Below are 55,661 nucleotides of genomic sequence, written 5' to 3'. Positions count from 1 at the left end.
GAGGCCCAAAGCGTGCGGATCGGGCACCTCGTCCGCCGTGGTGATCCAGGGGCCAAAGGGCGCGTGCGTGTCGAAGCCCTTGCCCAAGGTCCACTGCGAAGTGCGCTTCTGCCAGTCACGCACCGACACGTCGTTACCCACGCAGTAGCCGAAGACGAAAGCCGGTGCCTGCTCCGGCGTGACTCGCTTGCAGCGCCGCCCGATGATGACGACCAGCTCGGCCTCGTAATCCGTCATGGTGGACACGGACTCGGGCGGCAGCACGATGGGGTCAAAAGGGCCATTGACCGCCGTGGTCGCCTTGCTGAACCAGACCTGGTGCTCGGGCGCCGTGCGCACCTCACCAATGATCTTCTCGTTGATGTGGTCCAGGTAATTCAAGCCGATGCCCAGCACCTTGCCCGGGCGCGGCACCGGCGCCAGCAGGCGCACGGTTTCGCGGCGCAGCTTCTCGGCGGGGGCCGGGTCGTTCAGCAGTGCTTGCAGGGCTGGCTTGACGCTGTCCCAACGCGTGATCAGGTCCAGCATCGGCTCATGGGGCCGCAGCAGCTCAGGCAGTGCGCGCTGCACGGGCAGGATCCACTCCTCGTGGACCAGACCCACCTCCGGCTCGTCGCCGGTTTGAAACGTACAAACTTGCACAGTGCTTTCCTTGTTGAAGAGAAGCGCGCGGGCCGTCAAGCCTCGCGCAAACAATCCACGATCTTCAGGCGCGCCGCCCGCCAGGCCGGGATGAAACCGCCCAGCAGCCCCATCGCCAGGGCGAACAGCAGGCTTTGCAGGGCAATCATGGGCGTCAGTCTGAACTGAAACGCCAGCTCTGAAAAGGTCTTGAAATTGACGGTGGAAATGTTCACCGCCTGCATCAACGAGGCCGCGCCCAGGCCCATCACGCCGCCCACCAGCGACAACAGCAAAGACTCGGTCAGAAAGCTCATCAGCACCGCGTTGCGCCGAAAGCCCAAAGCCCGCAAGGTGCCGATCTCGCCCACGCGCGCGGCCACCGTGGCGAACATCGTGATCATCGCGCCCACGATGGCCCCGATCGAAAAGATGATGGACAGCGACAAGCCCAGCAGGCGGATGAAGGTGGACAGCAACTCGGACTGCTCGGCGTAGAACTGCACCTCGGGCTTGGCCTCCAGGGTCAGGCGCGGGTCGTCTTCCAGGGCGGCCCGGGTTGGCTCGAAGGTGCCTGGGTCGTTCAACCGGAAGATCACGCTGGAGTAGTTGGACCGGCGAAAGGCCTGCATCATCTGTTCGCTGTCACCCCAGATTTCGGAATCGAAGCCGCTGCGGTTGGCATCGAAAACGCCGACCACCAGCCACTCGCGCCCGGCGAACTTCAAGGTTTCGCCCAGGCCCGCGCCCACAAAACCACGGGCCACTGACTGCCCCGCCACGATCTCACTGGTGCCCGGGCGAAACATGCGGCCTTTGATGAAGCGCACTTGCGGCCGCAAAGCCAGGCCGGTGGCCGAGGTGCCGCGCACCGTGATATTGCTGGGTTTGCCCGAAGCCCGCTTGGGCAAGGTGTTCAGCACCACGGGCTCACGCGAGACCAGCTTGCCGCCCTGCCCATTGTTCGCCAGGCCCGGCAGGGATTCGATGATGGCCGCCTGCCCGCGCGAGATGCTGGAATTGATCTCGGCCCCCGCGCCTTTGCGCAACACCATCACGTTGTCCGGCCGCCCCGTGGCCACCAGCGTGGCCCGGATGCCCTCGCCCATCATCAACACGGTGGCGAACACGTAGACCACCAGGGCCATGCCGCCCGCCGTGAGCATGGTGGTCACCCGCCGCACCCACAGGTTGCGCGCGATGTAGGAAAACGGCAGCAACTCAGGCCACATGGCTCAAGCCCTGCACAATCTCGATGCGGGACATCTTCCAGGCTGGCCAGGCCGCGGCCACGCCGCCCACCACCACACAGGCCAGCACCTGGTACATCACCGTCGTGCCCGACACCTGGAAGACCGGGAACAAGGTTGCCAGATTGCCGCCGAACGCCTTGGCCAGCGGGAAGGTCAAGGCCACCCCGATGCCCCCGCCGATCAAGGCGATCAGCAGGCTTTCGCCCAGCAACAACTTGCTGATGAAGCCAGGCGCGAAGCCCAGCGCCTTCATCGTGGCGTACTCGGCCAGGCGCTCGCGCGCGGTCATGGTCATGGTGTTGGCCATCACCACCATGATGATCACGATGATGATGAAACTGACCGCCTGCACCGCGACCAGGATGGCTTCGCTCATCGACACGAAGCTCAGTTGAAACGCCTTCTCGGTCTCGCTCAAGGTCTCGGCCAGCGAGTTCTTGAACAGCGCATCAATGCGCTGCGCCACCTCGGCCGCCTGGTTCGCATCGCGCAGGCCGACCATGTACACGCCCACGAAATCGGCGTTGCGGCCCGCGCGGGCGCGGATGCTCTCGGCCAGGCGCTTCCAGTGGAACAACATCTGCTGCTCGTCGGTCTTGGCGTCAATGCCTTCGTAGATGCCGCGGATGGTGAAGCGCCAGTTGCCCGGGTAGATGGTGCCGCGCAAAGCAATGGTGTCGCCCAGCTTCCAGCCATACTTTTGCGCCAGCTTGCGGCCCACGATGCAACCCTGGCGATCCCGAAAGAAGGCTTGCTTGTCGTCTTCGTTCAGCACGAACTCGGGGTACAGCGCCAGGTAGCTGGGCGGGTCGACCGCGAACTGCACGAAGAAGTTGCGCTCTCGGATGTAGACACCCCCAAACCAGTTGGCCCACGAGACGCCCTTCACGCCCTCCACCACCCGGATCTGTTCGGCATAGTTCAAAGGCAGGGGGAAGGTCAGCGAGATCGAACTGCGCGTGACCAGGCGTGCGCTGGAAGAGGCATCCACACCCGCGTACCAGGCATCGACGATGGTGCGCAGCAGGCCAAAGGCGCTGATGGCCACCACCAGCCCCACCATCGTCAGCGCTGTGCGCAAGCGATGCCTGAAGGCATTCTTGAGCAACAGCCTGAAGATGAACATCAGCGTGCGGCGTTCAAGGCCTGCCTGGTGTCCAGCGCCACACGCCGCGCTGCACTGGCGAAGTCATCGCCGGCGCTGGCGTACAACACCGCGCGCGAACTGTTGACGATGATCGCGCCCGTCACGCTGCCGTCGGCCGCCACGCGCCGCCCGGCTTTCACCGTGGCCGCCGCATCACCGCCTTGGGCGCCCACACCGGGGATCAGCAAAGGCAAGGTCGGGGCCAGCTCGCGCACCCGGGCAATCTCTTCGGGGAAGGTTGCGCCCACCACCAGCGCAACCTGGCCATTGGTGTTCCACGGGCCTTGCGCCAAGGCGGCAAGGTGTTCATACACGCGAGGCTGACGGGGCACATCGGCCAGGCGCTGGTTCTGCAGATCAGAGCCCCCTGGGTTAGACGTGCGGCACAGCAGGATCACGCCCTTGCCGGGATAACGCAGGTAGGGCTCGACCGAGTCGAAGCCCATGAAGGGCGACAGGGTGACGGCATCGGCCTGGTAGCGCTCGAAAGCTTCGCGGGCGTACTGCTCGGCCGTGCTGCCGATGTCGCCGCGTTTGGCGTCCAGAATGATGGGCACCTGGGGCGCCACGCGCTTGATGTGTGCCATCAGGCGCTCAAGCTGGTCTTCGGCACGGTGCGCGGCAAAGTAGGCGATCTGCGGTTTGAAGGCGCAGACCAGGTCTTTGGTGGCATCAACGATCGCGGCGCAAAAATCGTAGATGCGCGCTGGTTGATCCTTCCAGACGCCCGGGAACCGCGAAGGTTCCGGGTCCAAGCCCACGCAAAGCATGGAGTCGTTTTGGCGTTGGGCGTGCTGGAGTTGGTCGGTGAAGTTCATGAACAAGCCACTCAAACGCGCTTGGCCAATTCAACAGCCTTGCCAATGTAATTGCCCGGCGTCATGTCCAGCAGGCGCTGTTTGTCGGCATCAGGAATCTCCAGCGTTTGCACGAACTGCTGGATGGCTTCGCGCGTGATGGTCTTGCCGCGCGTCAGCTCTTTCAGGCGCTCATAGGGGTTGGGCAAGGCATAGCGGCGCATCACCGTCTGGATGGGCTCGGCCAGCACTTCCCAGGCGCTGTCCAGGTCATCGGCCAAGGCTTGCGGGTTCACTTCCAGCTTGCCGAGGCCGCGTGCCAGGCTGTCATACGCCAGCACGGCATAGCCCAGGGCCACGCCCATGTTGCGCAGCACGGTGCTGTCGGTCAGGTCGCGCTGCCAGCGGCTGATGGGCAGCTTCTGGCTCAGGTGGGTCAGCATGGCATTGGCCAGGCCCAGGTTGCCTTCGGCGTTCTCAAAATCAATCGGGTTGACCTTGTGCGGCATGGTCGACGAGCCAATCTCGCCTTCCTTGGTCCGCTGCTTGAAGTAACCCAGGCTGATGTAGCCCCACACATCGCGTGACCAGTCGATCAGGATCGTGTTGGTGCGCGTGACCGCGTCAAACAGCTCGGCCATGTAGTCGTGCGGCTCGATCTGGATCGTGTAGGGGTTGAAGGTCAAGCCCAAGGGGCCCTCGATCACCTTCTGGCTGAAGCCCTCCCAATCGATCTCGGGGTAGGCCGACAAGTGGGCGTTGTAGTTGCCCACGGCGCCGTTCATCTTGGCCAGCAGCTTGACGCTGGCGATGCGCTCACGGGCATTCACCAAACGGGCCACCACATTGGCCACTTCCTTGCCGACCGTGGTGGGCGAGGCGGTCTGGCCATGGGTGCGGCTCAGCATGGGCGTGCCCGCCAGGCTCACCGACAATTTGCGCAGCGTGTCGATCAGGCCATCGATGGTGGGCAGCAGCACGAGTTCGCGCGCGGACTTCAGCATCAGGCCGTGGCTGGTGTTGTTGATGTCTTCGCTGGTGCAGGCGAAGTGCACGAACTCGCTGGCGCTCTCCAACTCGGGGTGACCGGCAAAGCGCGACTTGATCCAGTACTCCACGGCTTTCACATCGTGGTTGGTGGTTTTTTCAATGTCCTTGATGGCCTGGGCGTCAGACTCCGAAAACCGCACCGCCAGACCGCGCAGGTAGCCACGCGCCGCCTCGGTCATGGGCTTGAGCTCAGGCAGGCCGGCGTCTGACAGGGCGATGAACCATTCAATCTCGACCTGCACGCGGCGGTGCATCAGGCCGAATTCAGACAGCAGGGGGCGCAGGGCGGCCACTTTGGGGGCGTAGCGGCCATCCAGGGGCGACAGGGCTGTGAGGGCAGAAAGGTTCATGGATTTTTTTGCAAGTGGGCACCAGGAGAACCCGTGATTTTAGGCGTTTGCGCGACGTTTGGGCGCCGCCCCAGCCTGGCCCTGCGCAAACGGCGTCCAATGCGCCTTCAGCACCTCGGTGTCCACCCTCGCCCACACCGTCAGGGCCTCGGTGCGCATGCGCCTGGAAGCCACCACCGCCCAGGGCCAATAAAAACCCAAGGTCAGCACCAGCAGCAAGGCATGCCGCAGCTGCAGCAGCACATAGCCCTTCACCGACAAAAGGCTGCGAAACCGCAATGCCCGGTTGCCGGTCTTGTTCCACACCAGGTTCTGCAAGCGGGCTTGCACATAGGGCACCACCGCCGCCAACACCGCGGCCAATGAAAAAGCCCCCGTGCTCAGCAACCACGGGCCATTGGCCGGGCCGCGCCACCACAGCAGCGCGCCCAGGCCAATGGCACCCAAACCCATCACCAAGCTGGACACCAGCACTGACCAGGCCGCCGTGCGGACCCACAGCATGACCATGGCCACAGGCGAAACCTGCCACCACAGACGCAAAGGCCCCAGTTCGAGATTCCCCTGCCGGTAATGGAAGTAAGCCCACCAGAAAAGCGGCACCCCCAATAGCCACAGCGCGATGACAAACCCCAGGGCCACCCACCACAGCGGGTGATGAAAGGTGGCGCCCGCCAGCGTCAACCAAGCTGCGATCAACACGCCCATCAAGGGCATCAGCAAGGCGCCATAGACTGCCGTGAACTGCCCCTTGAAGTTCAAGCGGCGCCCGGCCCAACTGGTGTGGGCCATGCGTTGAGTCAGGCTGGTGTGCACGGCCAAGGGGGTGACCGCCAGGGCCATGGAAAATGCCAGCAAGCCCGCCAACGGCGACCCCATGCAAGCGCCCACCACGCCAGCCACCAAGGCGAGCACCAAACCATAACGAGGCAAATGCCTGGCGGGCGGTGCGTGGTAATCCAGCACATGGCCAGCCACCAGCGTGCGCCTCAGAAAGTACCGTTGCGACCTGACGCGCGCCCAAGGCAGGTACAGGCCCAATGTCAACAAAGTCAAAAGTACGTTGACGATCCAGATGCGGGCATAGTCAGACGCCCTGACGTTCAACACCACCGGCAGCTTGACCACGTTGCCGCGCGGCAAGCGGGGCACCTCAGCGGGCGGCACCGCAGCGGCCCTGGGCGCGGAGGCCATGGCGCCCACATACGCGGCCCGCATCTCGGACATCAGGTCCTCGGCCGCATCAGAGCCGATCGGAGGCGGCCAAGCCACACTGAAAGGTGCACTGCTCGTCAGAGACGGCGCCGCCTGTGATGCAGACGCCACATGAAGGGGCTCAAGGTCGGCCAGGCGGACCATGCGCACAGATGAACGTACAGCGGGGTTGTTCATTTCCGCCGCAAATGTAACAGTCTTATACAAATCCACCCTTGGTGATCTCCCTCTGGTTGGGCGAGTCTCCAGGCTTCGTTAAAATCACCGTCATTCACACATCACGACACAGAATGAAACTGATCGGTTCACTGACTAGCCCGTTTGTCCGCAAGGTGCGCATCGTGCTGGCCGAGAAAAAACTCGACTACAAATTCGACGTGGAGGATGTGTGGGCGGAAGGCACCAGCATTTCCGACTCCAACCCCTTGGGCAAGGTGCCGTGCCTCGTGATGGAAGGCGGCGAAGCGGTGTTCGACTCGCGCGTCATCGTGGAATATGTAGACACCCTGTCACCCGTGGGCAAGCTGATCCCCCTGAGCGGGCGCGAGCGCGTGGAAGTGCGCACCTGGGAAGCCCTGGCCGATGGCCTGATGGATGCCGCCATCCTGGCTCGGCTGGAACAAACCTGGCCCGGCCGCACTGAAGCGCAACGCTCGCAAGCCTGGATCGACCGCCAGATGGCCAAGGTGCACGGCGCCCTCAAGGCCATGAGCCAAGGCCTGGGCGACCGCCCCTGGTGCACTGGCAACCACCACAGCCTGGCCGACATCTCGGCGGGCTGCGCCCTGGGCTATGTGGATTTCCGCTTCCCGCAGATCGACTGGCGCAATGACTACCCCAACCTGGGCAAGCTGTTCGACAAGCTCTCGCAGCGTCCCAGCTTCGTCGACACCGCCCCACCCAAGGCCTGATTCGCGCTCAGGCCACCGACTTGTTGAACGAGTCGGCCCTGGCCTGGCGCCAGTAGTCTTCAAACACCGGCTGAGGCCAGGGCGCTTCGCCGCGCTCGGCGGCCAGCAGTTCGCCCGGCTTGGCAAACGCCAGCAGATTGGCCAGGCGCCTCACCTCCGAGTTCGACACCCGGCGCACGATGTGGTCGGCGGTGATGTCGTTGGGGTGCTGCAAACCAGCAGCCTGCACCAGCTCCTTCAGTGCATACAAAGTGTTCATGTGCAGGTAGTACACCCGCTCGGCCTTGTCAGCCACCACCAGCGCGCGCTGGCGCAAAGGATCTTGCGTGGTCACGCCCGTGGGGCATTCGCCGGTGTGGCAGCTTTGCGCCTGGATGCAGCCCAGCGCGAACATGAAGCCCCGCGCCGAATTGCACCAATCCGCCCCCAGCGCCATCATGCGGGCGATGTCAAAAGCGCTGATGACCTTGCCCGCGCAACCAATCTTGACGCGGTGCCGCTCGCCCATGCCCACCAAGGTGTTGTGAACCAGCAAAAGGCCTTCTTGCAAAGGCGCACCCACGTGGTCGGTGAACTCCAGGGGCGCGGCGCCCGTGCCGCCCTCGGCACCATCCACCACGATGAAATCGGGCCAGATGCCGGTTTCGCGCATGGCCTTGGCCAAGGCAAACCACTCCCAGGGGTGCCCGATGCAGAACTTGAAGCCCACGGGCTTGCCACCTGACAACTGCCTCAAACGCTCGATGAACTGCATCATCTCGATCGGCGTAGAGAACTCGCTGTGGCTGGCCGGCGACACGCAGTCCACGCCGATGGTCACGCCCCGCGCGGCCGCGATCTCAGGCGTCACCTTGGGGCCCGGCAACACGCCACCGTGCCCTGGTTTGGCGCCCTGGCTCAGCTTCAACTCGATCAGCTTGACCTGCGGATCACGCGCGCTGGCGGCGAACTTGTCGGCGTCAAAGTGACCGTCGTCCGTGCGACAGCCAAAGTAGCCGGATCCGATCTCCCAGATCAGGTCGCCGCCCGCCTCGCGGTGGTATTGGCTGATGGAGCCCTCGCCCGTATCGTGCGCGAAATTGCCTTTGCGCGCCCCGGCGTTCAAGGCCAGGATGGCGTTGGCGCTCAAGGCCCCAAAGCTCATCGCCGAGATGTTGAACACGCTGGCCTGGTAAGGCTGTGTGCAGGACGACCCACCCTGCCCAATCGTGATCCGGAAATCCTGTGAAGCAATGTGGCTGGGCGCGAGCGAATGGCTCAACCATTCATAACCGGTGGCCCCCACGTCCTTTTGCGTGCCAAAGGGCCGCTTGTCCTGTTCGCCCTTGGCCCGTTGGTACACCAGTGAACGCTGCTGGCGCGAAAACGGCGCCGCCTCGCTGTCGCTCTCGATGAAGTACTGCCGGATCTCGGGGCGGATGAACTCCAGCAGGTAGCGCATGTGGCCCATGACCGGGTAGTTGCGCAGCACCGAGCGCTTGCTCTGCCGCACATCCTTGAAACCCAGCAGCACCAGCAGCAAACCCAGCACCACCATCCAGGCGCCCTGTCGGCTCTCCAACCACCACAGGCCGCCGGCCAAGGCCAGCAAGGCCGACATCACCCAAACGCCGTAGCGGATGGGCACATGCTTGTTCAAACGGATTAACCACACGGGCATTGCAAGCTCCTCGTCCAGGCGGACTTTTCACCATGGTAAAGAAGGAGTGGGCCGCCAGTTGCATCATCAGCACCACGAACAGCAGCCTGATCACACCATTTGCAGCCCCTGCCACCCTGGCCGTTTGGCGCTACACTGTGCGCCAAAGCGCCGATTTGTCCGGCTTGCGGGCGCTCAAGAAATACCGCTAAAGAGGGCGCTGGAACCCGGCCCCTGCTTCAACGCGCGGCCGGTTTTTTATTGAACGATTCACGTAGCGCCATGTCTTCCCTCGGGGTTGTGACCCCTGTTTCCATGCACTTCGACGCCCCCCTGCCCTTGCGCAGCGGCGCCGTCTTGCGCGACTACACCCTCATGGTCGAGACCTATGGGCAGCTCAACGCCGACCGCAGCAACGCGGTGCTGGTGTGCCACGCCCTCAATGCCTCACACCACGTGGCCGGCTTGCACGCCGACGAGCACGGCAAGCCCATCCCCAAAAGCCAGGGCTGGTGGGACAACCTGATTGGGCCCGGCAAGCCGCTGGACACCCACAAGTTCTTCGTCATCTGCGTCAACAACCCCGGATCGTGCTTTGGCTCGACCGGGCCCACGCACCTCAACCCCGACACGGGCCGCGTCTACGGCGCCGACTTCCCCGTGGTGACGGTGGAAGACTGGGTCGACGCGCAAGCCCGCGTGCTGGACCGCCTGGGCATCACGCAATTGGCTGCCGTGCTGGGCGGCAGCCTGGGCGGCATGCAGGCCATGAGCTGGACGCTGCAATACCCGCAACGCGTGCGCCACTGCATCGCCGTGGCCACCGCGCCCAACCTGTCGGCGCAAAACATCGCCTTCAACGAAGTGGCCCGCCGCGCCATCATCACTGATCCCGATTTCCATGGTGGTCACTTTTACGAGCACGGCGTGGTGCCCCGGCGCGGCCTACGCGTGGCCCGCATGATCGGCCACATCACCTATTTGTCCGACGACGTGATGGACGAGAAGTTTGGCCGCAGCCTGGTGGGCCGAGAGCTTGGCGAAGAGCCCCGCTACAGCACGCAAGAGATCGAGTTCCAGGTTGAAAGCTACCTGCGCTACCAAGGCGACAAGTTCAGCGACTACTTCGACGCCAACACCTACCTGCTGATCACCCGCGCCCTGGATTACTTTGACCCGGCCCGCGCCTTTGGCGGCGACCTGGCCGCCGCCCTGTCCCAGGCCGTGGCCAAATTCCTGGTCATCAGCTTCACCACCGACTGGCGCTTTGCCCCGGCCCGCTCACGCGAGATCGTCAAGGCCCTGGTCGACAACCGCCACGACGTGAGCTACGCCGAGATCGACGCCCCCCACGGCCACGACGCCTTCCTGCTGGACGACGCCCGGTACCACAACGTGCTCTGGGCTTACTTTGACCGCATCCACCGCGAGATCGGCAGCCCCCAATGAGCGATCGAACCATCCACGACGTGATTGCGCAACTGGTGCCCCCTGGCTCGCGCGTGCTCGACCTGGGCTGCGGCAACGGCGCCCTGCTGGCCCACCTGCGTGATAGCCGCCAATGCACCGGCTACGGCATCGAACTGGACGACACCAAGGTGCACGAATGCGTGCAGCGCGGCGTCAACGTCATCCAGCGCAACCTGGAAGAAGGCCTGAGCCTGTTCGACGACAACAGCTTTGACGTGGTGCTGCAACTCGACACGCTGCAAAATCTGCGCAACACCGAAGCCATGCTGAGCGAAACCGCGCGGGTTGGGCGGCAAGGCATCGTCGCCTTCCCCAACTTCGCACACTGGCCGCACCGCCTGAGCGTGCTGCGCGGGCGCATGCCAGTGACCAAGTCACTGCCCTACCAGTGGTACGACACCCCGAACATCCGGGTGGCCACCTTTGCCGACTTCGAGGTGCTGGCCCGCAAGAGTGGCCTGCGCATCATCGAATCCTTCGGCCTGACCGACGGCCGGGTGGTCAAAAGCTGGCCCAACCTGCGGGCCAGCACGGCGGTCTTCAAATTCGACCGCGCTTGAGTTGGAGCTGAAGCTCAGAAGCGGTGGCGGATGCCCACGGCAAAGGTGTTGCCCTTCTTCCAGCCCGCCTGGTCTTCGTCATCCAGCATGTACGCGGCGTAAACGTCAGTGCGCTTGGACAGGAAGTGGTCATACGCCAGCGTGAAGATGGCGTGGTCCACATCGGGCGTGGTGCCACCCTCCACCGCCGACTCCTTGCTTTCGCCATAAGACAACAGCACCTTGCCCGAGGTGGTGACGGGCACCGAAGCGCCCACTTGGTAGAGCTTGGTGTCGATCTTGTCAGCGTTGGCCGAGAAGCCCTTGTTCTTGAACTGGCCGTATTGGCCGAACAACTTCACCACGCCGAAGTCGTAGCTGGCGCCCAGCAAAGCCAAGGTTTGCTTTTGCCCCGAGGCCAGATTGCCTTTGGGCAATTCCGCCGACTTGACCACCTGGTAGCCTGCACCGATCGAGAACGCGCCCAGCACATAGGTGCCGCTCAAACCCGCGCTGTTGCTTTCGCCGGTCGTCGCCGAAGTCTCTCCGGCCTGCCACTGTGCCGCGCCGGTGAAGCCCCCCATGGTCGGGGTGGTGTAAGACACCGCATTGCTCCAACCGGAATCGCCCTTGTCGTTGCCAAACGCACCGTAAGTCAACCGGATCGTCGGCGAGAAGCCGAAGGCACCACCCAGCGGGTTGAACGTCAAAGCCTGGAGGAACAACAAGTTATCCATGCGACCCAAGGCGACCTTGCCGAAGCCCCCCGCCAGGGCCACATTGGCGTTGCGCGCCCAGAACACATCGGAGCCGCTGCGACCCGAGGCCCCAATGTCACCACGGAAAAAACTTTCCAGCGTGAACAACGCCTTCAGGCCGTCGCCCAGGTCTTCCGTGCCTTTGAAGCCAAAGTAGCTGGTCGTCATGGGATTGGACGCCACTTGAGTGGTGCGAGGATTGGCGGTGCTGCCGCTGTACGAGTTCTGAAAGGAACCGAATGAGATGTCGAACAAGCCGTACATCGTCACGCTGCTTTGCGCTTGCGCACCAAAGCAAGCGCCCAGGGACAGGAAGAGCGCGGGGGTGATTTTTTGTGCAAAGGCCATGAATACTCCGAAAAAATGGACCCAAGGAAGTGCCGCATCCAACGCGCGGCCCTTTGATTTCGCAGATTCCATGCCCGAAATAACCACCCCAGAAACAAAAAAACTCACCAGAAAGCCGCGCTTGGCATCAGATGAGTGCAGTTGAGCACCAAAAATGCCCAAATTAAAAAAGCGCCCCGAAGGGCGCTTTTGGCTTCAGATCAAGTCAGGAAGGCTTGATTAGAAAGCGTGCTTGATGCCGAAGGCGAAGGTTTGACCCGACTTCAAAGCCGTGTGCTGGTTGTTGGAGAACACAGCGTACACGTCAGTGCGCTTCGACAGGAAGTGGTCGTAACCAACCGACACGATGGTGTCGTTTTCTTTGGCGCCACCAGCTTCAAGCTTGTTCTGTTGCTTGCCGAAAGAAGCCAAGATCGAACCCTTTTCCGTCACAGGCACCGAAACGCCCACTTGATAGATGCGATCCTTGTTGGCAATGCCGGATTCTTGCTTGATCTGGGTGTATTGACCGAAGGCCTTCAGCACGCCAAAGTCATAGCTGGTGCCAAAACCAATGACCTTCTCATCGGCGTCATAGGCCACAGCGATGCCCGACTTAACGTAGGTCAACGATGCAGCGAAAGGACCAGCTGCATAGGTTGCCGACACGGCGTAGCTGTTGCCACCAGCCGGGTTAGAGGCAGAAGTGCTTTCCTTGGGCGAAAACTGAGCCGTCGCCGAGAAACCACCCATGTTCGGCGTTTCATAGGTGATCGAATTCACGAAACCCGTGTCAAAGCTGGTACCACCCACTGATTGAGCAATGGCGCTTTGGTTGTAGTAGAAGTGACGCATCGTTGGCGAAAAGGCCATCGAGCTGCCGAACGGGTTGTACGTGTAACCCGAGGTGAACAAGGGATTGTCGTATTGGCCCAGGGCCACCTTACCGAAACCACCGGTCAAAGCCACGAAAGAACCACGGCTCCAGAAACCACCCGCCTTGTTAGCCACTGTGGTGGTCGAACCGGTGTCTGGAGCAAGGAAGGACTCAATGGCGAATTCAGCCTTCAAACCACCACCCAAGTCTTCAGAACCTGAGAAACCGAGGAAACTGGTCATCATGTTGCCACTCGACACTTCGGTCGTGCGATCAGATGCGCCTTGGGGGTGAGCGGCCTCAAAGGAACCGACCGAGAGGTCCAACGAACCGTAAACCTTCACGTCAGCTTGAGCAGCGCCAACCAAAGCCATCAGGGCGGCAGCGGCCACCAAGTTCTTCTTTGCAAACATCAATTTCTCCTAGCAATGTGTGAAAAAGGGACTGTTTGGGAACCCATCAAGCGGGTTAACCCATGCGTTGCATTGTGGGACTGAAAGTCATCCGACAGCATTGCAAGCAAGAAGCGTGACAGGCTGCAGCACGTTAAAACAGGTGTTTTCGTTGCTTGTCAGCAACATTTAGCTGTATTAATGCAACTTATTCGGACATTCAGGGCGTAAAAAAGCGCCCCGAAGGGCGCTTGAAACTCTGGTCTGACTTTTGTAACGATTCTGCTTAGAACGCGTGACGGACGCCAACGGCGAAGCTGTTGGTCGTGCCCTTCAGATCAGGCGCTTGAGCCAAACCGTCGGTGGTGCGCTCGTTGATCAAAGCGCCGTACACATTGGTGCGCTTGGACAGATTGTGCGTGTAGCCCAAGCTGAGGGAACGGATCTTGTCAGCGCCTTCCAGGCCATCGGTGGTGTCCTTGCGATCGCCATAGGAAACCAGCACCGAGCCATCGGTCGTGACAGGAATGGCGGCACCGATTTGGTAGAACTTGCCCTTGCTTTCACCAGACAAGGACTTGACGGTGAACTTGTCTTGGCTGTATTGGCCAAACAGCTTCACCACGCCGAAGTCATAGCTCGCGCCGAGCAGCGCAGAGCGGGCCTTGGCAGCGCTGCCGATAGTGCCAGTTGTCACATTGGGGTTGCGAACGTCGCCATAAACGGCCGACAGAGCCAAGGGACCAGCCACAAAGTTAGCGCTCACAGCGTAGGCGCCAGCCGAGTACAGAGCGGGTGTGGCAGTGGCCTGCTCACGCGCGCTGTATTGCGCCGACAGGGTCAAGCCACCCAGGTTAGGCGACACATAACCGATGCCATTGGACCAGCTATCCGTTCCAGCGATCGTGTTGCGATCGGTGGCCGAAAAGGTGCGCGAATTGCCGAAGGGATTGAAGGCGCCGCCTTCAAGCTTGAACAAATTCTCGAATTGACCCAGGTTCAAGGCACCGAAATCACCAGCCAGACCAACATAGGCATTGCGGTTCCAGAAGGTCGAAGCTTCGGTAGCGCCTGAGTCCAGAGCCAGTTGGCTTTCCAGCTTGAACACTGCCTTCAAGCCGCCGCCCAAGTCTTCTTGGCCCTTGAAGCCAATGAAGCTGTCGGTCATGTCATTGGAGTCAACTGCGGTGCGGGAGTCCTTGGCGTACTTGTCACCGGAGACAACGCTTTTGTTCAGCTCTTGCTTGCGGCCAACGGAAACGTCCAGGTTACCGTACACGGTCACTTGAGCGTGGGCAGCAACAGCCAACAGGGTCAGGGCAGCAGCGGCCACAACATTTTTCTTAGCGAACATGAAATCTCCAAACATTGAATGAATTTTGCCTAAATGCACCAAACATGTGCATTCAACTTGCGACTTGCAGAGTCGTCAGCACCGATTCTTACGTCTCGGCACGCGTATTCCCGAATAAACGCGCCAAATTCACCCATCGGGGGGGATGCGAACGGCTGAATTCGTTTCAAAAACGCAACATATTGGTGCAAGCCGGACACTGTTCCGCACCAAATCGGACAAACCCATTCTCACTGGCCTTCAAGGAACCCCTATGCAAGCTTCTTGGTTTCGCGCCCTGCTGATCCTCATCGCCGCCTTGTTCACAGCGGCTTTTACCCTGGTGGTGATCCCGCCCTTGCTTGAAAGCCGGGACGTGCTGGGGGCGTTCGCCGCGGGCTTCGTGAACCCTTACGCGGCAGGCTATGCCATGGACACCATTTCCTGCTGGTGCGTACTCACCGTGTGGGTGGTTCACGAGGCGCGAGCCAAGGGCATCCGGCATGGCTGGGTGGCCGTGCTGCTGGGCATCGTCCCCGGGGTGGCCACCGGCTTCGCGGTGTACCTGCTACTGCGGATGAGGCAGGAAGGCGATCAGGCCGCTAGCACGGACAGGATTTCGGCCCCGTAGGCCTCCAGCTTCTTGGCCCCCACGCCGCTGATGCCGCTCAATTCGCCCAAGGTTTGGGGCGCGATGCGGGCCATTTCGGCCAAGGTGGCATCGTTGAAGACGATGTAGGCGGGCAGGTTGTGCTCGCGCGCCACCTCGCTGCGCCAGGCTCTGAGCGACTGGAAGCGGATCAGGGCCTCGCCGACCAGGTCCTTGGGGGCTCCGGCAGCGGCTTTGCCACTTGAAGATGAAGTGCGCGAGGTTTTGGCCCGCTTGGGCGCGTCGGCGGCTTCGCGCAGGATGAGCTGCACCTCGCCCTTCAACACCGCGCGGGCGCTGTCGGCCAGCACCAGGGTGTTGAAATCGCCTTCAGCGACAACGTGCCCCATGGCCACCAACTGGCGCAGCACGGCACGCCATTGGTTCTCGCTCAGGTCGGCGCCAATGCCAAAGGTGCTCAAGGTTTGGTGGCCGTGCTGCTCGACCTTGTCGGTGCGTTTGCCGCGCAGCACGTCGATCAGGTGGCCAGCGCCAAATCGTTGCTGCCCATGCTGCCAGAAGCGGTAGATGCCACTGAGCATCTTGCGGCAAGCCTCGGTGGCATCCCAGGTGATGGGCGGCTTGAGGCAGTTGTCGCAGTTGCCGCAGGGCTGGCTGTCTTCGCCAAAGTAGGACAGCAGGCGCACGCGGCGGCAATCATGGGCTTCGGCCAGGGCCAACAAGGCATCGAGCTTGCCGCGCTGGATGCGCTTGAAATCGTCGCTGGCCGGGCTTTCATCGATCATGCGGCGCTGGTTGACCACGTCGGCCAGGCCGTAGGTCAGCCAGGCGTCGGCATCTTGGCCATCGCGGCCAGCACGGCCGGTCTCCTGGTAATAGCCTTCGATGTTCTTGGGCAAATCGAGGTGGGCCACGAAGCGCACGTCGGGCTTGTCGATGCCCATGCCGAAGGCGATGGTGGCCACCATGACGATGCCGTCTTCGCGCAGGAAGCGGTCTTGATTGCGGCGGCGCAGGCCTGAATCAAGCCCCGCGTGGTAGGGCAAGGCGTTGACGCCCTGCCCTGCCAACCACTCGGCGGTTTCCTCGACCTTCTTGCGCGACTGGCAGTAGACGACGCCCGCGTCGCCATCGTGCTCATCGCGGATGAAGCGCAGCAACTGGTCGCGCGGGTTGGTCTTCTCGACCAGGGCGTAGCGGATGTTGGGGCGGTCGAAGCTGCTGATGAAGACGCGGGCGTCTTGCAGCTTCAAGCGCTCGATCATGTCGGCGCGGGTGTGGTCGTCGGCGGTGGCGGTCAGGGCCAGGCGCGGCACGTCTGGGAAGCGCTCGTGCAGCATGCTGAGCTGCAGGTAGTCTTCGCGGAAATCGTGGCCCCACTGGCTGACGCAATGGGCTTCGTCGATGGCGAACAGGCTGAGCAGACCGCGTTCATGCAGGCTGGCCAGTTGCGCCTGAAAGCGCAGGTTGGTGATGCGCTCAGGCGCGGCGTAGAGCATGACCAGGCGGCCGGACATCATTTCGCGCTCGATGCGCTGGGCATCTTCCTGGCTGTGGCTGCTGTTCAGGAAAGCAGCGTGCACGCCGACTTCTTCCAGCGCGCCGACCTGGTCGTGCATCAAGGCAATGAGGGGCGAGACCACGATGGTGACGCCCTTGCCTTCGCGGTGCCGGGCAATGGCGGGCACCTGGTAGCAAAGGCTTTTGCCGCCGCCTGTGGGCATGAGCACCAAAGAATCACCGCCACCCAGGGTGTGGTCCACGATGGCTTTTTGCTGGCCCCGGAAAGCGCCGTAGCCGAACACTTCTTGGAGGATGGCCTCGGCCGAGGTGGCGGAGGCCTGGGGATTCAGGGCTGGGGCAGACACGGGCAGGGGCAGGGGCAAACGGGGGCCAAAAATGGGATCGACCCGCATTGTGCGCGATCATTCGGGCACCAACCCCAATTTGGAGAACCTCGTGCCTTCTCAAACCAGCAGTACGGCCATGGTGGGCCATTTCATCCATGGGCAAAGCGTGCCGGTGGCCGCCGCAGATCGCCTCAACCCCGTTTACAACCCGGCCACTGGCGCGGTGAGCGCACAGGTCGCGCTGGCCAACACCGCCGACGTGGCCCTGGCGGTGGCAGCCGCGCAAGCCGCCTTCCCCACCTGGGCTGACACGCCGCCCATCCAGCGCGCGAGGATCCTGTTCAAGTTCTGGGGCCTGCTGAACCAGCACAAGGACGAGCTGGCCGCCCTGATCACGCAAGAGCACGGCAAGGTCTTCAGCGATGCGCAGGGCGAGGTCACGCGGGGCATCGACATCGTCGAGTTCGCTTGCGGCATCCCGCAATTGCTCAAGGGCGACTACAGCGAGCAGGCGTCCACCGGCATCGACAACTGGACGATGCGCCAGCCGTTGGGCGTGGTCGCGGGCATCACGCCTTTCAATTTTCCGGTGATGGTGCCGTGCTGGATGTTCCCGGTGGCGATCGCCTGCGGCAACACCTTCGTGCTCAAGCCCAGCCCGACCGATCCATCGCCTTCGCTGCTGATGGCAAAGTTGCTGAAGCAGGCGGGCCTGCCCGATGGCGTCTTCAACGTGGTGCAGGGCGACAAGGCGGCGGTGGATGCCTTGATCGAGCACCAGGATGTGAAGGCGCTGAGCTTTGTGGGATCGACACCCGTGGCGCAGTCCATCCACGAGCGGGGCAGCCATTTCGGCAAGCGCGTGCAGGCCTTGGGCGGGGCCAAGAACCACATGGTGATCATGCCGGACGCGGACCTGGACAAGGCCGTCGATGCCCTGGTGGGCGCGGCCTATGGCTCGGCGGGCGAGCGCTGCATGGCGATCTCGGTGGCGGTGCTGGTGGGAGATGTGGGCGACAAGATCATGCCCAAGCTGATTGAGCGCACCCGCAGCTTGAAGGTCAACAATGGCACGCTGGACGAGGCCGAGATGGGGCCCATCGTGACCCGCGCTGCGCTGGAGCGCATCAGCGGCTGCATTGCCGATGGCATCCAGCAAGGCGCGCAATTGCTGGTGGATGGGCGGGGCATTTCGGTGCCCGGGCTGGAGGGCGGATTCTGGCTGGGGGGCACCTTGTTCGACCACGTCAGCCCCGAGTCGCGCTTGTACAAGGAAGAAGTGTTTGGCCCGGTACTGGCCTGCGTGCGCGTGGCCGACCTGGACCAGGCACTGGCCTTGGTCAACGGGCACGAGTTCGGCAATGGCGTGGCCTGCTTCACCAGCGATGGCCACACCGCACGTGAGTTTGCGCGGCGTGTGCAGGTGGGCATGGTGGGCATCAATGTGCCGATCCCGGTGCCCATGGCTTGGCATGGCTTTGGCGGCTGGAAGCGCAGCCTGTTTGGCGACATGCACGCCTATGGCGAAGAAGGGGTGCGTTTTTACACCCGGCAGAAATCCATCATGCAGCGCTGGCCCGAGAGCATCAGCAAGGGCAACGACTTCATCATGCCGACGGCGCGCTGACCTTCCCGGCCACGAAGGCCTTGAGTTCACCGGGCTGGAAGCGCGTCCATACCTCATCGGAGGTGAGCGGCTCGGTGGCGATGACGGCCACGCGGTCGTTCTGGTTGGTCAGCTCTTCAAAATTCAGGCTCATGTCCTGATCCTGCAGACGGGCCATGCCAAACGGAGCTTGGCGCACCAGGTAGTGCAGGTTGGTGGAGCAATGCGCCCACAAGGCATCGCCCTGGCTGAGCATGAAGTTGAAGGTGCCGTGCTGGGCGATGTGCGGCACCAACTCGCGCAGGGTGTCGGTCAGGGCAGCGGTGGTGGGCAGGCTGGCGTGGTGCTTGGCCAGTTCTTGCAGCAGCCAACAAAAAGCTTGTTCGCTGTCGGTGTCGCCCACGGGCTTGAAGGCGGCGTGCAGCTTGGGCGCAAAGCCTTTCAGGTCGCCGTTGTGGGCGAACACCCAGTAGCGGCCCCACAGCTCGCGCACAAAGGGGTGGCAGTTTTCCAGCGCGACCCGGCCTTGCGTGGCCTTGCGGATGTGCGCGATCACGTTCTGGCTTTTGATGGGGTATTGCTTGACCAGTTGGGCCACCGGCGAAACGCTGGCGGCGGCGTGGTCGACAAACAAGCGCACGCCCCGGCCTTCGAAGAAGGCGATGCCGAAACCATCGCAGTGCTCGTGGGCACGGGTGGCAAATCCGGTAAAACTGAAAACGATGTCGGTGGGGGTGTTGCAGTTCATGCCCAGCAATTGGCACATAGATGAGGCTCTCCTGGTGGGCGAATGCTACGCCACACCAAAATGGGCGCCCCCGACGGAGGGGCTGGGCTCGGGCGGGCCCCTTGGGCATAATCGCTGGAGTTTTTCTTCGAATTGAATCCACCGAGTCAGGAATCAGGCCATGGCCTCCATCAACAAAGTCATCATCATCGGCAATCTGGGCCGCGACCCAGAAGTGCGCTACGCCCCGAGCGGCGCGGCCATGTGCAATGTGTCGGTTGCCACCACGCGCAACTGGAAAGACAAGACCAGCGGCGACAAGGTTGAAGAAACCGAATGGCACCGCGTGGTGTTTTACGACCGCCTGGCCGAAATAGCCGGTGAATACCTGAAAAAAGGCAGCCCCGTGTACGTGGAAGGCCGCCTGAAGACCCGCAAGTGGGCCGACAAAGACGGCAAAGACACCTACACGACCGAAATCGTGGCCGACCAGATGCAATTGCTGGGCGGGCGTGATGGTGGCGGTGGTGGCCGCAGTGGTGGCGGTTATGGCGGTGGCCAGGCCAGTGGCGGCCAGCAAGGTGGCGGCGATGACTTTGGTCAGGAACCCTCCTCGGCCGCGCCTCCAAGCCGTCCTGCTGCATCGCGTCCGGCCCCGGCTGCATCGCGGCCTGCACCGCAAAAGTCGTCGACGGGGTTTGATGACATGGATGACGATATTCCGTTTTAACTTCCGCGTTGGCGCAAGGTTGTGATTCAAAGGCCTCTGCTCTCTGCGAGCAGAGGCCTTTTTTATTGACGTTGTGACTGCAGTGACTTGGAATTTGGGTATGGCGATTGCCAAAGGATCTCCATCCGAACTTCCATGCGCCCGTCATGTCCCAGCGTACAAGCCCACAACGATCCGATGCCCCTTCTTGGGCCGCCCAGTTGCGCCCGTGGAACCCGCTCCACGACGATGGTCAAGCTTCCCGGTTGAGCAGCTACCTGGCGGAAGTCGATGGCCAGCTGGCGCCGGTGCTGGACCCACACCGGGGCTGCGACCATGAAGAAATCCGAATTCACCAGCAACTGAAATCAAAGGTGCTGGATGACGGGTTTCCATGCGTGGTGGCGCGTTCAGCCATCAATCGCAAGACCTACCGGCTTGGTGTGTATGGCACGCTGGGAACGGCGGATGCGGCGCTGGCCATCTGCCATGACCTGTATGAGTTCTCTCATGAGATGCAAGGCGAAGACACCGAGTTCAGCACCTTCATCGCCACGTTCCAGCAGCCTGCCACCCCTGCAGAGGTGGAGTTTGAGACCCTTCTCTGGCATCAACTGCAATTGATGCATGGGGTCGATGCCCGGTATTTCCCTTGGGATGCATCGGTCAGCAAAGACCCAGAAGATCCCGATTTTTCATTCAGCATCGGCGGGCAGGCCTTTTTTGTCGTGGGCATGCATCCCTTGGCTTCTCGGCTCGCGCGGCAGGCGCCCTCGCCTTGCATCGTCTTCAATCCGCATGCGCAGTTTGAACAGCTTCGGGCCACGGGCCGGTACGACAAGCTGCAGAAGGCCATCCGGCAACGCGACATGGCCTACCAGGGTTCGATCAATCCGGTGCTGGCCAATTTTGGCCATGAGGCAGAGTCGAGGCAGTATTCCGGCCGAGCCATCTCTGGTGGTTGGAAATGCCCATTTCACGCTCAGCCGCAACAACCATGAACCACTTGCCTCACCACTGCTCACACACGCGCATTGCGCCCCAAACCGGCAACTCATTTCGGATCAAGAAAGGACAGATCCTGAGGATCACCGACCCCTTGGGGGAACAGGTTGCCGATCTATTTTCGGTGAACCAACACGATCACCGTTGCACCCTTTCTTCCGGGCGCAGCTTGGACTACGCCAGCAAGATTTACCTCACCAAGGGCGACCTCCTTTATGCCAATGACAGCCAGGTCATGTTCACGATCCTGGAGGACACGGTCGGCAAGCACGACTTCCTGTTGACGCCTTGCAGCCAAGAGATGTTCGAGATTCTTTACAAGCATGTTGGGCACCACCCCAGCTGTTTTGAAAACTTGCGGATGGCGCTTGCTCCTCATGGCATTCAGGGGCACCTCATCTCGACCACGTTCAATGTCTTCATGAATGTCAATGTTCATGAAGGCGGCCGATTGACGGTGGATCCGCCCTTGTCAAAGCCAGGCGACCACGTGGACCTGAGGGCCGAGATGGACATGATTTGCGGCTTGACGGCGTGTTCGGCAGAAGGCTCTAACAACGGCAGCTTCAAGCCCATCGAGTATTCAATCCGCGATGCTTGAACCCGGCGCCCTGTCGTGGCCCATGTTGGGTATCGCATTTGCTCCATCGGCCGGTATTCAACCAGCCGGAGAGTCCAATGAAAGCGCTTACCTACCATTCCGCGAAGGATGTTCGTGTTGAAACTGTTCCCGATCCCATCATTCAGGATCAGCAGGACATCATCTTGCGCGTCACCGCGACCGCCATTTGTGGCTCTGACCTGCACATTTACCGGGGCAAAATTCCGCAAATGGAGTCGGGCGACATCCTGGGCCACGAGTTCATGGGGATCGTGGAGGAAGTGGGCGCGGGCGTCACGCATCTCAAGAAGGGGGATCGCGTGGTGGTGCCTTTCACCATCTCATGCGGTGAGTGTTTTTTCTGCAATCGGACGCTCTTTGCCGCTTGCGAAAACACCAACCCAGGGCGTGGAACGATCCTGAACAAAAAAGGCGTGCGCTCCGGTGCAGGCTTGTTCGGCTACTCGCATCTGTACGGTGGCTACTCCGGCGGCCAGGCTGAGTATGTGCGCGTGCCCAAGGCCAATGTGGGCCCATTGGTCATCCCGCACGGTCTGAAAGATGAACAGGTCCTTTTCTTGTCCGACATCTTGCCCACGGGCTACCAGGCTGTCGTGAATGGAAAAGTCGGGCCTGGTTCAAGCGTCGCCATCTTTGGCGCTGGCCCAGTCGGGCTCATGGCGGCCGCCTCCGCACGACTGCTGGGCGCCGAGCAAATCTTCATGATCGACCACCATCCTTATCGACTCGACTTCGCGCAGGCCACCTATGGCGTGGTGCCCATCAACTTCGATCAAGTCGAGGACCCGGCCGAGTTCATCCTCGGGCAAACCGACTTCCGCGGCGTCGACGCATCCATTGATGCCGTGGGTTTCGAAGCGAAAGGCAGCATGCTCGAGACCGCGCTGACGGAACTCAAACTCGAGGGCTCAAGCGGCAAGGTGCTGCGCCAGGCCATCGCGGCCACGCGACGCGGTGGCGTGATCAGCGTACCCGGGGTCTACGCTGGCTTCATACACGGCTTTCTGTTTGGCGATGCTTTCGAAAAGGGCTTGAGCTTTGCAACAGGGCAGACCCATGCCCAGCGTTTCATGCCTGAATTGCTGGCATACATCCTTGAGGGCAAGCTGCACCCCGAAGTCATCATCACTCATCATTTGCCACTGACTGAAGCGGCTCGTGGCTACGAGATCTTTGAGAAGCGGCAGGAAGACTGCCGGAAAGTGGTGCTCACCCCAGCGGGTCCAGTTTGACCTCCATGGAGCCTTGACGTTCTGGCTTAAGGGGCGTCATCGTCAGGCACGTTTTCCAGTTCGGCCAGCCAAGTGGTCGACTGGGCGTCGCTGGGCGCGCGCCAGTCGCCCCGAGGCGAGAGCGAGCCACCCGAGCCCACCTTGGGTGAGTTGGGCACGCAAGAGCGTTTGAACTGGCTGGGGAAGAATCGCTGCAAGAAAATGCGCAGGTATCGCTTGATGTCGGCCAGCTCGTACTTGTCGTGCCCCAGCCAGGCGCTGTACGCCAGGAAGGCGATTTTTGAGGGCGTGAAGCCATACCTCACCAGTTGGAAGAGGTGGAAGTCTTGCAACTCGTAGGGCCCGACCACGCTCTCGGTGCTTTGTCCTGGTTGGTCGCCCACCTGGCCTGGCACCAGTTCCGGGCTGATCTCTGTGTCGACAATCGCATGCAGGACTTCACTGCCCTGCTCACCCACCTGTTGGGTGTCGGCCACCCACCGCACCAGGTGCTTGATGAGTGTCTTGGGCACGCTGGCATTCACGTTGTAATGCGACATGTGGTCGCCCACGCCATAGGTGCACCAGCCCAGCGCCAGTTCACTCAGGTCGCCCGTGCCCACCACAATCCCCTGGTGCAGGTTCGCCAGCCTGAAAAGGTGGCTGGTGCGATCGCCGGCCTGGATGTTCTCAAAGGTCACGTCGTACTGCGCGTTCTCTGCGGTGTGGGGGTGCCCGATGTCCTTGAGCATCTGTTCGCAACTGGGCCTGATGTCGATCTGCATCACGCTGCAACCCACGGCGCTCATCAAGCGCAAGGCTTGATCAAGGGTGCGGGTGCTGGTGGCAAAGCCCGGCATGGTCACCCCCAGGATGTCGGAGCGTGGTCGGCCCAGCCGATCCAGCGCCTTGGCGCAGACCAGCAAGGCATGGGTTGAATCCAGGCCGCCCGACACCCCAATCACCAGCTTGCCCTGGCCCGCCACCGACAAGCGCTGCATCAAGGCTTGCACTTGAATGTTGTAGACCTCTTGGCAGCGTTCGTCACGCCGCCTGGGATCGGCAGGCACGTAGGGAAAGCGCTCAATGGGGCGCTGCAAGGGCCTGCGCTCCTTCTCCAGCTGCAAGCCAAAGGTCACCGTTCGAAACTTCAGCAGTTGCTCACGGTGCAGCGCCGCGGACTGCCCAAAGCTGGTCTGCCGCATCCGTTCGTGGCCAAGCTTTTCCAGATCAACATCGGCGGTGATGAAATGCGATTCGGCCAGAAAACGTTCGGATTCGGCCAGCAGTTCGCCGTTCTCGAAAATCAAGGCTTGGCCGTCCCAAGCCAGGTCGGTGGTGGATTCTCCTGCACCGGCTGAAGCGTATAAATAGGCGGCCAGACAGCGGGCTGACTGGGAACTCACCAGGCGGTGCCGGTAATCGGATTTGCCCACCGTGATGTTCGACGCCGACAGGTTCACAAGCACCGTGGCGCCCGCCAATGCAGCGAAAGACGAGGGCGGAATGGGCACCCACACGTCTTCGCAAATCTCGACATGGAAGGTGAGTTGGGGCAAGTCCTGGCATTGAAACAGAAGCTCGCTGCCAAAGGGCACCGAGGCACCCCCCAAGGAGAGGTCGCTACACAAAGCCGAGGCGCCAGAGTTGAACTGACGTGCTTCGTAAAACTCCGCGTAGTTGGGCAGGTAGGTTTTGGGCACCACGCCCAGCACTTTTCCGCGCTGGACCACGGCAGCGCAGTTGAACAGGCGGTGCTCGACCCTCAGCGGCAGGCCCACCACGGCCACGAGCGCCAGCTCGCGCGAGGCCTCGACCACGTGGGCCAGGGCCGCTTCGCACGCGTCAAGCAGGGCATGCTGGTGGAACAAGTCATCGCAGGTGTAGCCCGCCAGTCCCAGCTCAGGGAAGACCACCAAGGCGGCCCCGGTCTGAGCGGCGCTCGCCATCAGCTTGACGGTTTGTTCGGCGTTCCACGCGGGGTCGGCCACCCGAATCGCGGGCACCGCGACCGCCACCCGCGCGAAGCCGTGGGTGTACAGGTCAAAGAAGTCAGCTTTGCGGTTCATGCCGAGCCTTAAGTTGGGTGTGATCCTGGTTTCTACAATTGAAGCGTGATCGCGGACATGACGACGTCTCGGAATGGTAGTGGAACGCCATGCTCGCAGCAATTTGTGATCCTGGGCGCTGCTGTGCAGCATTGATGCCGGTGCCGTCAGGCAGCCCCAGGCTTGACCAAGGTCAAGCAGTCACTTCGGGAAGCTTCATATGCTCAGCATGTGTCGGTCGAACCAGCGAGGCTTTCATGACTCAACGCATCCTTGTTCCCTTTGATGCGAGCCCTACTTCCTGGAAGGGGTTGGACGAGGCGATCAGCACATCATGGGGCTTGGTCTGATGGCTCGTTTGCAAAGGCATCGGCTGACGGCACTGTTCGCCGCAGCTCGCCACTCGCCGCTGTACAGCCGCATCATCGGGTCGCGTGAGCCATCGTCCTTGCGTCTTGAAGACATGCCTGTCGTGGGCAAGGCGCATTTGATGGACAACTTCAAAGATTGGGTGTGCGACCCCAGCCTCGAACTGGCGGAGCTTCACCAGTTCCTCGCGCAGCCGGACCTCATTGGTCAACCCTTTCGAGACCAGCTCTTCGTCTGGGAGAGTTCGGGCAGCAGCGGCGCCCCTGGCATCTTTGTTCAAGACGCGGCAGCCATGACCACTTATGACACGCTGGAGGCCGTGCGTCGGCGCATTCCTAACCCGCTCCTGCGCCTGTTTGATCCTTGGGGACTGGGTGAGCGCATGGCTTTCGTGGGGGCGACCAACGGCCACTTCGCAAGCATCGTGTCGGTTGAACGTCTTCGGCGTTTGAGTCCGATCTTGGAACGAACACTGCACAGCGTTTCATTTTTGCAGCCCATGTCGAAGCTGGCGGCCGAGTTGGAGGCGATCCAGCCTCGGGTGATCGCCACTTATCCGAGCGTGGCGATCTTGTTGGCCGAGGCACGTGCAAGCGAAAAACTGGACATCAAGCCCCAAGAGATATGGACGGGCGGAGAAACCTTGACCAAGGCCATGCGTGCGATGATTTCCCAAGCCTTCAGCTGCGAGGTCATCAACAGCTATGGCGCCTCGGAGTTCATGTCCTTGGCCTCCGAGTGCCGCCACCAGAAGCTCCACCTCAACAGCGATTGGGCCATTCTTGAACCGGTGGACGACCAGCATCAGCCCGTGCCGCCCGGCCAAGTGGGAAGCACCACCCTGCTGACCAACCTGGCCAATCACATTCAGCCGATCATTCGATACGACCTGGGTGATTGCATCGCCATCGATCCAGTGCCATGTTCGTGTGGCTCCAAGCTGCCAGTGATCAGCGTGCAGGGCCGCAGTGGCGATCTCTTGCGCCTGGGGGAAATGAAATCTGGAGAATCCAATGTCTCTGCGCTGGCCTTGAGCACGGTGATCGAGTCCATTGCGGAGTTGTCTGATTTCCAGTTGATACAAACAGCACCCAATGAGTTGGAACTCAACACGGAGCTGGACGGAGAGTGGGCCAATGACGCACTGCTTCGGGCCCGACATGCCTTGCAAAGCTATTTGAAAGACCAAGGTGTGCACCACATGCAAATCTGCTGCCATGCCGGGCAACCAAGCACCCGGGGACGAAATGGCAAGGTTAAGCGCGTCATCACGCTCTGTGATGGTGGCGCGAAGCCCGCTCGCCGATCCTGAGCCATCCCTAGGATGAAGTGCGCACAACGCAGACTAGGGATGGCCGCGAAAAATGGACCAGGCAGGATGAAATCCTCACTCATCAACTGTCATTGGAAATTCCATGAACAAGCACTTCCGCTCCATCAAGCTTCAAGCCGTGGTCCTCATCACCGGCGCCTTGCTGTCCACCAGCGCTTTTTCCATGGGGCGCCACGACGCCCCCTGCGATGGCTTCATGGACTGCATCTACACCGCCTACTGGTACGCCTTCCTGCGTTGAATCAGCTGGGTGATTCCAATTCCGGGAGGGTGGAATGATGGATGGTCCAGCGCAGACCTTCCCCTTCATTGAGCTTGCCGAAGGAGACCTCGAAGTCCAGCAGGCTTGAAGCCTGCGCGGGGTGCCGGGCCAAGACCTCGCTCAAGGTGTCGCCCGGCGCGGTGTCGGCAGGCCAGGCGACGGCGCGGGGGCACACCTGCATGATGTAGCGCCCTGCGGTCAGGATCCGGGTGACCCGCGCAGGGTTTTGCGCATCGGTCTGCTCGCGGAACGTGCACGGGCCGGTGGAATCCGGCAGGCGCTCCCAGACCTCGCGGTACACACCATGCAAACCGGTTTCGATGAGCCGGTCGGTAGACTCGAAGAGCATCCAGCCAGCGTCGGGCGAAAGGCCTGGCGGCTGGTAGTCCACGTGGCGGTGCCAGGCGCAAAGGTCATCCTCATGCGCTGAGCGCCGTTCCACTTGCGTGATGCCACAAAAGCCGCTTTGCAAGGCCAGGGCCTGCTGTTGCTCTCGGCTCATGGCAGACACTGGCGCCTTGATGCGGCCAGCTCGGGCGGCCAGCGGGATGCGCAGGTCGGCATGCCACAGCTCGGTCTGCATCCACAGCACCAGGCTGGTGTCGTCACGGTGCGTGGGAGTCTCCAGCAAGGTGCGTGACCAGACGCCACGGTAGCGTGCTGGCACGGGCGGGTGGCTCATTCGCAGGCGCCGGGAAAGGCCGGCAAGGCGCAGTAGAACGGCAGATCGTGGTTGGGCCAGATCCAGGCACCGGTGTCACGTGCCAAAGCCTTGAGCTTGCGGATACTGTCGATGGCCTGCTGTTCGCGGCCTTGCCACAAGGTGCCGGGGGCCACCTCATCATCCAGATTTTCTTGCAGGTCGGCCGCGTCACCGGCCAGCAAGATGGGGGGCCCTTTCGGCATCTCGATCAGCATCGACATGTGGCCTGCGGTGTGCCCGGGTGTGGACACGGCCTGCACGCCAGGCACCAGGGTGTACTCGCCCTGCCGCGTGGTGAAGGGGATGGGCGTGCCCGAATCATCCAGCAGATCGTCGGCGAAGACCACGCCATCGGCACCGCTGCGCGCCACCTCCAACTCATCGTGCTGAACATGGATCTCGGCGCCACACCCGCAGCGGCGCAGGTCCTTGAGTCCGCCTGCGTGGTCGAAGTGCAGGTGGCCGATGAAGATCAGGTCGACATCGGCGGGGCTCAAACCGAGGCGAGCCAGGTGGTGCGGGATGCGCTGCTCATCGCGCATCTCGGGCGCGCCGAACTCGAAGAGTTTGGGATTGTAGTAACGCGCCCGGGCCACGGGGTCATGGATCTTGGCGTGGTCGCAACCCACGTCGTAGAGGATGCGGCCATTCGTTGTTTCAATGAGGTAGGCCAGGATGGGCGCGTCGATCATTTGCCCCAGCCCACGGTTGAAGGTGGAGATGGACTTGTCGTAGCGGTGCGTGGCGGTGAGCAAGGGCCAAAGCTTCTTGACGTGGCTCATGCGGTGGATTCCTTCGTCGTCATCGTCAGTCTGGCGATCACGGCCTGGGTGTCTTGCACCTGGCCAAAGAGGCCGCCTTCCACGCCGATCATGGCCAGGGCGGGGGCTTGCAGCGCGGGGTCGCTGGCGGCACAGGCATCGCCCACGGTGGTGCAGGACAGGCCCCGGTCCACGGCCTCGCGCAAGGTGGAGTGCACGCAAACCTCGGTGGTGACGCCGCACACGATGAGGTGCGTGATGCCCCGGTTGGCCAGCACTTGCGCCAGGTCGGTCTGGTGAAAAGCGCCATAGCCGGGCTTGTCGATCACGACCTCGCCAAGGGCGGGTCTCAGTTGGTCGATGAAATCATGGCCATGCTCACCCCGGATGAGCAAGCGCCCCATGGGGCCTTTCGACCCGATGGCCGCACCAGCCCGGATGCTGCGCTGCAGCTTCTCGGGCGGGCAGTCGGACAGGTCGACGCGGTGGCCTTCCCGGGTGTGAATCACCAACAGGCGGACAGCACGGGCCGCCTTCAACAAGGCCTGGATGTGCGCGATGGGCTGGGCCAGCCGTGCCGTGTCCAGGCCTGCCTGCGCCGCATAGCCACCAGGCGCGCAGAAGTCGCGCTGCATGTCGATGACGATCAGCGCGGTCGCTTCAAGTGGACAGCGCGGGGCCATGGTGCTCCTTGAACATGTCAAACCGCCGTCAGGAAGGAGACACCCACCGCGCCCAGGAAACCATCGGCGCGACCGGCGTTCTCGGGCCCCAACACTTCGCCATAGTCCACGGCCAGCACACGCTTGACGCGGTTGATGTGGAAACTGCGCAGCAACTGGCGCACCGGCACGACCTGGGCGTGCGTGTCGCCATACAGCTCGCGGTGCAGCTTGGGCAGGCGGTGCCAGGGTTGGATAGGCTTCTCGTGGTGCGCGTTGTGAAAGCCGAAGTTCAGCCACAGCATGTTCAGCACCGGGCTGTGCACGCCCACCACATTGCTGTAGGTGTTGGCCTGTTCGTAGACCCGGTCGCGCACCTTGTCGGCCGGGATGGGCTGGTCGTCCAGGATCGGGTAGGCGTCGTAGGTGTGCTGAAAGCAATCGGCGAAACGCAGCACGGTGATGAAGACCAGATAAGCCAGGAAGTACAGCAGCACCGCCTTGACCGACACCCAGGCCAGCAGGCCAAAGGCCACCGTGCGCACCACCGCGACGCCGATGATGCGGGCGCGCATGGCCTTTTTGCGTTCATCTCGGAACGGCAGCAGCACCACGAAGCCGCGCATCAAAAATTCCACCGCCGGGAAGTAGGCCCACTCCAGCGCCAGCACGGTGTGGCGAAACCACGCGGGCGATTTGAGCAAGAAGCCGCGCGCGTCAAAGGTAATCACATCGGCGCGCTCCACGTGGTGGCGCATGTGCTTGCGGCGCATGTCGGCAAAGGCCGCATAGCAACTGCCATTGAGCCAGCTCATCACGGTGCCCCATCGCTCATTGGCTTCGGGCGTCTTGAAGATGGCCTGGTGGGCGAACTCGTGGATGAAGTAGGCCGACCAGACCAGCGTCAAGCTCACCAGCATCACGCCCAGCAGGTTGACGGCCCAGTGGGGCGCCACCAGCATGGCCACGCCGAGCGGGTAGCCCAGCAAGGTGAATGCGAGGGCCGCCACATTGGGGGCCACGCCATCGGCATAGCGAAAGCTCTTGAACATGGGGCCCCCTGCAGCGTTACTTCTTGATCAAGGCGTTGACGAACTGCGCATCGAAGGTGGACTCGGTGGGCGGAACCGTGGTGATCTGGCCCTTGGCCTTGAGCAGCGTGCCAATGATCTCGCCGCTGGCGAAGTAAGACGTGGTTTCCTTGCCCTTGGCAAAGGCCTTGGGCATCTCACTGAGCGCGATGTTGTGCACGCCGGTGAGCTGCTCTTTGACCTCTTTGGCCGACACGCCCATGGCCTTGCCGATGATGGCAGCGGCCTCGTCGGGCTTGGCCTTCATGTAAGCCATGCCGTCCAGGTAGCCCTTGATGACGCCCGAGATTTCGGTGGGCATGGACGCGATTTTCTTCTCGTCAAACACCAGCACGTCGGCGATCAGGCCCGGTGCATCCTTGGACGAGAACACCACGTGGAATTTCTTGCCGCCACCCTGGCTCAGGATCTGCGACAGGCTGGGCTCGTAGGTGACGCCAATGGGCAACTGGCCCGAGGCCATGCCGGCGGGCACGGTCTCTGGCGTCATGCTGACGGCGGTGATGTCCTTGTCGGTGAGCTTGTTGACCTTCAAGGCATAGGACAGCAGGAAGTCGGAGGGCGACAACGGGTTGAAGCCGATCTTCTTGCCCTTGAACTCGCTCACCTTGGTGATGGCCTTGGTGGCCACAATGGCGTCACCGCCGTTGGAGTAGTCGATGGGCATCACGACCTTCTGCATGCGGCCTGCAGCAACCTGGCCGATGACCTGGTCATACGTGAGCATGCCGCCATCGACCGCGCCACTGGTGATGGCCGAGGGGATCAGGGCGGGGTCACTGAAGATCTGCAGCGAGACCTTGAGGTTGTATTTCTTGAAGAGGTCCAGCGCTTCGGCCACGTAGAAGGGCCCGTAGCCGATCCACACGACGGTGCCGATTTTCAGGGACGTGGCGGCCATGGACGCGCCAGTGGCCAGGGACAAGGCCAGTGCAGTGGCGGCTTGGAGAACGCGAAGACGGGGAAATGCCATTGGAAGCTCCTATTGAGGGGACAAGCGCAGGGGCGAGACGATGTGGATCGTCGCTCTCCCGGGCTTTTGTCCCTCCGTGGAGCCCCTTGCGAGGCCGGGGCACTCTTGGACCAGACAAAGATGGCTTGGCAGTCAACCATCGATCGGAACCCTAGTGCCCCTCAGTAGATGATCCGCGCATGTTTTGAAGATGCACCAAAATCGCTCCACCTGCATCCGTGTTTATGCAATAGGTGTGCCAGCGCATCGAGGTTTCGGCTCAGGCGGCGGTGAGCCAGCGGTACAGACCGTGCAGCCGCGTCGGCAAGCTCAAGGCGTTCTCCACGATGTGGAAATGGCGCCAGCCAAAGATGCGGCGCGCATAGGTATCGGCGTGCCGATCGACGACCAGGCCGTGCACTTGCACACCGGCAGAGCGCGCCGCGTGGATGGCGTGGCGCGCGTCTTCCACCAGGTGGTGCGGCGTGTGAACGTCGATGTCGGAGGGCGCACCATCGGTCAGCACCAGGATGGCTTTCAAGTCGTTCGATTCTTCGACCAGACTGGCGGTGGCGTGGCGCAAGGCCGCACCCAAACGGGTGGAATGGCGCCCCGGCGCGGATGACAGCACCGCGCGTGCGGCCCCATCGATGGGCGCGCCGAAATCGATCAGGCGGTAGTAGCTGACCTGCGAACGGGTGTCGGACGAGAAGCCATGCACGGCGATGCGGTCTCCACCGGCGTGCACCGCGCCCGCCAGCATCAGGGCGGCGCGCTTCTCCAGGTCGAGGAAGGACTGGGCGCCATCGCCCAGGCGATCGTTCGTGGACTCGGACAAATCCAGCAAGACCAGGATGCTGGCCGGGGTGTCGGCCGCGGCCCGGCGTGTGAAAAAACGTGATTCAGCGGAGCGTCGGGAACGGTGCGCCACCATGAACTCCACCACCGCGTTGAGGTCGAGTTCATCACCTGCGGTTTGACGCCGGAGGCGGCGCCCGCCATTCCAGTGCAACGAACGCTTCAGGGCCATGGGTGCAAAAGAGACCGGTTGCACCAGTTTGGGTGCATGCCGCCAAGGCGGCAGCTTCTCGATCACGGTGCACCAATCCTGGCGCAGCAGCGACAGGCGGTGGTCCCATTCCGGGTAAAGGTGCTGGCTCAGCGCCACCTCTTCGGCGAGCACCTCCGGCATGTCGCCGTCCGCAGTTTGGTCCAGCGCCAGGGCCTGGGGCTGGCGTTGCTGCGGGACGTGCAAATCGAGTTCGGGCGGCGGGTCGGCTGACGAGACCTCGTGATGCCAGAGGAAGGTGTGGTCGTCTCGGTATGGCGCCGAGACCTGGTACTGGCCGGGCCTGAAGGCCACGCGTGTCTGGCCCAGGTCGTGCACCAAGTTCAAGGCGATCCGCCGGAAGCCGTCGCGGTCATGCAGGTTTGCCGCTTGCGCTTCGAACAGGGCTCTGGCCTTGTGGACCCACGGGTGATCGTCCCGATAGGCCGGGTCCATCAACGCCAGATCCAGGCGGGAGATCAACGCGGCAAAGCCCACGCCTTCGGGCTGAACAGCCAGGCGCAAGGGCGTCAGAAACCAATCACGCATGCCGGGGTGCTCGCGCAGCAGCAGGCGCTCGACGCGCGCGTCCTCCAGGGCCGAAATCAGGGCCACGGACATGGGCTTGAGGCCGGCGGAGGGCACTGAGGGCACCGAATACTTCAAGTGGGCCACGGCGTGTGCGATGGCGGCTCGGCCCAACTGGTGGTGGTCCAGTCCCCCCAGCACAGCCATCTCGTCAGGCAGCAAGAGGTGGGTGGGCGTCAGCACGGGGCGCGAAGGCAGGCCCTCCGGGGCCGATGATCCGCCCCCTTGCAGTGCAAGGTCACGGCCCAGCAGGCCGCGTGCCAGCCAGCGCAGGGCCGACCAGGCGCCTGGCAACCCGCCGTGGTCTTTCACCGAGGCCGGGGCAGCATTCATGCACCCGGCTCCTTCGCAAACTGCGCGTCCACAAAATCACGCAGCGTGCGGGTCATGTCGGGGTCATCGGTCAGGGCATGGGTCAGGGCCATGTCACAGCTTTCACGCGCGTTCAAGCCCGAGCTGAGTAGCAGACCCGCGTAGATCAGCATGCGGGTCGACATGCCTTCATCCAGCCCCCGTCCCTTCAAGGCGCGCGACTGGTGGGCGATGCGCACCAGCTTGGTGGCGATGTCCAAGGCGATGCCGGCCTCGTGCGCCACGATGCCCGCCTCAACCGCCAGCGGTGGGTAGTCAAACTCCAGTGCCGCGAAGCGCTGGCGGGTCGAGGCCTTCATGTCCTTGGAGCGGCTTTGGTAGCCGGGGTTGTAGGACACGATCAGCTGAAAATCGGGGTGGGCGTGGACCACCTCGCCTTTCTTGTCCAGCGGCAGCATGCGGCGCGCGTCGGTGAGCGGGTGGATCACCACGGTGGTGTCCTGGCGGGCTTCCACCACCTCATCGAGGTAGCAGATGCCGCCATGGCGCACGGCCAGGGTCAGTGGGCCGTCGTGCCAGGTCGTGCCTTCGGCATCCAGCAGATAGCGCCCGACCAGGTCGGACGCCGTCATGTCTTCGTTGCAGGCCAGCGTGACCAAGGGGCGGTCGAGCTTCCAGGCCATGTGCTCGACAAAGCGCGTCTTGCCGCAACCGGTGGGGCCTTTCAGCAGCAAGGGCATGCGGTGCCGCCAGGCGTGCTCGAACAGGGCGACCTCGTTGCCCGTCGCCTGGTAGAAAGGCTCGGCGCGGATGCGGTAGGTGTCGAGCGCCATCTTCAACGGTGCGTGGGTGGCGTGTTGGGGATGCCCTCGATGGGGCACTCGGGCGTGCCGGCGGTCGAGCGGGTGATGGCCTCGACCATCTCGCGCGTGCCCTCGGGGTCGTTCACCCACTTGCCGTAGAACTCGAAGGGGCAGGCCGCCACGCCCTTGGCGTCTTCGCCCGAGTTGATCTTGCCGGTGTAGCCACGGTGCACCAGCTTGTAGAGGTGGTTGTTGGATTGCTGGTTCTTGCGTGCATCGCGGATCGAGCTGACCGACATCTCGGCGTACTGGATGCCCATCTCTTCGGTGCCGCATTCGCCCAGGCTGCGGCCGTCATAGCCCACCAAGGCGGAGTGCCCGAAGTAGCTGTAGACGCCGTCAAAGCCGGTGGCGTTGGCCACGGCCACGTAGACGTTGTTCATCCAGGCCATGGTCTTGGCCACCATGATCTGCTGCTCTTTGGCGGGGTACATGTAGCCCTGGCAGCGCACGATCAACTCGGCACCGCGCATGGCGCAGTCGCGCCAGATTTCGGGGTAGTTGCCGTCGTCGCAGATGATCAGGCTGATCTTCATGCCCTTGGGGCCGTCCGACACGTAGGTGCAGTTGCCCGGGTACCAGCCCTCGATGGGCGTCCACGGCATGATCTTGCGGTACTTCTGGACGATCTCGCCCTGGTTGTTCATCAGGATGAGCGTGTTGTAGGGCGCCTTGTTGGGGTGCTCTTCGTGGCGCTCGCCGGTGAGCGAGAACACGCCCCACACATTGGCCTTGCGACAGGCGGCGGCGAAGATCTCGGTTTCTTCACCTGGCACGGTCGAGGCGGTGTCGTACATCTCCTGGGCGTCGTACATGATGCCGTGGGTTGAGTATTCCGGAAACACCACCAGGTCCATGCCGGGCAGGCCCTGCTTCATGCCCACCAGCATCTCGCCGATCTTGCGAGCGTTGTCCAGCACCTCGGCCTTGGTGTGCAGGCGGGGCATCTTGTAGTTGACGACAGCCACGCCGACGGTGTCGTTGCTGCTGCCAATGTCTCCGTGTCTCATGGGAACTCCTGGTAGGAAAGAGGGGCTCCTCCGTCAAAGCAAGAATCGGACACGCGAAAAAAGGCCCAAGCCGCTCAACTCAAGCCCGCACCGCGGCCTGGTCCTCCTCGTACATGGCATCCACCAGGTGCTGGTAGCGTTCGATCACGGCCTTGCGCTTGACCTTCAAGGTCGGCGTCAAGTCACCCGCCCCGATCGACAAGGCGCTGGGCAGCACGCTGAACTTGCGGATGTGCGCCACCCGCGCCTGCCTGGCATTGACCTCGTCAATGCCACGTTGCAAGGCCTGAAGCACGAATGGGTGGCGGTGCAGGTCCGGGCCATTGATCAGATTGGCCGCGGCCAGGGCCACCAAGGCGTCCTGGTTGATGGTCAACAAGGCGCTCAGGTAATGACGCCCATCGCCGCAGACCACCGCGTGCTCCACCAGCGGCACGGTCATCAGGTCGGACTCGATGTTGGCGGGCGAGATGTTCTTGCCACCCGAAGTGATCAACAGATCTTTCTTGCGCCCGGTGATGTAGAGGTAGCCATCAGCATCGATGTGGCCCAGGTCACCGCTGTACAGCCAGTCGCCATCCATGGCCTCGGCCGTGGCCTGGGGGCTGCCCGCGTAGCCTTGAAAGATGTGCGGCCCGCGCACCATGATTTCGCCATCGTCGGCGATGCGCATGTCCACACCCTTCAAGGGCCGCCCCACCGAGCCGATGCGCGTGGCGCCATCGGTGCTCAGGCTGGTGGCGCCGCAAGTTTCTGACTGGCCGTAGACCTCGCGGATGACCAGGTCAAGCCCCGTCATGAAGCGGAGCTTCTCGGCCGCGATGGGCGCCGCCCCGGACGACAGCGTGTGCGCCTGGTCCAGCCCGATGGCCGCTTTCACTTTCTGGTGGATCAGCTTTCCCGCCCATTGCTTCTGCCAGCTCAACCACGCCCCGGGCTGACGCCCATCCAGGATCGCGCCATGCCATTGCTGGCCCACGCGCAAGGCCCAGGCCGCCAGGTGTTTCTTCACGCCCGTGGCCGCCGCCAGCTTGGCCGAGATGCCCGCGTGCATCTTCTCCCACACACGAGGCACGCCAAAGAAGATGGTCGGGCGAACCTCTTTGAGGTGCTCGCCCAACTCGTCCAGGCTGCGCGCAAAGTAAATGGGAAAGCCCACCAGCGCTGGCGTGTGGATGCTCACCATCTGCTCGGCCACGTGGGCCAGCGGCAGGTAGGAGATGACCCGCTCTTGCGCGGTGGCCGTGAGCGACTGGCCCAGCGCCGTGGCGCTCCAGGCCAGGTTGGCATGCGACAGCACCACCGCCTTGGCCGGCCCGGTGGTGCCCGAGGTGTAGATGTAAGTGCCCGGATCGCCGGGTTGCAGTTCATGCAGGCGGCGCTCTACCAAGGTCTGCAGACGGCTCTCGCCCAGCGCCATGAAAGCGTCCCATGACATGGCATCGCCCAGGGCGGTCGCCCCCTTCATCCGGATGACCTGGCGCAGGTGCGGCAACTGAGCGCGCAAGGCCATCACCTGCTGGTGCCGTTCATCGCTGTCCACCAGCAGCACCGGGCTGCGTGAGTGGTTGAGCACGTACTCGATCTCGTTGGGCGGGCTGGTCCAGTAGATGCCGGCGGGCACGGCGCCGATCATCATGGCCGCCATGTCCATGATGACCCACTCGGGGCGGTTGAAGCCCAGCACGCACACCACGTCGCCGGGGTTCACGCCCAAAGCCAGCAGGGCGCGCGCGGCGGCATCCACCAGATCGGCGTAGTCGTTCCACGTGGTCGACTTCCAGCCCTCGGCCTCGCGCACGAAGTAGGCGGGCTGGTCAGCGTGGCGCAAGGCCGTCTGCACAAAGCGAGCAGGCGTGGAAACGAAGTTTTGCATGGCCCCATGCTAGGCTGCGATGACGTTAACGTCAATCAACTACCTATTGGGTAAAACGCTTATAGGTCTCGTCACCGCTGATCGATACAGTGCGCCAAGCTGGAGGAGCGTCCACCCATGTCCGTTGCAATGTCCGAGAGCGATCCCGCTCTGATGCAAGAAGTCTTTGACGCCCAAGGCTCAACCGCCCTGCGTTGGCGCACCTCCACGGCCGCCGAGCGCATCGCCCGCCTGGCCAAGCTGCGCGAGGTGATCCTGGCCCACCGCCAGGCGCTATACCAAGCCTTTCAGCAAGATTTTCGCAAGCCAGAAACCGAGGTCGAAGGCTCCGAGATCATCCCCATCCTGGACGAAGTCCGCCACGCCATCGGGCACCTCAAGGCCTGGATGAAGCCCACGCGGATCAGACCCACGCTGCTGACCTGGGGCAACCGCGCCTGGGTGCAGCACCAGCCGCGCGGCCGCTGCCTGATCATTGCCCCCTGGAACTACCCGCTCAACCTGTCGATCTGCCCCCTGATCTCGGCCATCGCGGCGGGCAACACGGTCATCCTCAAACCCTCCGAGATGGCGCCACAGGTTAGCGCCGTGCTGGCCCGCATCGTCGCCACGGTGTTCAAGCTGGACGAGGTGGCGGTGTTCGAGGGCAGCCTGCCCACCGCGCAGGCCTTGCTCGACAAACCGTTCGACCACATCTTCTTCACCGGCTCACCCGCTGTTGGCAAGCTGGTGATGGCTGCGGCGGCCAAGCACCTGAGCAGCATCACCCTGGAGCTGGGCGGCAAGTCGCCCACCATCGTGGACGAGACCGCCAACGTGGACCAAGCCGCCGAAACCATCCTGTGGGGCAAGCTGATCAACGCTGGCCAAACCTGCCTGGCGCCCGACCACCTGTACGTGCACGAGTTCGTCAAGGCCCGCTTCCTGGCCGCCTGCCAGAAAGTGCTGCAGGCCCGCTATGGCAGCAGCGCGCTGGCGCAGAAGAACAGCCCCGACCTGGCCCGCATCGTCAACCCACGGCACACCGAGCGCCTGCAAGCCATGCTGGACGACGCCGTGCAGCGGGGCGCCACCGTGTTGGCGGGCGGCGAGGTCGATGTGCCTCAATGCTATGTCTCCCCCACCCTGATCGAGGGCGTGCCCCCGGATGCCGCGCTGTTGCAGGAAGAGATCTTCGGCCCCATCTTCCCGGTGATCGGCTACACCGATCTGGACCAGGTGATTGAGCAGATCAACCGCCAACCCAAGCCCCTGGCGCTGTACCTGTGGACGCAGGACCAGGCCCGGGTGCACCACGTGCTGGCGCACACCAGTTCAGGCGGTGCCTGCGTCAACCATTGCATCGTCCACGTGGCCCACACCGGCCTGCCGTTTGGCGGGGTCAACAACTCGGGCGTGGGCAGCTGCCATGGCCACCATGGCTTCAAGGCGTTCTCGCACGAACGCTCGGTGCTGCAAGGCGGCTGGCTGAACTCGATCAGGTTTTTCTTCCCGCCTTACACGGCCGCGCGTCATCGCCTGATCCGCTTCATCTCGGACCGCCTGGCTTGACACCGTGGATAGAATCTCCGGCACCAACAACATCTCAGGGAATGACCATGCTTCATCCAAACGCGCGCCGCTTGGTCATCGTCGGCGCCATCCTCCTCGCGGGCCTGTCATCAGCCCACGCCGAAGCCACTCCAGACACCAACTCGCTGTCAGGCATCGAGTGCAGCAACGGCGGCCTGCTGACTTTCACAGGTGGCCCGCAAACCTCTCTGAAGTGCAGCACCATCCTGGTGATGAACAGCGGCTCACTCCAAGCCAGCGAGTCCCTCCTGATCCAGGCCGATGAAGCCATCCAGATCCTGGGCGATTTCGCTCTGTTGGCACCTCACGTCTCGCTGACCAGCAAGAGCGTGTGGATCACCGGCAAACTGACGGGTCTGGACACCCTCTACATCAGCACCCCCGAGGGTGGCTTGGGGCCCTTTCCCGGCGGGGGCATCATCGACCCAGGCGTCATCACCATCCGCGATCCGGCGACCGGCACCGTGCCGGAACCCTCGGCGGCCTTGTTGGTGTTGCTGGGCCTGCTCTCAGTGCTTGGCTGGAAGGCTCACCAGCGCACCTTGCCCGTCAGCGCCTGGTACAGCATCACCCAGTCGCCCATGAAACTGTAGATGGGGTGGCTGAAGGTGGCCGGCTTGTTCTTCTCGAACACGAAATGGCCGATCCACGCAAAGGCGTAGCCGACGACGGGCACTGCCAGCAGGTAGACCCACTGCCGAGAGGCCACCACCGCCGCCAATGCGGCCAGTACCAGCAGCGAGCCCACCAGGTGCAGGCGGCGGCAGGTCAGGTCGGCGTGCTGCGACAGGTAAAAGGGATAAAACTCCGTGAACGAGTTGAAGCGGCTCATGTCTGTCTCCTTCTTCTTAGCATGGATCACCGTGGCAGACGTTCCAGCACCGCCTTGACCACGGCCAGAGAATAACGGCTGGCCACCTCCAGCACAAAGCGCTGAAAGTCCACGTGCGCCGCGTCATCTGCGCGGTCCGAGATCGTGCGGATGACGGCAAAGGGCACGTCAAAATCGTGGCACACCTGGGCCAATGCCGCGCCCTCCATCTCCACCGCCAGGGCCTCGGGCAAGGCCAGGCGCAAGGCCTCGCTCTCGCTGGTCGTGTCGACAAAGAGATCACCGCTGATCACCAAGCCCTGGTGCACACGAGGCCCGGAGTGAACCAAGCCATGCAGGTGGGCTTCTTCCAGGACTTCGCCAGCTGCCAGCGCCACCAAGGCCACCAGGTCTGCGTCGGCCCGCAGACGGTCCACGCCCAGCCCCGGCAATTCAAAGCGTGGGAACAGGGGCGAGGCGTCCATGTCGTGCTGCAGCAAGGCATCGGCCACCACCACATCACCCACCCTCACGCCCTCGCCCAATCCCCCGGCCACGCCAGTGAACAACACGCGCTCCACGCTGAACTCGGTGAGCAGCAAAGTGGTCGTGATGGCGGCCGCCACCTTGCCAATGCGCGACAGCACGGCCACCACTTCGTGCCCACACCATGAACTCAGCCAGAACGTGCGCCCGGCGCGTTGCACCTGCTGGCCCGGCGGCATGGCCTGCAACAAGGCACTCAACTCTTCGGGCATGGCCGCCACGATGGCCACCCGCCGCACTGCTTGATTCATGCCCGCCCCCGAAAGGGGCCCCAACGCCAGCCCGCAAGCCAGGAAGTAAAGATGCTCATGGTGACTCCTTAAACGCCCAGCGCTTGGCGCAGAGCAAACCCCGACCGAAAACCGGCGGACGGTTGCCATCGGCCGATGACAATCGCATTGTCGACCTGAGCACCACCTTGAACGCGCTGCCGTTGCACAGGTGACAATGCATGCGCCATGAAAAAAGGGCCACCTTGGAGAAGGTGGCCCTCAAAGCCTGTGGCATCCGGCGGCCATGTTCAAAACAGAACATTGGCCATGCCGACCAACCCCGAGGGGCCGGTGTATTGTGATGAATTCCCTGAGCGGGCGCCTATAACGGTCATATTTAATCGCTTCAATGATTATATCGCCTTACACCCATTCATAAAGTGCAAAAATGATCTCAATGGATCAGAAGTGCGCATAAACCATCCAATGGCTGCCGTGGAACAACATGACACCCCCTTGCCGAGCGAGGAGTCGCGCGACCCATCGTCCGCCCTCGCCGCCGAAGGCCTGAGCGACCTGATGGAGCGCCATGGTGTGCCCGCGCGGCAACAGGCGGCCACCGTGGCGCAGATCACCGCCATCTCCATCAGCCAGGCTCGGCGCAAATTGCGGGGCGCGGTGTGGCTGTTTGGCGAAGTGCTGGCCGTCGCACAACACTTCGGCGAATCGCTGGACCAGGTCTTTGCGAGCGCGGTGCCCCGGTCAACACCAGCCTCGCCAGCCTTGACCACACCCGCCCCCACGACCACCCAGGCTGCTCACTTCCTGGTTGAAGGCCAGCCCCTCCCCTGTGAGGTTCGCCTGGGCGCTCAAATCACCGTCGGCGCACCGACCGGCGTGATCCTGGCCGCTGCCCACGATGCCCAGGATTGGTGGGTGGCCAGCCCGGCCACACTGAAGGCGCGGGGGCTTCAAGGTCCGCACTACCTGGTCGCCCACGTCGCCATGACCCCGGACAGCCAGGCCAGGCCGACCCGGATCGCCGTCGTCGATGACGACCTGGCCTCGGCCGAAGCCTTGGGCGACTGGTTCAACGAAACCGGCTACCGCGCCGACGCCTTCACCAGCGCCGCCCAGCTTCTCAGCACCCCCCTGGCCGATTACGACGCCTTCGTGGTCGACCTGATCCTGGGCGTGGGACAAACCTCGCACGCGCTGGTCGAGCAAATCCGCGCCGCACGGCCTCAAGCCCCCATCGTGTTGCTGACCGGGCAATTGCGCGGCGGTGCCGCCACCGAGGCCGATCTGACCACGCTGCTGCGCACCCAAGGCGTGGCCTTCTTTGAAAAGCCCGTGCGCCCGGCCGTGCTCACGGCCACCATCCAAAGCAAACTGGACCGCTTGGCCAACAGCACACCCGCATGACTTCCACGCAGCCTCGGCCTGTTGATGCCCGACATGCCCGCTTGATGACCGGGGTCGCCCTGCTGGCCGCCATCGGCACCCTGGTCATCTGGCTCACCGACCGCCAGCAAGGCCTCGCCACCGCGTGGGACCAATGGACCATCCCCCTGCTGTCGGCCCTGTACTTCGGCATCGGCGTGCTGCACGTCGTCAAGCCGCGCTGCATGCCTTGGGCGCTGCCGCCCACGCTGATCGCCACCAGCGTCTACCTGCTGGTGGCCATTCACTTGGCCATGGAGGGGCCATCACTGCCCAAGCTGTACGCCCTGACCTCGCTGGCGCAGATGATCCCGGTGTTCTACGTCATCGCTTTCGTGGCGTGGCCACGCGGCGGGGCCTGGATCAGCGGGCTCACCTACGCGGGCTTGCTGGCACAGTATCTGTTCAGCCTGCAAGCGCCCATGCCCACCGGTGGTTGGGGCGACATTCAACCACTCACCCAGAAGGCGCTGCTGGCCTCGGTGCTCATCCACCCGGCCTGCATCCTGGCGCTCAGCTTCATCGTGCACCTGCGCGGCCAGCTCAGCACCTCGCAGCAAGAAGCCTTCAAAGGCAAAGAGCGTTTCCTGGCGATGCTCTCGCACGAGATCCGCACCCCGCTGCAGGCCATGCTGGGCACCATCGACCTGCTGGCCCTCAAACTGAACGGCAGCGCCGAGACCCGCGCGCTCGACCGCCTGCGCAACAGCGCCACCCAGCTGGACACCCACCTGCGCGACGTCACCGAGTTCACCCGCCTGGAAGACCCCGCCTTGCGCATCCAGGCCGACACCTTTGACCTGACCCAGTTGCTCAACGATCTGCGTGACGACTGGATCGAGCGGGCCCAGGCCAAAGGTTTGACGCTGAGCATCGACATTGCCCCCGGCGATCAAGCCGCCCTGCAAGCCGTCACCAGCGATGCCACGAGGGTGAGGCAGATCGTGTGCAACCTGATCAGCAACGCCTTGAAATACACGCTGGTGGGCGGCGTGACCGTGCACGCCAGCCTGTCACGCCAGCCACTGGCGCGCGGCATGACGATCGTGGTGGAAGACTCCGGCGTCGGCATCGCCGCGCAGTACCTGGAAACCATCTTCCAGCCCTATGTGCGGCTGGAAGACGCGCGCGCCCTGCGTGTCGATGGAACGGGGCTGGGCCTGGCCGTGGTCCAGCGCCTGGTAGACCACCTGGGTGGCCAACTGCACGTTGACAGCCACCCAGACCGCGGCAGCCGCTTCACCGTGGAGCTGCCCATGGCGGACAATGGCTGATCACGCATCACCACTGGTCACCGCCCATGAGCACGTCCCCCACACTCGCCCAAACCCTCGAACTCGGCACCCCCTTGTCCCCGGCGGCCACGCGCGTCATGTTGCTGGGCTCGGGCGAGCTGGGCAAAGAGGTGCTGATCGCCCTGCAGCGCCTGGGCGTTGAAACCATCGCGGTCGATCGCTACGACAACGCCCCCGGCCAGCAAGTGGCCCACCACAGCCGCACGATCACCATGAGCGACGCCGCCCAGTTGCGCGCTCTGATCCTGGCCGAGCGCCCCCACCTGGTCGTGCCCGAGATCGAGGCCATCGCCACCTCGGTGCTGGAAGAACTGGAAGCACAAGGCGTGGTGCGCGTCATCCCCACGGCCCGCGCGGCGCGCCTGACCATGGACCGCGAAGGCATCCGCCGACTGGCCGCCGAAACGCTGTCGCTGCCCACCAGCCCCTATGTTTTCGCCGACTCCTTGCAAGAGCTGCAAGCCGCCATCGATGACAAGATCGGCTACCCCTGCATCGTCAAGCCGGTGATGAGTTCATCGGGCAAAGGCCAGAGCAAGATCGATGGGCCGTCCGATGTTCAGAAAGCGTGGGAGCACGCGATGGCGGGCGGACGCGTCAGCCACGGCCGCGTCATCGTCGAAGGCTTCATCGATTTCGACTACGAGATCACCCTGCTGACCGTGCGCGCCGTGAACGCGCAAGGCCAGATCAGCACCCACTTCTGCGAGCCCATCGGCCACCTGCAGGTCAGCGGCGACTACGTGGAGAGCTGGCAGCCCCACCCCATGCACCCCGAAGCGCTGGCCCAGGCGCAAGCCATTGCCCAAGCCGTCACCGACGACCTGGGCGGCCAGGGCTTGTTTGGCGTGGAGTTGTTCGTCAAGGGCGCGCAGGTGTGGTTCAGCGAAGTCAGCCCCCGCCCGCACGACACCGGCCTGGTCACCCTGACCACGCAGGTCCAAAGCGAGTTCGAACTGCACGCCCGCGCCATCCTCGGCCTGCCGGTCAACACCGCCTTGCGCACGCCCGGCGCGTCGGCCGTCATCTATGGCGGTGTCGATGCCCAGGCCATGGTGTTCGACGGCGTGGCCGACGCCCTGCGCGTGCCCAACACCGACCTGCGCCTGTTCGGCAAACCCGAGAGCTTTGTCAAACGCCGCATGGGGGTGGCCCTGGCGTTTGATGCTGATGTGGGCGTGGCCCGCGCCCGTGCCAAGGAAGCGGCGGGCAAGGTCAAACCCCGCGCGGCTTAAAGGTCGCCCTCCTCCAGGCCGCTCCACAAGGCCGCGTCGAACTGCCCGGCCTGGGTGGCCAGTGCCTTGGCGTCCAGGATTTCGATCTCGGCGTAGTGCACCGCGATGATGCCCTCGGCCGCCAGCGACTTCAGCGCCTTGTTGATGGTTTGCCGCGACACGCCCAACATGCGCGCCAGGTATTCCTGAGGCAAACGCAGGCGCTTGCGCAAGGTCGGCTGCACGGCATGCCCATAGCTGGTGGCCGCGAACACCAGGCGCCGCGCCAATTGCTGCTCAATGGGCATGGACGCGTTGTCCTCCGCCGCCATCAGCATCAGCCTCAATTTGCCGCAGGCCAGCCGAGCAATGTCGCGCCAATACTGGGGATGGGCATCCAGCCAGGGCTCCAGCACCGACTGAGGGATCATCAACACGGTGGCATCGGTGTCCGCCACAGCATCCTGGCTGCGCGGCTTGCGATCAATCAGCGCGATTTCTCCCACCCACTGGTAGGGCTCCAGGTACAGGGACAGCCGGTGCGTGCCATCGCGTGGGTTGATGGACCCGACCTTGAGCGCCCCCGCCACCACGCAGCACAGGCCCCCATGGTCTTCACCCTGTGAAAACAGCGTCTCGCCCGCCTTCAGGGACCACAAGCGACCCCGCTGCAGCAAGCCCTCCTGCATGGCCTCGGGGCAACTGGCAAACCAGATGTGCGAGCGCAAGGCCGCCATCAGACTGGGGGGGACAGGATCGGTGCGGCGGTTCATGAAGGTCAAGCGTGTCAATTCTGTGGCAGACTCAGGCGCATCCCCCGAATGGGTTAGATGGAATGCGTGCAAACTGTAACGATATTGACAGTCAGCGCGCCCGCCAGCCCCTAGGATGCACCTCAGTATCTTTCAAAAAAGCCGACCATCATGAGCAACTCTGAAGCCGTCCACCCTGGCGCCATCCTGCGCAGTCAATTCATGGTCCGCCACGGTTTGTCCGCCAGCGGATTGGCCATTCGGCTGCACGTGCCGGCCCCCCGTGTTAACGACATCGTGCGCGAGCGTCGCGGCATCAGCCCAGATTCGGCGCTGCGTCTGGCCCGATTCTTCGGCACGCCTGCTCAGTACTGGATGGACTTGCAAACGGCCTACGACCTGAAAGTGGCGACGCAGTTGGCGGGCGAACAAATCCGCCGTGAAGTGCTGCCCGTGGCCGACACCGTCGGCTCGATGGACGCCGTCGCCGCCTGAAAAAGGCCGCTGGAAGGGTTGCCGCTTTCGGTAACCCGGCCCGGTTAAGCACTCGCCTAACCCGGGCCCGCCGATTCGGTCACTGAAACGCGACCTCGGCAAAGCTGCGCAGCTTGCGGCTGTGCAACTGCCCCGCGCGGTTGCCACGCAGGCGCTCAATGGCCCGCAGGCCAATGCGCAAGTGCTGGTCCACCCGCTCGCGGTAGAACTGGTTGGCCATGCCCGGCAGCTTCAATTCACCGTGCAGCGGCTTGTCGCTCACGCACAGCAAGGTGCCGTAGGGCACGCGGAATCTGAAACCGTTGGCCGCGATCGTGGCGCTTTCCATGTCCAAGGCCACCGCGCGGCTCTGGCTGAAGCGCCGCTCTGGCCCCCGGTGAGGCAGCAACTCCCAATTGCGGTTGTCGGTCGACGCCACGGTGCCCGTGCGCATGATGCGCTTGAGCTCGTAGCCATTGAGCTGCGTCACATCGGCCACCGCGCCTTCCAGCGCCAGCTGGATTTCGGCCAGCGGCGGGATCGGCACCCACAAGGGCAGGTCTTCGTCCAGCACGTGGTCTTCACGCACATAGCCGTGGGCCAGCACATAGTCGCCCAGTTGCTGTGAATTGCGCAGCCCGGCGCAATGGCCCAGCATGATCCAGGCGTGCGGGCGCAGCACCGCGATGTGGTCGGTGATGGTTTTGGCGTTGGCCGGGCCCACGCCGATGTTGACCATGGTGATGCCACTGCGGTCGGCCCGCATCAGGTGGTAGGCAGGCATTTGGGGCAGGCGCGGCGGCACGGCACCCTTCAGGTCACCGGCCTCGGCGGGCACCCCCACGCGACGCGTGACCACATTGCCTGGCTCGACAAAGGCGATGCAATCATCGTCATCGCGGGGGTTGGCCGGATCTGGCGCGCGTTGCATCAGCTCGTGGCCCATGCGCACGAACTCGTCAATGTAGAACTGATAGTTGGTGAACAACACGAAGTTCTGGAAGTGCTCAGGCGAGGTGCCGGTGTAGTGGCGCAGCCGGTGCAGCGAGTAGTCCACGCGTGGTGCAGTGAACAGGGCCAGGGCGCGCGGGCCGCCATGGCTGGTCTCGTAGGTGCCGTTGGCGATGCCATCGTCCATTGAGGCCAGGTCGGGCAGGTCAAACTGGTCGCGCAGCAGCAAACGGCGATCAGCAGGCAGGCTGCCTTCGAGGTGTTCGTTCTCGGCCAGCGAGAAATGCACCGGGATGGGCTCGTTGCTCAGCCCCACCTCCAGTGACACGCCGTGGTTCGTGAGCAGCAGTTCCAGTTGCTCGCGGTAGTAATCGGCGTACAGGTCGGGGCGGGTCAGCGTGGTCTCGTAAATGCCCGGGCCAGCCACGAAACCGTAAGACAGGCGGGAGTCGGCGCGCGCCACGGTGTCGGTTTGAATGCGCACGAAAGGGTACTTGGCGCGCACATGCTCTTTGAAGGTCTCGCCGCCCACGAAACGCTGCAAGGCGTTGCGCAAGTAATTGATCTGCGAATCGTAGAGTTCGTTGATTCGGGCCAAGGCGGCCGGGGCATTGTCATAACTCTGAGTCTGGAACTTCGGGGCGTCCATACCACTCCTGGGCAGCAGTCAATACAAGCCCATTGTGCGCCAGCGGGCGCACCGCCATTGTCGTCAGGGCCCGACACCTTTTTCAGGCACGCCCACCTTGGCTTCGGTGACGAAAGCGATGCGGCTCAAGCCCGCCTGCTGCAGCAGGCCGATCAGTTCGGCCACCCGGCCATAAGACACGGCCTCGTCGGCACGCAACTGCACTTCGGTGTCCGCACTTTGCCGCGCGGCCTCTTTGGCCTGGGCGACCAAGCCCGGCGCGGTCACCACGCTGTCGTTCAAATAAGTTTGGCCGTCGGCCGACAGCGAAATCATCAGGCTGTGCGGCGTGGCGTCGGACTGCTTGGCATCGGCCTTGGGCAGGTTCAGCTTGAGGCTGGACGTCATCAAGGGCGCGGTCAGCATGAAGATCACCAGCAGCACCAGCATGACGTCGATCAGCGGCGTCATGTTGATCTCGCTCATGGGTTGGGCGCCCTGGCGTCGTTCAAGTCGGCCGAATGCCATGGCGTGCTTGCTCCCTTGGTGCTCAGGCGTCCGGGCCTGCGCCGCGGGCCGGATGGCCCAGCACGGCTTCGCGCAGGTCGTGGGCAAAACCTTCCAGGTCGGCTTCGCAGGCCGACACGATCTTGCCGAAGATGTTGTAGGCCAGCACGGCCGGGATGGCCACGGCCAAGCCAGCCGCCGTCATGATCAGTGCCTCGCCCACGGGGCCCGCCACCTTGTCGAGGCTGACCGAGCCGTCGTTGCTGATGCCCATCATGGCGTGGTAGATGCCCCAGACCGTGCCCAGCAGGCCCACGAAGGGCGAGACCGCACCGACGGAGGCGAGCAGCACCTGCCCGGCCTGCAGGCGCCCGAGCACCTCGTGCAGGCTGTCACGCAGGCGGCGGGTCAGTTGGGCCTCGGGCTGCACCTGGGCTTCCAGGCTGCCGGGTTGCGAAACCCCCTGGGCCGCCTCCACCAGGGGCAGCAGCACGGCTTCGCGGTCCACCGATTGCAGGGTATGCCGGGCCGAGGCCAGGTCGGCGGCGCGCCAGAAAGCCGGCACGCCACGCGCCAAGTCGTGGCGGGCACGGGCCAACATCCAGCCCTTCCAGAAGATAACCACCCAGGCGCCGATCGACATCAGCAGCAACAGGGCCGCCACCGCCTTGGAAATGATGTCCCCCTGTGCCCACAGATGAGACAAACCCGTCATGGCGCGAGTTCCAGAACGTCGTTCATACCGAACAGGCCATGCGGCTTGTTCGCCAAGAAGCGCACCGCGCGCAAACTGCCCTGCGCGTAGGTGGACCGGCTGGACGATTTGTGCGTGATCTCGATGCGCTCGCCAATGCCGGCGAACAGCACGGTGTGGTCGCCCACGATGTCGCCGCCGCGCACGGTGGCAAAACCAATGGTGCTGGGATCGCGCTCGCCGGTCACGCCTTCACGGCCATAGACCGCGCAGGATTTCAGGTCGCGCCCGATGGCCTCGGCCACCACTTCGCCCATCTTCAGTGCGGTGCCGCTGGGGGCATCGACTTTGTGGCGGTGGTGAGCCTCGATGATCTCAATGTCGTAGCCCTCTTTGAGGGCCTTGGCGGCCTGGGCCAACAGCTTGAGCACCACGTTGACGCCCACGCTCATGTTGGGTGCCATGACGATCGCGATGTCGCGCGCCACATCACGGATTTCATCAAGCTGAGCCGGTGTGAAACCGGTGGTGCCGATGACGGCCTTCACACCCAGTTCGCGGCAGACCTTGAGGTGCGCCAGCGTACCTTCCGGCCGGGTGAAATCGATCATGAAGCGCGCGTCTTTCAGGCCAGTGCGCAAATCAGCGGTGATGTCGATGCCGCTGCGCTGGCCGGAAAACGCCAGCGCGTCGATGCCAATGGCCGGGCTGCTGGCGATGTCCAGGGCGCCGCCCAAGGCGCAGTCTTCGGCAGCCTGCACGGCCTCGATCAACATGCGGCCCATGCGGCCAGAGGCGCCTGCGATGGCAATCTTGTGAATGGCTTGGTTGGTGCTCATGTTTTTCACGGCCGGGTGGTTAACGGCCTGATTCCAGTGGCGGGTACTCGCGCACCGCGCCTTGCGGTGCCTTGCGGACTTCGTCGGTCTTGACCGGCACCGGCAAGGCGGCCACCTCGGCCTCCGTCAGGTTGGCCGGTGGCTTTTTGAGCTTGGTGGGCTTGTCGATCGAGGCCACGAACTCGTGCTCACTGGGCAGGGTATCGGCATCGAAACGCTCCACCACATCACCTTTGAAAAACACGGTGACACGGCGCTGCTGATCGGGCACGCCTTGGCGGTGAATGGTGAAGACGTAGTCCCAGCGATCGGCGTGGAAGGGGTCGGCCAGCAAGGGCGAGCCCAGGATTTCGCGCACCTGGGTGCGGCCCAGGCCGGGCTGGATCTGCGCCATGACCTCTTGCGTGACCACATTGCCCTGCACCACATCGATGTGGTAGGGCTGGATCACGCCAAACAGGGTTTCGGGCGAGCTCAGACGCGTGCCGCAGGCTGACAGGGCCAGCAAAGTCATCGCGGCCAGGGGGGCCAGCACGGATCGGTTCAAAAGGGATCGACAAGTCACGGAAATCAACATGGCATCAACGCCCTTGGAAAGGAGCCAGACAGTGTGCATCACAAACGCTCAACCCGCCCGGTCGGCGCAGCAAGGCACCAGCAACATTGGCCCCACATTGGCCTGGTTTGGATTGAATCGATATCATTAGCGATTCTAGCGGGGGCCAAAGGCGCCTCCGCCGATTGCCGGAGCCCGCCCCATGACCACCCACGCCGAAGAACTCAAAAGCAGCGGACTCAAAGCCACGTTGCCCCGCATCAAGATTTTGGAGGTGTTCCAGCAATCGCCCCAACGCCACCTGGCTGCGGAAGACGTGTTCAAGGTGCTGCTGAACGAAGGCTCAGACATCGGCCTGGCCACGGTTTACCGCGTGCTGATGCAGTTCGAACAGGCCGGCATCCTGTCGCGCAACCATTTCGAGACCGGCAAGGCGGTGTTCGAGTTGAACGAAGGCAAGCACCATGACCACCTGGTGTGCGTGGTCTGCGGTCGTGTGGAAGAATTTTTCGACGCCGAGATTGAACTACGTCAGCAGGAAATCGCCACGGAGCGCGGCTACGTGCTGCAGGACCACGCCTTGTCGCTGTACGTGGTGTGCAACCGCGACGGCTGCTCAGGCAGCAAGCTCAACCTGCCACGCGCTGGCCACCACGCCTGATCAACCCTGGCTGCGGTCCAGTGCGCGCTGGTGGCGCTCGATGAATTCCTTGTAGGTGTCAATGCCGCGCAGTTGCAGCACGGTGTTGCGCACGGCAGCCTCGACCAGCACGGCCAGATTTCGACCGGCATCCACGGCGATCACCGCCTTGCGGATCGGAACGGCCATGATCTCCTCGAACAGGGGCTCGTAGGGCAGGCGTTCGAACTCGCGCTCCATGGTCTCTTTGCGGACCAGGTGGACGATGAGCTTGAGGCGCATCTTGCGGCGCACCGCCGTCTCGCCAAAGATGGACTTGATGTCCAGCAAACCAATGCCGCGCACTTCCAGCAGGTTTTGCAGCAACTCGGGGCAGCGCCCTTCAATGGCGGTGCGCGAGACGCGGTACAGGTCGACCGCGTCATCCGCCACCAAGCCATGGCCACGAGAGATCAATTCCAGGCCCAATTCGCTCTTGCCCAGGCCTGATTCGCCCGTCAGCAGCACGCCCAGGCCCAGGATGTCCATGAACACGCCGTGGCGCGTGAGGCGCTCGGCAAAGTGCTGCGTGAGGTAAGAGCGCAGCACGTCGATCACGTGACCGGCGGGCTCGGAGGTCACGAACAGGGGGATGCCGGCGCGGCCGCACATGGCCACCAGGCGGTCAGAGGGCGCTTGCGCGTCGGCCACTACCACCACGGGCGGCTCCAGGGTCACGATGCGCTGGATGCGGCGCTCCTGGTCTTCAGGAGTGGAGCTGTTGAAGTAGGCCGCCTCGCGCCTGCCCACGATCTGCACCCGGTAGGGGTGGATGTAGTTCAGGTAGCCCACCAGGTCGGCGGCGGACTGCGCGGCCTTGACGGCTTCTTCGTCAAAACGGCGCTCGGGGTGAGCGTGGCCTGCGATCCATTCCCAGTGCAGGGCGGTGCGGTTGGCTTCAAACAGCGCTTCGGCGCTGATCACGGCAAGGTCTTTGGCACTCATCCGGGGCTTAGGCCACCGATTTGAGCGGCTGCCAGCGCTCGATCAATTCATGCACCTTGGCAGCATCGCCTTCGGTTTTGAGCCGCTCGCGCAGTTCGCGGTCGGACAGCAACTCGGCGATCTCGGACAGGATTTCCAGATGCCGCTGCGTGGCCGCCTCGGGCACCAGCAAAAAAATCAGCAGATTGACGGACTCGTCATCAGGTGCATCGAAGGGGATGGACTGCTTGAGCCGGATGACGGCTGCCAAGGGGTTTTTCAGGCCCTTGATGCGCCCGTGAGGGATGGCCACGCCGTGCCCCAAACCGGTGGAGCCCAGGCGCTCACGCGCAAACAGGTTGTCCGTCACGGTGGCGCGAGCAATGGCGTGATGATTTTCGAACAACAGGCCGGCGTGCTCGAACACACGCTTCTTGCTGCTGGCGTCCAGATCCACGACCACTTGGCTGGCAGGAAGGATGGCTGAGAGTCGATTCATCTTGATACAAGCGGGGGCGACGGTTGGAACCTTGACCCCCACCCTCGGGACGGATGAGGGGCGGATTATAGGAACCGATGACTGCTGTTCGGGTGCCGCAACACCCACTGATTCAGGGGATTCTGCACCGATTGCTGCAGCGCAGCAAGCCGCAAACTCAACAAATTCACTCTACGGCTGCCCCATTTTGCGCATTGCATGAAAAACGGCCCCGAAGGGCCGTTAACTTGGTGCATGCCTGCACGGGCGTCCCACCATCAGGTGGCACCAAGCTGGATGCTGGAGTTGGGGGTGAAGCTCATTGAATGGCGGCGTCCCAGTTGGTGGCGCCTTCATGACGCTTGAATGAGGTGTGGTGGTGGTCTTGCACGCGGTCCTTGTGGCGGCAGACCTGACGATCAAGCTTGTCCATCAATTGATCAATGGCGGCGTAGAGGTCTTCGTGGGCGGTCTCAACAAAGATGTCCTTTCCCTTGACGTGCAAATTGACTTCGGCCTTCTGCCTTCGATCCTTTTCCTTTTGCTTTTCAACACTGAGTAGAACGGTAACGTCCACCACTTGGTCAAAATGTCGGGTTACTCGCTCTAACTTGGTGAGAACGTACTCACGCAAAGCGGCGGTAACTTCCAGGTGGTGCCCACTGATCGTCAAATTCATACTGCATCCTTTCGAGCGCAGAAGGGTTGAGGACATCCGGCTGGCTGCAGCCCCGAAGGCTTGAAAAAACGGCCAACCAGAAGTTCAGTTTGCGCCTGACACGGCCAGATGACAAGCCCATGACATCAGTGTTTACATTGAGAAACCCAGCTCTGTGAAGAAACCCCGCAAAGCAGTTGAATCGCGCTGAACAGCGCCTGATTCGCACTCAAATGACAGGGGTTTGTACCGCCTTGTGCAGGCGCAATTGGCCAACCCACCAGACCATGACCAGGGTAGAAGCCAGGGCCAGCCAGCCGGTGCGGCCGTAGCCCTGCACCAGGCCATCGGGCGTGCGCGAAATGAGCGCCCCGCCCAGCCAGGCGGCCAGGCCCATGGCACCCGATTGAAGGGCACCATTGACGCTCATGAAAGCGCCTCGCATGGCCGGTGGCGGCGCCTCCGTCAACAGGGCCATGCCGGGCACCATGCGGCCCGAGACGAAGATGAAAAACGCCGTGGTGACCAAGATCAGCACGGCCACGGGTGCCGCCGGCATGTGCGTCAGGATCAGCATGGGCACCACCGCCACCAGACTGATCAGCCGGAATACCAGCACCTTGCCGTGACGGTCTGCCAACTGGCCCCAAAGGCGGGCAGTGAACAGCGTGGCCACGCCTCCAACCAGGTAGATCAGCGGAACCTGCTCCTGGCTGAGGCCCAGGTTGGTGGTGGTGTAGATGGTGATGTAGGGAATGATGCTGAAGCTGCCCAGCACGAGCAGGGCCGACAGGCCAAATGCGCGCCAGTGGTTGACGTCGGCCAGCACGCGCCCCAGTTGGTTGAACGAGGAGCCGGCGGCCGCGCCTGCCAGGTGGCCATGCAGCGAAGGCACCACGCGCCAGGCCACCAACCACACCGGCACGCAGGCCAGGGCGATGGCCACAAAGGGTCCATGCCAACCGACTCGGCTGGCCAGCCACAGCGAGGTCGGCACGCCCGCCACCGTGGCCAGCGAAAACGAGGCCATGACCACCCCCATGGCCCGACCCCGCCGTTCGAACGCGATCGAGTCGCCCACGATGGTCTGGACCAAGGCCCCCAGCACACCGCCAAAGACGCCCGCGGCGATGCGAGCGCCCATCAAACTGCCATAGGTGGGTGCGAGTCCGCAGGCGAGGGTCGCCACGGCAAAACCGGCGTAAAGCGTCAGCAAGGCCCGCTTGCGCTCGAAGCGATCGATCACCAAAGAGGCCAGCAGGCCCGACACCCCGGCCGCCAAAGAATAGGCCGACACCAACAAGCCAAACTGCGCATCGCTCAAGGCAAACAAGCGGGTGAGCTGCGGCCCCAAGGGCATCATGACCATGAAGTCGACGATGTGGGTGAACTGGACGGCGGCCAGGCTCCACAACAGCCAGCGTTCTTTTTGAAGGGTGAGTGGTGACAAAGACGACATAGCTTGTCAGTCTGCCTGCATTTGCAAGGCCAGGCTGGGCCGAGGCTTTGCACGCGAGACAATAGGCAGATGAGTTCAACTTCCAAGCTCCCGTCCGTGCAAGCCTGGCTGCCCCTGGCCCTGCTGGCCATCGTCGGCCCCACTTTGTTGGCCGCCCACGAGTCGCCCTCCGTCACGTTTTACAACCAGGTGCTGGCCTTGTTTGGCTGGGGCCTGTGGACGGCCGCGCTGGCCGGGCCCATTCTGCGCGGGCAGGGCTTGAGGCCCACCCTTCACCAGGGACCAATGTGGGCCTTGTCCGTGATGCTGCTGCTGAACGCCGGCCTGGCCCTGGCAGCACCCTTCGTCAGCGGCTTGCCCCTGGGTTTGGCCATGATGGGCGGTGGCATGGCTTTGTCAGCGCTGCTGGTGTTCGTGGTGGCTTGGCGCGTGGGCTTGAGCGACCAGGGCCACCGCGTCTTCGATGTGTTTTGCGAAGCGCTGGCCTGGGCGGGCGTGGCGGGCATAGTGTTGGCGCTGATCCAGGTTTTCCACCCTGTCTGGGCCGACGGCACCTGGATTGCGGAGCCCACCATGCCCGGCCGCGCGGTGGGCAATCTGCGCCAGCCTAACCATTTCAGCACCCTGCTGGTGTGGTCGTGTTGCGCGGTGGCCTGGCTGGGTGCGCGGGGCCGCTGGCCGCAACCTTTGGCCATCGGGGCCATCGTGCTGATGATCGGCGGCGTGGTGTTCACCGCCTCGCGCACGGGCACGATCGCCATGTTCTTGCTGGCGGTGTGGGGTTGGCGGGACCGTGATCTGCCCTTGCGACTGCGCCAGGTGCTGATGCTGACCCCGGTCATTTATGCTGCCTGGTGGGGCGGCATGTGGCAGTGGTCGCACATGGACACGGGCGTGGCCTTCGCGGCCGAAGCGCGCCTGCACGACCACAGTGACATCTCCAGCTCGCGCTTCAAGATCTGGGCCAACGTGCTGGACCTGATCGCCGCGCACCCCTGGACGGGCGTGGGCTATGGCGAGTTCAACCTGGCCTGGACCTTGACGCCCTTCCCGACCCGCCCGGTCGCTTTCTTTGACCACACCCACAATGTGCTGCTGCAGTGGGCGGTGGAGTTTGGCCTGCCGCTGGCGGTGTTGATGACGGTCCTGAGCCTGTGGGGGCTGTGGGGCCTGCTGGGCCCGGGCCTGAAAAGCACGCCCCCCCTGCCAGGCCAAGCCTTCGCAGGCACGCCTGCTGGGGCCACCGCCGTGATCGTGACCCTGGTGGGCTTGCACAGCCTGCTGGAGTACCCGCTTTGGTACGGTTACTTCCTGCTGCCGACGGCCTTCGCCTGGGGCATGGGACTGGCCGCGCGGGCACGTCAGGCCGATCCTGGCCAGGCCACCCAGGCGGTCGACCCCAGCACCCATTCGGCCTTGATGACGGGCGCGTTGGCGATCTCCATTTTCACGGCATGGTGCACCTGGGACTTCCAGGCGGCCGCCAACATCTACTCGCCGCGCGAAGGCGCCGCGCCTTTGAGCGAGCGCATCAAGTTTGGTCAACACACGACCTGGTTCGCCTACCAGGCCGATTACGCCGACGTGACCGGCGTGGAGGAAGACGAGCCGTCCAAGCCACCACTGGCCTTCAACCGAACCTTGCACAACCTGGTGGACGCGCGGCTGATGATGTCCTATGCGCGCTCACTGGCCGAGCATGGCGAGGTCGACAAGGGGCGCTTTGTGGTGGACCGACTCAGGGAGTTCCGCAATGCCACCAGCCAGGCTTTCCTGGACGAGTGCAAGGACGAGCCTGACATGGCGCAGGCGCCGTTTCAGTGCACGCCAGCGGAGCGGGTGTATGGCTGGCGGGAGTTGTTGCCAACCAAGACCAAGCCTTAGCAGGGTTTAGCTGGTTTGTTTTGGCGGGCAGCGCGGGGCGCGGGCTGGGGTGGCCTCCGGCAGGGCTTCAGCAAGGCAGGAGACCGCCCCAGCCCTTTGTTCGCCCCGCTGGTGGCCTACCACGGCCCTTGTTCGTGCTGCGCCACCAGCGGGGCGATCAGGGATGAGTCGGAGGCGGGCGGGGCGAC

Annotated in this window: 53 protein-coding genes and 2 riboswitches (1 of these 55 running past the window's edge); of the genes, 19 read left to right on the top strand and 34 right to left on the bottom strand. The window is 63.2% G+C overall.

Annotation, left to right across the window (positions count from 1 at the left end):
- The 6 genes in view from PSV38_RS00265 to PSV38_RS00240 are tightly spaced (at most 39 nt apart) and all read right to left on the bottom strand, a layout consistent with a single transcriptional unit that may run on beyond the window.
- Positions 1-642, bottom strand: partial view of a fumarylacetoacetate hydrolase family protein gene (locus PSV38_RS00265; RefSeq protein ID WP_300543492.1) — the 5' portion only. 252 nt of this gene lie to the left of the window's left edge; the window shows 642 of its 894 coding nt (coding positions 1-642); it begins with the start codon at positions 640-642; its stop codon lies beyond the left edge, outside the window.
- Positions 643-677: 35 nt separating this feature from the next.
- Positions 678-1,853, bottom strand: coding sequence for an ABC transporter permease (locus PSV38_RS00260; RefSeq protein ID WP_300543490.1), 1,176 nt, complete (start codon positions 1,851-1,853; stop codon positions 678-680).
- Positions 1,843-3,000, bottom strand: a complete 1,158-nt coding sequence (locus PSV38_RS00255; protein ID WP_300543488.1) for an ABC transporter permease — start codon at positions 2,998-3,000, stop codon at positions 1,843-1,845. Before PSV38_RS00255 ends, PSV38_RS00260 begins: the two co-directional genes overlap by 11 nt.
- On the bottom strand, positions 3,000-3,839 hold the full coding sequence (pyrF, locus tag PSV38_RS00250) for an orotidine-5'-phosphate decarboxylase (protein WP_300543486.1): 840 nt from the start codon (positions 3,837-3,839) through the stop codon (positions 3,000-3,002). Before pyrF ends, PSV38_RS00255 begins: the two co-directional genes overlap by 1 nt.
- Positions 3,840-3,850: 11 nt before the next feature.
- Positions 3,851-5,218, bottom strand: a complete 1,368-nt coding sequence (gene purB, locus PSV38_RS00245) for an adenylosuccinate lyase (protein WP_300543484.1) — start codon at positions 5,216-5,218, stop codon at positions 3,851-3,853.
- A 39-nt stretch (positions 5,219-5,257) separates the two neighbouring features.
- A complete protein-coding gene (locus PSV38_RS00240; RefSeq protein WP_300543482.1) occupies positions 5,258-6,610 on the bottom strand; it encodes a DUF898 family protein in 1,353 nt (450 codons plus the stop codon).
- A gap of 113 nt (positions 6,611-6,723) precedes the next feature.
- Here PSV38_RS00240 and PSV38_RS00235 point away from each other — a divergent pair, with 113 nt between their 5' ends.
- The gene (locus PSV38_RS00235; protein WP_300543480.1) at positions 6,724-7,344 is read left to right on the top strand and encodes a glutathione S-transferase N-terminal domain-containing protein; all 621 of its coding nucleotides are present in this window, start codon (positions 6,724-6,726) and stop codon (positions 7,342-7,344) included.
- 7 nt (positions 7,345-7,351) lie between these two features.
- On the opposite strand, the gene PSV38_RS00230 is transcribed toward PSV38_RS00235, so the two are convergent.
- Positions 7,352-9,004, bottom strand: a complete 1,653-nt coding sequence (locus PSV38_RS00230; protein ID WP_300543477.1) for an FMN-binding glutamate synthase family protein — start codon at positions 9,002-9,004, stop codon at positions 7,352-7,354.
- 137 nt (positions 9,005-9,141) lie between these two features.
- Positions 9,142-9,216: riboswitch (SAM riboswitch) on the top strand.
- A 49-nt stretch (positions 9,217-9,265) separates the two neighbouring features.
- Between PSV38_RS00230 and PSV38_RS00225 the strand changes: the two genes are divergently transcribed.
- The gene (locus PSV38_RS00225) at positions 9,266-10,432 is read left to right on the top strand and encodes a homoserine O-acetyltransferase (protein WP_300543475.1); all 1,167 of its coding nucleotides are present in this window, start codon (positions 9,266-9,268) and stop codon (positions 10,430-10,432) included.
- Positions 10,429-11,013 carry a methionine biosynthesis protein MetW gene (gene metW / locus PSV38_RS00220; RefSeq protein ID WP_300543472.1) on the top strand — a complete coding sequence of 195 codons (585 nt, stop codon included), beginning with the start codon at positions 10,429-10,431 and terminating at the stop codon, positions 11,011-11,013. The genes PSV38_RS00225 and metW overlap by 4 nt, the downstream gene beginning before the upstream one ends.
- 14 nt (positions 11,014-11,027) lie before the next feature.
- Here the strand turns inward: metW and PSV38_RS00215 are convergent, their stop codons facing one another.
- The 3 genes from PSV38_RS00215 to PSV38_RS00205 form a co-directional block, all read right to left on the bottom strand.
- Positions 11,028-12,098: a porin gene (locus tag PSV38_RS00215; RefSeq protein WP_300543470.1), complete on the bottom strand. Its 1,071-nt coding sequence runs from the start codon at positions 12,096-12,098 to the stop codon at positions 11,028-11,030.
- Positions 12,099-12,317: 219 nt separating this feature from the next.
- Entirely contained in the window at positions 12,318-13,367 is a 1,050-nt protein-coding gene (locus PSV38_RS00210; protein ID WP_300543468.1) for a porin, read from the bottom strand.
- A gap of 265 nt (positions 13,368-13,632) precedes the next feature.
- A complete protein-coding gene (locus PSV38_RS00205; protein ID WP_300543466.1) occupies positions 13,633-14,700 on the bottom strand; it encodes a porin in 1,068 nt (355 codons plus the stop codon).
- A gap of 253 nt (positions 14,701-14,953) precedes the next feature.
- Between PSV38_RS00205 and PSV38_RS00200 the strand changes: the two genes are divergently transcribed.
- On the top strand, positions 14,954-15,310 hold the full coding sequence (locus PSV38_RS00200; RefSeq protein WP_300543464.1) for a DUF2834 domain-containing protein: 357 nt from the start codon (positions 14,954-14,956) through the stop codon (positions 15,308-15,310).
- Here PSV38_RS00200 and recQ read toward each other — a convergent pair.
- On the bottom strand, positions 15,274-17,205 hold the full coding sequence (gene recQ / locus PSV38_RS00195; RefSeq protein WP_300543461.1) for a DNA helicase RecQ: 1,932 nt from the start codon (positions 17,203-17,205) through the stop codon (positions 15,274-15,276). The genes PSV38_RS00200 and recQ overlap by 37 nt on opposite strands.
- Positions 17,206-17,275: 70 nt before the next feature.
- Here recQ and PSV38_RS00190 point away from each other — a divergent pair, with 70 nt between their 5' ends.
- On the top strand, positions 17,276-18,766 hold the full coding sequence (locus tag PSV38_RS00190; RefSeq protein WP_300543534.1) for a CoA-acylating methylmalonate-semialdehyde dehydrogenase: 1,491 nt from the start codon (positions 17,276-17,278) through the stop codon (positions 18,764-18,766).
- Here the strand turns inward: PSV38_RS00190 and PSV38_RS00185 are convergent.
- Complete coding sequence (locus PSV38_RS00185) at positions 18,747-19,511, bottom strand: class II glutamine amidotransferase (protein ID WP_300543459.1); 765 nt, start codon at positions 19,509-19,511, stop codon at positions 18,747-18,749. The two genes, PSV38_RS00190 and PSV38_RS00185, sit on opposite strands and share 20 nt — an antisense overlap.
- A gap of 142 nt (positions 19,512-19,653) precedes the next feature.
- Here PSV38_RS00185 and ssb point away from each other — a divergent pair, with 142 nt between their 5' ends.
- From ssb to PSV38_RS00165, 4 genes are all read left to right on the top strand, one after another.
- Entirely contained in the window at positions 19,654-20,202 is a 549-nt protein-coding gene (gene ssb / locus PSV38_RS00180; RefSeq protein ID WP_300543457.1) for a single-stranded DNA-binding protein, read from the top strand.
- Between the two features lie 146 nt (positions 20,203-20,348).
- Entirely contained in the window at positions 20,349-21,182 is an 834-nt protein-coding gene (gene gntA, locus PSV38_RS00175; RefSeq protein ID WP_300543454.1) for a guanitoxin biosynthesis heme-dependent pre-guanitoxin N-hydroxylase GntA, read from the top strand.
- A complete protein-coding gene (locus PSV38_RS00170) occupies positions 21,179-21,787 on the top strand; it encodes an urea carboxylase-associated family protein (RefSeq protein ID WP_300543452.1) in 609 nt (202 codons plus the stop codon). The genes gntA and PSV38_RS00170 overlap by 4 nt, the downstream gene beginning before the upstream one ends.
- Positions 21,788-21,864: 77 nt before the next feature.
- The gene (locus tag PSV38_RS00165; protein WP_300543532.1) at positions 21,865-23,040 is read left to right on the top strand and encodes a zinc-dependent alcohol dehydrogenase; all 1,176 of its coding nucleotides are present in this window, start codon (positions 21,865-21,867) and stop codon (positions 23,038-23,040) included.
- A 26-nt stretch (positions 23,041-23,066) separates the two neighbouring features.
- On the opposite strand, the gene PSV38_RS00160 is transcribed toward PSV38_RS00165, so the two are convergent.
- Positions 23,067-25,088, bottom strand: a complete 2,022-nt coding sequence (locus PSV38_RS00160; RefSeq protein WP_300543450.1) for an NAD(+) synthase — start codon at positions 25,086-25,088, stop codon at positions 23,067-23,069.
- Between the two features lie 328 nt (positions 25,089-25,416).
- On the opposite strand from PSV38_RS00160, the gene PSV38_RS00155 reads away from it, so the two are divergent.
- Both PSV38_RS00155 and PSV38_RS00150 read left to right on the top strand, forming a co-directional pair.
- Complete coding sequence (locus PSV38_RS00155) at positions 25,417-26,748, top strand: phenylacetate--CoA ligase family protein (protein ID WP_300543447.1); 1,332 nt, start codon at positions 25,417-25,419, stop codon at positions 26,746-26,748.
- A gap of 103 nt (positions 26,749-26,851) precedes the next feature.
- Complete coding sequence (locus PSV38_RS00150; protein WP_300543445.1) at positions 26,852-27,010, top strand: hypothetical protein; 159 nt, start codon at positions 26,852-26,854, stop codon at positions 27,008-27,010.
- A gap of 1 nt (position 27,011) precedes the next feature.
- Here the strand turns inward: PSV38_RS00150 and PSV38_RS00145 are convergent, their stop codons facing one another.
- The 9 genes from PSV38_RS00145 to PSV38_RS00105 form a co-directional block, all read right to left on the bottom strand.
- Positions 27,012-27,713 carry a hypothetical protein gene (locus PSV38_RS00145; protein ID WP_300543443.1) on the bottom strand — a complete coding sequence of 234 codons (702 nt, stop codon included), beginning with the start codon at positions 27,711-27,713 and terminating at the stop codon, positions 27,012-27,014.
- The gene (locus tag PSV38_RS00140; protein ID WP_300543440.1) at positions 27,710-28,516 is read right to left on the bottom strand and encodes an N-acyl homoserine lactonase family protein; all 807 of its coding nucleotides are present in this window, start codon (positions 28,514-28,516) and stop codon (positions 27,710-27,712) included. Before PSV38_RS00140 ends, PSV38_RS00145 begins: the two co-directional genes overlap by 4 nt.
- Complete coding sequence (locus tag PSV38_RS00135; RefSeq protein ID WP_300543438.1) at positions 28,513-29,178, bottom strand: isochorismatase family cysteine hydrolase; 666 nt, start codon at positions 29,176-29,178, stop codon at positions 28,513-28,515. The genes PSV38_RS00140 and PSV38_RS00135 overlap by 4 nt, the downstream gene beginning before the upstream one ends.
- Before the next feature lie 17 nt (positions 29,179-29,195).
- The gene (locus PSV38_RS00130) at positions 29,196-30,209 is read right to left on the bottom strand and encodes a fatty acid desaturase (protein WP_300543435.1); all 1,014 of its coding nucleotides are present in this window, start codon (positions 30,207-30,209) and stop codon (positions 29,196-29,198) included.
- A gap of 16 nt (positions 30,210-30,225) precedes the next feature.
- The gene (locus PSV38_RS00125; RefSeq protein ID WP_300543433.1) at positions 30,226-31,221 is read right to left on the bottom strand and encodes an ABC transporter substrate-binding protein; all 996 of its coding nucleotides are present in this window, start codon (positions 31,219-31,221) and stop codon (positions 30,226-30,228) included.
- 53 nt (positions 31,222-31,274) lie between these two features.
- Positions 31,275-31,387, bottom strand: a riboswitch (guanidine-I (ykkC/yxkD leader).
- A 93-nt stretch (positions 31,388-31,480) separates the two neighbouring features.
- Positions 31,481-33,169, bottom strand: coding sequence for a VWA domain-containing protein (locus PSV38_RS00120; protein WP_300543430.1), 1,689 nt, complete (start codon positions 33,167-33,169; stop codon positions 31,481-31,483).
- Positions 33,166-33,981 (bottom strand): CbbQ/NirQ/NorQ/GpvN family protein, encoded by an 816-nt coding sequence (locus PSV38_RS00115; RefSeq protein ID WP_300543428.1) that lies wholly within the window; start codon positions 33,979-33,981, stop codon positions 33,166-33,168. Before PSV38_RS00115 ends, PSV38_RS00120 begins: the two co-directional genes overlap by 4 nt.
- Positions 33,982-33,983: 2 nt before the next feature.
- Positions 33,984-35,021, bottom strand: a complete 1,038-nt coding sequence (locus PSV38_RS00110) for an aliphatic amidase (protein WP_300543426.1) — start codon at positions 35,019-35,021, stop codon at positions 33,984-33,986.
- Between the two features lie 79 nt (positions 35,022-35,100).
- The gene (locus tag PSV38_RS00105; RefSeq protein ID WP_300543424.1) at positions 35,101-36,897 is read right to left on the bottom strand and encodes a long-chain fatty acid--CoA ligase; all 1,797 of its coding nucleotides are present in this window, start codon (positions 36,895-36,897) and stop codon (positions 35,101-35,103) included.
- Positions 36,898-37,014: 117 nt separating this feature from the next.
- Here PSV38_RS00105 and PSV38_RS00100 point away from each other — a divergent pair, with 117 nt between their 5' ends.
- Positions 37,015-38,448, top strand: coding sequence for an aldehyde dehydrogenase family protein (locus tag PSV38_RS00100; protein WP_300543422.1), 1,434 nt, complete (start codon positions 37,015-37,017; stop codon positions 38,446-38,448).
- 47 nt (positions 38,449-38,495) lie between these two features.
- Entirely contained in the window at positions 38,496-39,062 is a 567-nt protein-coding gene (locus PSV38_RS00095) for a PEP-CTERM sorting domain-containing protein (protein WP_300543420.1), read from the top strand.
- On the opposite strand, the gene PSV38_RS00090 is transcribed toward PSV38_RS00095, so the two are convergent.
- Positions 38,999-39,301, bottom strand: a complete 303-nt coding sequence (locus PSV38_RS00090) for an Mpo1-like protein (RefSeq protein WP_300543417.1) — start codon at positions 39,299-39,301, stop codon at positions 38,999-39,001. The genes PSV38_RS00095 and PSV38_RS00090 overlap by 64 nt on opposite strands.
- Positions 39,302-39,327: 26 nt before the next feature.
- Entirely contained in the window at positions 39,328-40,077 is a 750-nt protein-coding gene (locus PSV38_RS00085; protein WP_300543415.1) for a 5'-methylthioadenosine/adenosylhomocysteine nucleosidase, read from the bottom strand.
- Between the two features lie 456 nt (positions 40,078-40,533).
- Between PSV38_RS00085 and PSV38_RS00080 the strand changes: the two genes are divergently transcribed.
- Genes PSV38_RS00080 through purT form a run of 3 tightly spaced genes read left to right on the top strand, consistent with a single transcriptional unit; the run spans position 40,534 to position 44,011 of the window.
- The gene (locus PSV38_RS00080) at positions 40,534-41,463 is read left to right on the top strand and encodes a helix-turn-helix domain-containing protein (protein ID WP_300543413.1); all 930 of its coding nucleotides are present in this window, start codon (positions 40,534-40,536) and stop codon (positions 41,461-41,463) included.
- Positions 41,460-42,755 (top strand): ATP-binding protein, encoded by a 1,296-nt coding sequence (locus PSV38_RS00075; protein WP_300543411.1) that lies wholly within the window; start codon positions 41,460-41,462, stop codon positions 42,753-42,755. Before PSV38_RS00080 ends, PSV38_RS00075 begins: the two co-directional genes overlap by 4 nt.
- A gap of 26 nt (positions 42,756-42,781) precedes the next feature.
- Positions 42,782-44,011, top strand: coding sequence for a formate-dependent phosphoribosylglycinamide formyltransferase (gene purT, locus PSV38_RS00070; protein WP_300543409.1), 1,230 nt, complete (start codon positions 42,782-42,784; stop codon positions 44,009-44,011).
- Here the strand turns inward: purT and PSV38_RS00065 are convergent.
- Positions 44,008-44,763 (bottom strand): Crp/Fnr family transcriptional regulator, encoded by a 756-nt coding sequence (locus tag PSV38_RS00065; RefSeq protein ID WP_300543407.1) that lies wholly within the window; start codon positions 44,761-44,763, stop codon positions 44,008-44,010. The two genes, purT and PSV38_RS00065, sit on opposite strands and share 4 nt — an antisense overlap.
- A gap of 150 nt (positions 44,764-44,913) precedes the next feature.
- Between PSV38_RS00065 and PSV38_RS00060 the strand changes: the two genes are divergently transcribed.
- Complete coding sequence (locus PSV38_RS00060; protein ID WP_300543405.1) at positions 44,914-45,237, top strand: HigA family addiction module antitoxin; 324 nt, start codon at positions 44,914-44,916, stop codon at positions 45,235-45,237.
- A gap of 79 nt (positions 45,238-45,316) precedes the next feature.
- On the opposite strand, the gene PSV38_RS00055 is transcribed toward PSV38_RS00060, so the two are convergent.
- The 5 genes from PSV38_RS00055 to PSV38_RS00035 all read right to left on the bottom strand — a co-directional run bounded on the left by PSV38_RS00055 (position 45,317) and on the right by PSV38_RS00035 (position 49,412).
- Entirely contained in the window at positions 45,317-46,816 is a 1,500-nt protein-coding gene (locus PSV38_RS00055) for an AMP nucleosidase (RefSeq protein ID WP_300543402.1), read from the bottom strand.
- A 63-nt stretch (positions 46,817-46,879) separates the two neighbouring features.
- Positions 46,880-47,323, bottom strand: coding sequence for a biopolymer transporter ExbD (locus PSV38_RS00050; RefSeq protein ID WP_300543399.1), 444 nt, complete (start codon positions 47,321-47,323; stop codon positions 46,880-46,882).
- A gap of 22 nt (positions 47,324-47,345) precedes the next feature.
- Positions 47,346-48,017, bottom strand: coding sequence for a MotA/TolQ/ExbB proton channel family protein (locus tag PSV38_RS00045; protein ID WP_300543397.1), 672 nt, complete (start codon positions 48,015-48,017; stop codon positions 47,346-47,348).
- Complete coding sequence (dapB, locus tag PSV38_RS00040; protein WP_300543393.1) at positions 48,014-48,835, bottom strand: 4-hydroxy-tetrahydrodipicolinate reductase; 822 nt, start codon at positions 48,833-48,835, stop codon at positions 48,014-48,016. Before dapB ends, PSV38_RS00045 begins: the two co-directional genes overlap by 4 nt.
- Before the next feature lie 19 nt (positions 48,836-48,854).
- A complete protein-coding gene (locus tag PSV38_RS00035) occupies positions 48,855-49,412 on the bottom strand; it encodes an outer membrane protein assembly factor BamE (RefSeq protein ID WP_300543390.1) in 558 nt (185 codons plus the stop codon).
- 181 nt (positions 49,413-49,593) lie between these two features.
- Here PSV38_RS00035 and fur point away from each other — a divergent pair, with 181 nt between their 5' ends.
- Positions 49,594-50,052, top strand: coding sequence for a ferric iron uptake transcriptional regulator (fur, locus tag PSV38_RS00030; RefSeq protein WP_300543388.1), 459 nt, complete (start codon positions 49,594-49,596; stop codon positions 50,050-50,052).
- Here the strand turns inward: fur and hprK are convergent, their stop codons facing one another.
- From hprK to PSV38_RS00010, 4 genes are all read right to left on the bottom strand, one after another.
- Positions 50,053-51,015 (bottom strand): HPr(Ser) kinase/phosphatase, encoded by a 963-nt coding sequence (gene hprK / locus PSV38_RS00025; RefSeq protein WP_300543386.1) that lies wholly within the window; start codon positions 51,013-51,015, stop codon positions 50,053-50,055.
- A 7-nt stretch (positions 51,016-51,022) separates the two neighbouring features.
- Positions 51,023-51,493 carry a PTS sugar transporter subunit IIA gene (locus PSV38_RS00020; protein ID WP_300543384.1) on the bottom strand — a complete coding sequence of 157 codons (471 nt, stop codon included), beginning with the start codon at positions 51,491-51,493 and terminating at the stop codon, positions 51,023-51,025.
- Between the two features lie 298 nt (positions 51,494-51,791).
- Positions 51,792-52,151, bottom strand: coding sequence for a ribosome-associated translation inhibitor RaiA (raiA, locus tag PSV38_RS00015; protein WP_300543381.1), 360 nt, complete (start codon positions 52,149-52,151; stop codon positions 51,792-51,794).
- Between the two features lie 208 nt (positions 52,152-52,359).
- Complete coding sequence (locus PSV38_RS00010) at positions 52,360-53,589, bottom strand: MFS transporter (RefSeq protein WP_300543379.1); 1,230 nt, start codon at positions 53,587-53,589, stop codon at positions 52,360-52,362.
- A 69-nt stretch (positions 53,590-53,658) separates the two neighbouring features.
- On the opposite strand from PSV38_RS00010, the gene PSV38_RS00005 reads away from it, so the two are divergent.
- A complete protein-coding gene (locus PSV38_RS00005) occupies positions 53,659-55,473 on the top strand; it encodes an O-antigen ligase family protein (protein WP_300543377.1) in 1,815 nt (604 codons plus the stop codon).
- Positions 55,474-55,661: the final 188 nt, after the last annotated feature.

Origin of the sequence: Aquabacterium sp. (assembly GCF_029946005.1) — a bacterium.
Taxonomy (GTDB): domain Bacteria; phylum Pseudomonadota; class Gammaproteobacteria; order Burkholderiales; family Burkholderiaceae_C; genus Aquabacterium.
This window is presented reverse-complemented; position numbering and strand designations above follow the sequence as displayed.

Coding starts and splice junctions, on each gene's coding strand:
- PSV38_RS00260 (WP_300543490.1), bottom strand. CDS start 1,853: ATGTGGCCTGAGTTGCTGCCGTTTTCCTACATCGCGCGCAACCTGTGG.
- PSV38_RS00255 (WP_300543488.1), bottom strand. CDS start 3,000: ATGTTCATCTTCAGGCTGTTGCTCAAGAATGCCTTCAGGCATCGCTTG.
- pyrF (WP_300543486.1), bottom strand. CDS start 3,839: ATGAACTTCACCGACCAACTCCAGCACGCCCAACGCCAAAACGACTCC.
- purB (WP_300543484.1), bottom strand. CDS start 5,218: ATGAACCTTTCTGCCCTCACAGCCCTGTCGCCCCTGGATGGCCGCTAC.
- PSV38_RS00240 (WP_300543482.1), bottom strand. CDS start 6,610: ATGAACAACCCCGCTGTACGTTCATCTGTGCGCATGGTCCGCCTGGCC.
- PSV38_RS00235 (WP_300543480.1), top strand. CDS start 6,724: ATGAAACTGATCGGTTCACTGACTAGCCCGTTTGTCCGCAAGGTGCGC.
- PSV38_RS00230 (WP_300543477.1), bottom strand. CDS start 9,004: ATGCCCGTGTGGTTAATCCGTTTGAACAAGCATGTGCCCATCCGCTAC.
- PSV38_RS00225 (WP_300543475.1), top strand. CDS start 9,266: ATGTCTTCCCTCGGGGTTGTGACCCCTGTTTCCATGCACTTCGACGCC.
- metW (WP_300543472.1), top strand. CDS start 10,429: ATGAGCGATCGAACCATCCACGACGTGATTGCGCAACTGGTGCCCCCT.
- PSV38_RS00215 (WP_300543470.1), bottom strand. CDS start 12,098: ATGGCCTTTGCACAAAAAATCACCCCCGCGCTCTTCCTGTCCCTGGGC.
- PSV38_RS00210 (WP_300543468.1), bottom strand. CDS start 13,367: ATGTTTGCAAAGAAGAACTTGGTGGCCGCTGCCGCCCTGATGGCTTTG.
- PSV38_RS00205 (WP_300543466.1), bottom strand. CDS start 14,700: ATGTTCGCTAAGAAAAATGTTGTGGCCGCTGCTGCCCTGACCCTGTTG.
- PSV38_RS00200 (WP_300543464.1), top strand. CDS start 14,954: ATGCAAGCTTCTTGGTTTCGCGCCCTGCTGATCCTCATCGCCGCCTTG.
- recQ (WP_300543461.1), bottom strand. CDS start 17,205: ATGCGGGTCGATCCCATTTTTGGCCCCCGTTTGCCCCTGCCCCTGCCC.
- PSV38_RS00190 (WP_300543534.1), top strand. CDS start 17,276: ATGGTGGGCCATTTCATCCATGGGCAAAGCGTGCCGGTGGCCGCCGCA.
- PSV38_RS00185 (WP_300543459.1), bottom strand. CDS start 19,511: ATGTGCCAATTGCTGGGCATGAACTGCAACACCCCCACCGACATCGTT.
- ssb (WP_300543457.1), top strand. CDS start 19,654: ATGGCCTCCATCAACAAAGTCATCATCATCGGCAATCTGGGCCGCGAC.
- gntA (WP_300543454.1), top strand. CDS start 20,349: ATGTCCCAGCGTACAAGCCCACAACGATCCGATGCCCCTTCTTGGGCC.
- PSV38_RS00170 (WP_300543452.1), top strand. CDS start 21,179: ATGAACCACTTGCCTCACCACTGCTCACACACGCGCATTGCGCCCCAA.
- PSV38_RS00165 (WP_300543532.1), top strand. CDS start 21,865: ATGAAAGCGCTTACCTACCATTCCGCGAAGGATGTTCGTGTTGAAACT.
- PSV38_RS00160 (WP_300543450.1), bottom strand. CDS start 25,088: ATGAACCGCAAAGCTGACTTCTTTGACCTGTACACCCACGGCTTCGCG.
- PSV38_RS00155 (WP_300543447.1), top strand. CDS start 25,417: ATGGCTCGTTTGCAAAGGCATCGGCTGACGGCACTGTTCGCCGCAGCT.
- PSV38_RS00150 (WP_300543445.1), top strand. CDS start 26,852: ATGAACAAGCACTTCCGCTCCATCAAGCTTCAAGCCGTGGTCCTCATC.
- PSV38_RS00145 (WP_300543443.1), bottom strand. CDS start 27,713: ATGAGCCACCCGCCCGTGCCAGCACGCTACCGTGGCGTCTGGTCACGC.
- PSV38_RS00140 (WP_300543440.1), bottom strand. CDS start 28,516: ATGAGCCACGTCAAGAAGCTTTGGCCCTTGCTCACCGCCACGCACCGC.
- PSV38_RS00135 (WP_300543438.1), bottom strand. CDS start 29,178: ATGGCCCCGCGCTGTCCACTTGAAGCGACCGCGCTGATCGTCATCGAC.
- PSV38_RS00130 (WP_300543435.1), bottom strand. CDS start 30,209: ATGTTCAAGAGCTTTCGCTATGCCGATGGCGTGGCCCCCAATGTGGCG.
- PSV38_RS00125 (WP_300543433.1), bottom strand. CDS start 31,221: ATGGCATTTCCCCGTCTTCGCGTTCTCCAAGCCGCCACTGCACTGGCC.
- PSV38_RS00120 (WP_300543430.1), bottom strand. CDS start 33,169: ATGAATGCTGCCCCGGCCTCGGTGAAAGACCACGGCGGGTTGCCAGGC.
- PSV38_RS00115 (WP_300543428.1), bottom strand. CDS start 33,981: ATGGCGCTCGACACCTACCGCATCCGCGCCGAGCCTTTCTACCAGGCG.
- PSV38_RS00110 (WP_300543426.1), bottom strand. CDS start 35,021: ATGAGACACGGAGACATTGGCAGCAGCAACGACACCGTCGGCGTGGCT.
- PSV38_RS00105 (WP_300543424.1), bottom strand. CDS start 36,897: ATGCAAAACTTCGTTTCCACGCCTGCTCGCTTTGTGCAGACGGCCTTG.
- PSV38_RS00100 (WP_300543422.1), top strand. CDS start 37,015: ATGTCCGTTGCAATGTCCGAGAGCGATCCCGCTCTGATGCAAGAAGTC.
- PSV38_RS00095 (WP_300543420.1), top strand. CDS start 38,496: ATGCTTCATCCAAACGCGCGCCGCTTGGTCATCGTCGGCGCCATCCTC.
- PSV38_RS00090 (WP_300543417.1), bottom strand. CDS start 39,301: ATGAGCCGCTTCAACTCGTTCACGGAGTTTTATCCCTTTTACCTGTCG.
- PSV38_RS00085 (WP_300543415.1), bottom strand. CDS start 40,077: ATGAATCAAGCAGTGCGGCGGGTGGCCATCGTGGCGGCCATGCCCGAA.
- PSV38_RS00075 (WP_300543411.1), top strand. CDS start 41,460: ATGACTTCCACGCAGCCTCGGCCTGTTGATGCCCGACATGCCCGCTTG.
- purT (WP_300543409.1), top strand. CDS start 42,782: ATGAGCACGTCCCCCACACTCGCCCAAACCCTCGAACTCGGCACCCCC.
- PSV38_RS00065 (WP_300543407.1), bottom strand. CDS start 44,763: ATGAACCGCCGCACCGATCCTGTCCCCCCCAGTCTGATGGCGGCCTTG.
- PSV38_RS00060 (WP_300543405.1), top strand. CDS start 44,914: ATGAGCAACTCTGAAGCCGTCCACCCTGGCGCCATCCTGCGCAGTCAA.
- PSV38_RS00055 (WP_300543402.1), bottom strand. CDS start 46,816: ATGGACGCCCCGAAGTTCCAGACTCAGAGTTATGACAATGCCCCGGCC.
- PSV38_RS00050 (WP_300543399.1), bottom strand. CDS start 47,323: ATGGCATTCGGCCGACTTGAACGACGCCAGGGCGCCCAACCCATGAGC.
- PSV38_RS00045 (WP_300543397.1), bottom strand. CDS start 48,017: ATGACGGGTTTGTCTCATCTGTGGGCACAGGGGGACATCATTTCCAAG.
- dapB (WP_300543393.1), bottom strand. CDS start 48,835: ATGAGCACCAACCAAGCCATTCACAAGATTGCCATCGCAGGCGCCTCT.
- PSV38_RS00035 (WP_300543390.1), bottom strand. CDS start 49,412: ATGTTGATTTCCGTGACTTGTCGATCCCTTTTGAACCGATCCGTGCTG.
- fur (WP_300543388.1), top strand. CDS start 49,594: ATGACCACCCACGCCGAAGAACTCAAAAGCAGCGGACTCAAAGCCACG.
- hprK (WP_300543386.1), bottom strand. CDS start 51,015: ATGAGTGCCAAAGACCTTGCCGTGATCAGCGCCGAAGCGCTGTTTGAA.
- PSV38_RS00020 (WP_300543384.1), bottom strand. CDS start 51,493: ATGAATCGACTCTCAGCCATCCTTCCTGCCAGCCAAGTGGTCGTGGAT.
- raiA (WP_300543381.1), bottom strand. CDS start 52,151: ATGAATTTGACGATCAGTGGGCACCACCTGGAAGTTACCGCCGCTTTG.
- PSV38_RS00010 (WP_300543379.1), bottom strand. CDS start 53,589: ATGTCGTCTTTGTCACCACTCACCCTTCAAAAAGAACGCTGGCTGTTG.
- PSV38_RS00005 (WP_300543377.1), top strand. CDS start 53,659: ATGAGTTCAACTTCCAAGCTCCCGTCCGTGCAAGCCTGGCTGCCCCTG.